Raw genomic sequence first — 57,671 nt, forward strand, 5'->3', positions numbered from 1 at the left:
CAAGACCGCACCAGCGCCGAGAAGCTTATGAGAAAGTCGGCTCATGTCGGATATTACCGTTCTGCCTTTGGCATGTAGGGAGCGAGCGCATGGGCGAGCTTTGGGGCGGTCAGCGTCTGCAGCCAGACTTTACCCGGTCCCGAAAGCCGCGCCAGGAAGAGGCCATCGCCGCCGAACATCATGTTCTTGACGCCGCGAACCGTGGTCATCTCGAAATGAACGCTGTCCTCGAACATGCCGATATGGCCGGGGTGGACCAGCATGGACTGTCCCGCCTGCAGCTCATGGATCACGGTTTCGCCGCCGAGTTCCACCCACGCAGTGCATCGGCCGGAGAGCTTCTGCAGCACGAAGCCTTCGCCGCCAAAGATGCCGGCGCCAAGCGACTGCTGGACGCCGGTGCCGAGTTCGACGCCGGCGCTCGCGCAGAGGAAGCCATGATGGTGGACCATATAGGAGCGTCCGCCATCGACCTGCACTTCATGGATGGTGCCCGGAATCTGTGCGGCAAAAGCAACGACACCGGCGCCGCCCCTGGCTTCGAACTCGGTCATGAACAGGCCGCCGCCTGAAATCGCGCGTGTGACGGCACCCCAGAGACCGCTGCTGCCGGCAGTAGATGTCGTGGTATTCATCTCCACCGGACCCATCAGCCAGGAGAGCTGATCCGGTCCGGCAATGACCTTTTCACCCGCCGCAAGTTCGATTTGCAGAACTGGTAGTGTCGTCCCTGTTATAGTTGCCCGCATCGGTAGTGCCTCCCAGTCGTTAAGCCGTTCGTCGACGGCGAAGTTGTGCCCTGTTCAAGTAGAATTTGACGCGGTGATGGTAGCGATTTCATGAATGCCAAGCTGAGGCTTCAGTCCATGCTTAACGGTTGGAAAAAGCCTGCGGTCACGTAGCCTCGTCCAATCCGTCGATCACCTTATCGAGCGTCGCAGGCAACTGTCTTACGCGAACACCGCAGGCATTGTAGATCGCATTGACGATGGATCCGGCTGCGCCGCAAATGCCCAACTCGCCGATACCCTTTGCCTGCAGTGGATTGGCCCACTCGTCGCGTTCTTCCAGCAGTACGACCTCGATCTGGGGCACGTCGGCATTCACCGGCAAATGGTACTCGGCAAAGTCGTGATTGACCATGTGGCCGTCGCGGCGGTCATGGATGAGTTCTTCAGTCAATGCCATGCCGATGCCAAAGGTCATGCCGCCTAGACATTGCGAGCGCGCTGTCTTTGCATTCAGAATGCGTCCCGCTGCGAACACGCCGAGCATGCGCCGCAGCCGCGTCTCGCCGGTAACGCTGTTGACGCCTACCTCGGCGAAATAGCTGCCATAGGTTGCCTGACGCACTTTCTTTTCGGCTTTGCCTGGTTGGACGTGGCCTTCGCCCACCAGCGTGTCGCCGTCGAGTACGTCGCGTAAAGCGATGCGCTTGTTGCCGACGATGGCGTATCCGCCCTTCAAGGTCATGTCCGCATCTTCACAATTCAGCTTCTTGCAAAGCTGACGGCGGATTTCCTCGCAGCCGAGCAACACCGCCGTTCCGTTGGATGCGGCACCGAAAGAACCGCCTGAGCCGGACGCAGGAGGAAACTCCGTATCGCCCAGACGCGTTTCGACATCCTCCATCGGCAGGCCGAGCATCTCGCCGGCAATCTGGCCAAGAATCGCATAGGTCCCCGTACCGATGTCGGTCATATCGGTTTCGATCATGGCGCGGCCATCGGCGGAGAGGGTCACTCGGGCTTTGGATTCGATCAGCATGTTGACGCGTACGGCAGACGCCATGCCCATGCCGACGAACCATTCGCCATCTCGGGTCGACCGCGGCTTGGGATTGCGCTTATCCCAACCGAAACGGCGTGCGCCCTCGTCAAGCGCTTCCGCCAGTGCATGCGACGAGAAGGGGATTTGATCGGTAGGATCCTGATCAGGAATGTTCTTCTTGCGCAGTTCAACAGGGTCGATACCCGCTTTTTCCGCCAATTCGTCCATGGCGATTTCCAGTACCGTCAGTCCAACGGCCTCGCCCGGTGCGCGAACGGAGCCGGCGCAGGTACGGTGGATGCGCGCGATCTTGTGCACAATCTCACGGTTTTCACCGCGATAAAGGAACGGTGTGGCCTGCGTCACCGGCTCGGAAAAGTCTTCGCCGGGCAGGTTGGAGACCAACGCCTCATGACCGATCCCCGTCAAAAGACCGTTCTCGTCCGCGGCAAGCCTGATGCGCTGGTTCGTTTCGGAACGACGCATCGTCGTTTCGAAGACCTGTTGCCGCGTCATTGACACCGCCACCGGAACACCGAGTTCCTTTGAAGCCAGAGCCGCGGCCACCGCCTCAGGCGAAATGCCCAGCTTGGCACCGAAACCGCCGCCGACATAAGGCGCGAGAATGCGGACGTTCTTCTCCGAAATGCCGAGCGCATCGGCCAGTTCGGCCTTGTTATAGGCCAACATCTGATAACTGCCGCGCAAAGTGACGCTGTCGCCATGCCAGTGCGCTACAGATGCGTGCGGCTCCATTGCGGCACTTGAATGGCCGGGCGTTGTATAATGCTGATCCACGGAGAAGGCGGCCTTTTTCATAGCCTCGTCGAGATCGCCGATGAGAACCTGCTCCTTCTTCGGCATCTCGACAGATGCATCGGGGTCGTGCGGATTGACAACCGCATCGCCTTTGGCTTCCAGGGTCAGGCGTAACGCCAGGGCGCCATGTCGGGCCTGTTCGAGCGTGTCGGCGACTACAAGAGCGACGGGCTGGCCGAAATAAGCAATGTCGTCGGAGCCCTGAACCGGGGCCTTGCCGGCCATGCCTTGGGCGGGGTTGCGCAGCATGCGCTTGCCGGTGATGACTGTGCGGATGCCAGGCAAGGCCCTCACTGCCTCGGTATCCAGGTCGCGCAATTTGCCGTGGGTAATCGTGGCGCGGACGAGAACGCCGTGACACACATCGTCCGGCAGGACATCCATGGCATAGCTTGCCTTGCCGGAAACCTTGAGCTTGCCCTCGGGCCGGTCCGTTGGCGTGCCGACCAAGCCTTGCACCATGTCGTCGAGCCGGTAGCGGTCGTCACGGTCGTCCATCTTGAGATGAAGGGTCATCGGGTCAGCCTTCCGTCAGTTCGGTCAGCACGGCACACAGTGTGCGATGCAGAAGCTTGATCTTGAATGCATTGTCGCCTTGCGCTTCGGCGTTGCGAAGCAACGTATCGGCGACACGACGAAACAAATCTTGCGACGGCGCTTCGCCGAGCAGCATCTGTTCGATCTCCGCGTTGCGCCACGGCTTGTGGGCTACGCCGCCGAAGGCGAGGGATGCATGAGCGATCTTGCCGTCCGACATCTCGATGACGCCGGCAACGGAGACCAACGCAAAGGCATAGGAAGCCCGGTCGCGCACCTTTCGGTAGGTCTGCCGGCTGCCTTTGGCGGGAGGTATTATGACGGCGGTAATCAGATCGCCGGGCTTCAGTTCGGTTTCGATATGCGGCGTATTGCCGGGCAGACGATAGAAGCTCTCCAACTCCACCGTCCGGATATCGCCGGTGGCATTTTCGATCTCGACCTTGGCGTCCAATGCCTGAAGAGCAACTGCCATGTCGCTGGGATGGGTGGCGATACAGTGGTCGCTGGCACCGAAAATGGCGTGCAGCCGGGTCGCTCCACCGATGGCCTGACAGCCGCTGCCGGGCTCGCGTTTGTTGCAGGGCATGGCAGTGTCATAGAAATAATAGCAGCGCGTGCGCTGAAGCAGATTGCCGCCGGTGCTCGCCTTGTTGCGAAGCTGGCCGCTGGCGCCGGCCAGCAATGCGCGGGAAAGAACCGGATAGGTCGAGCGCACGATTTCATGCGCGGCGAGGTCGCTGTTGCGCACCATGGCGCCGATCCGCAGGCCGCCATCTGCCGTGGTTTCGATGTCGTCCATATCGAGCCGGCTGATGTCGACAAGTCGCTCGGGCGTCATCACTTCAAGCTTCATCAGGTCGAGCAGGTTGGTACCGCCAGCGATGACGGTGGCGCCGCCTGCGGCCATCGTTGCCGCTTCATGTCGGGAAGCTGCGCGGGTGTATTCGAAAGGGTTCATCGTTTGGCGCTCCCTGCCACGTCCATGATGGCATCGACAATGTTGGGGTAGGCCGAGCAGCGGCAAAGATTGCCGCTCATCCGCTCGGAAATTTCCTCAACCGTCAGGTCCTGTTTCGCGGTGACGTCGGCGCTGACATGGCTTGGCCAGCCCGCCTCGACTTCGTCCAACATGGCTGTCGCCGAGCAAATCTGGCCGGGGGTGCAGAAGCCGCACTGGAAGCCATCATGGGAGACGAAGGCCTGTTGCAGCGCCGACAGATGCTCGGGCGTGCCGATCCCTTCTATGGTGACGACCTCGTCGCTGTCATGCATGCAGGCCAGCGACAGACACGAATTGATGCGTCGTCCGTTGACGATGACTGTGCAGGCACCGCACTGGCCGTGGTCGCAGCCCTTCTTGCTGCCGGTGAGGTTGAGATGGTTGCGCAGCGCATCCAGCAGCGTGGTTCGCGGGTCGGCGTCCAGATGGCGCAACTGGCCGTTGACGGTCAACGTGGTCTTCATGAAGGCGCTCCTGCCTGGGTTTAAAACGGCCGGGATGACGGCCTTCCTGGCTGAATAATTCCTCGCGCGCTGGGTTGTTCCGGGGAAAGAATGGATCGCTGGTTGACGCCGCGCGGGAGAAAAAGCTGGGGGACGCCGAACGGCCGAAATCCGGGTGCAAGCACGCGCTCCAAAAATTATTACAAGCTTAAACTTTATGGCTTGATAGACGCTGCCGACGATGCGATGCTGACCCTATGAGACGCGCGCTTGTGGCGGCGTCCTGCCGGTATCGGTTAAGGGCGGAAACATGCTCGGCCGTTCGCTGTGTAACGAATGGGAACTCAATATGCTTGGACCGACGGTTCACGTCGACAGCTTCGCGCGTGACAATCTCCCCTCGTTTCATGATTGGCCGCAGATCGATCTCGACGGATTCGATTATCCCGAATGGCTGAATGCCGGCGTCGAACTGACCGACAGAATGGTCGAGCGCGGTTTCGGCGACCGCGTGGCGCTGATCGGAAACGGCCGTCGGCGCACCTACAAGGAACTGAGCGACTGGACCAATCGGCTCGCCGCGGCGCTGGTCGCCGATTTCGGCGTCCAACCGGGCAATCGCGTTCTGATCCGCTCCGCCAACAACCCGGCGATGGTCGCCTGCTGGCTGGCAGCCACCAAGGCGGGTGCCGTGGTGGTCAACACCATGCCAATGCTGAGGGCCGGAGAGCTTTCCAAGATCGTCGACAAGGCCGAGATCACCCACGCCCTGTGCGACACTCGGCTGATGGACGAGATGGTCGCCTGCGCCAAGGACAGCGTCTTTCTCAAGCAGGTGATCGGCTTCGACGGCACCGCCAACCACGATGCCGAACTCGACCGCGCCGCTCTCGACAAGCCCGTGGCTTTCCAGGCGGTGCAAACGGGCCGCGACGATGTCGCACTGCTCGGCTTCACCTCCGGCTCGACCGGAATCCCTAAAGCGACGATGCATTTTCATCGCGACATCCTCATCGTCGCTGACGCCTATGCCAAAGAAATTCTCGACGTGCAGCCGGAAGACGTGTTCGTCGGTTCGCCGCCGCTTGCCTTTACTTTCGGCCTGGGCGGGCTGGCGATCTTCCCGTTGCGGTTTGGCGCGAGCGCGGCTTTGCTCGAAAGTGCAACCCCGCCAAACATGATCGACATCATCCAGAAGTACAAAGCAACGATCTGCTTTACCGCGCCCACCGCCTACCGCGCCATGCTGGCCGCGATGGAAGAGGGTGCAGACCTGTCGTCATTGCGGGTGGCGGTTTCGGCTGGCGAGACTTTGCCTGCGCCGGTCTTCGATCAGTGGGTTGCAAAAACGGGAAAGCCGATCCTCGACGGCATCGGCGCGACGGAGATGCTGCATATCTTCATCTCCAATCGCCTCGACGACACGAAGCCGGCCTGCACCGGCAAGCCGCTGAAGGGCTATCGGGCCAAGGTGGTCGACGACGCCATGAACGAGGTGCCGCGCGGCACTATCGGGATGCTGGCCGTCCGTGGGCCGGTGGGCTGCCGCTATCTCGCCGACGACCGGCAGAAGGATTACGTCCGCGATGGCTGGAACCTGACGGGCGACAGCTTCGTGCAGGACGAGGACGGCTATTTTCATTTCGCCGCCCGTTCCGACGATATGATTGTCTCTGCCGGTTACAACATCGCCGGTCCTGAAGTCGAAGCGGCGTTGCTCAAGCACGAGCATGTCCTGGAATGCGCAGTTATAGGCGTACCGGACGAAGCACGCGGCCATATTGTCGAGGCGCATGTGGTTTTGAACGGCGATGCCACAGCTTCGGACATGCTGGCGGCGGCGTTGCAGGAACATGTGAAGGGCATCATTGCCCCTTACAAATATCCCCGCTCCATCGTCTTCACGCAGGCACTTCCGAAAACGGAGTCTGGAAAGATTCAACGGTTTCGACTGAAGCAGACAACGACCGCCTAAGGTTTAGCTGTTCACAGATCCTAAGGTTCAATTGCGACAGTGGACGTCTCCCGGCAAGTATGGGAGGTAACGAGACAATCGATGACATCGCCGGCAATCTTGCCAGAGGGTGCGTCAAGAGAACAAAAATGGGAGCTCTACGATGAAGAATTTGCTTTCCGCCGCCACGCTCGCCCTCGCCGTCGGCGCATCCGGCCTTGCCGTGGCCGAGCCGGTGAAGATCGGTATGATCACCACCCTGTCGGGCGGCGGCGCTGGGCTGGGCGTCGACACCCGCGACGGCTTCATGCTGGCCATCAAGCAGTCCGGCAACAAGGACATCGAGGTCATCACCGAGGACGATGGGCAGAAGCCTGAACTGGCCGTGCAGATCGCCGACAAGATGATCCAGAGCGATCAGGTAGACATCCTCACCGGTATCGTCTGGTCGAACCTCCTGATGGCAGTGGCGCCGAGCGCGGTGGCACAGGGCAAGTTCTACGTTTCGACCAATGCGGCGCCGGCTGCGTTGGCGGGCGCCAACTGCAACCCGCTCTATTTCAACGCCGCCTACCAGAACGACAACCTTCACGAGGCCATGGGCGAATACGCCAACAAGGACTACAAGAAGCTGTTCATCATGGCGCCCAACTATCCGGCCGGCAAGGATTCGCTGACCGGCTTCAAGCGCTACTTCAAGGGTGAGCTGGCGGCTGAAGTCTACACCCAGGTCGGCCAGACCGACTATGCGGCTGAAATCGCCCAGATCAGGGCTTCCGGCGCAGATGGCGTCTTCGCCTTTCTGCCCGGTGGCATGGGCATTGCCTTCATGAAGCAGTATGCGCAGTCGGGCGTAAACATCCCAATCATGGGACCCGGCTTCTCATTCAGCCAGGACGTGCTGCCGGCAATCGGTGATGCAGCCCTGGGCGTCAAGGCGTCGGGCCAGTGGGTCAAGGATCTCGACAACGAAGCCAACAAGAAGTTCGTGGCCGACTTCCAGAAGGAATACAACCGCCTGCCGTCGCTCTATGCGGTGCAGGCTTATGATGCTGCCCAGCTCATCCTGTCGGCGGCCGCGAATGCTGACGTGAAAGACACCGAAGCCTTCCGCGCGGAACTTCTCAAGGCCGACATCAAGTCGCCGCGCGGCAACTTCAAGTTCAACACAAACCAGCATCCCATCCAGGATATCTACGTCACCGAAGTGACCAAGGAAGGCGACGTGCTGACCAACAAGACGGTGGAGAAGATCTTTACCGACCATGGCGACGCCTATGCCAAAGACTGCAAGATGTAAGGGCACCTTGTGACCTTTGCACTTGCTCTCGAGCAGTTGCTGAACGGCCTGCAGCTCGGCGTCATGTTGTTTCTCATGGCTGCCGGGCTGACGCTGATTTTCGGCGTCATGGGTCTCATCAATCTTGCCCACGGCTCGCTTTACATGGTCGGCGCCTTCGCCTGCGCCACCGTGGCGGCGTGGACGGGCTCGTTCTGGCTCGGGTTGTTCGCCAGCCTTGCCTGCGCCGCGGCGGCGGGTGCAATCGTCGAATTGCTGGTTATCCGCAGGCTTTACGACCGGGATCATCTCGACCAGGTGCTGGCGACCTTCGCGCTGATCCTGATCTTTTCCGAGGGAACCCGCTGGATGTTTGGCTCGTTCCCGCTTTATCTCGACATCCCACCGCTGCTGCAGGGGGCGGTGCCGCTCCCCGGCGGCACGCAATACCCGCTCTATCGCCTCGCCATCATCGCGGCCGGCGCGTTGGTGGCGTTTGCGCTGTATCTTCTCATCTCGCGGACCCGGCTCGGCATCCGCATCAGGGCTGGCGAAAGCGATCGCGAAATGATCGGCGCACTCGGGGTCGACATCCGCACGCTCTACACCGTCGTGTTCGCGTTGGGAGCGGCCCTTGCCGGCTTTGCCGGCGCTATGGTTGGCGCTCTGCAATCGGTGCAGGTCGGCATGGGAGAGCCGGTGCTGATCCTGGCTTTCGTGGTTATCGTCATCGGCGGCATCGGCTCCATCAAAGGTGCGCTTCTAGGCGCGCTCCTGGTCGGCGTGGTCGACACGATGGGCCGTTTTCTGCTGCCGAAACTCTTCGTGCTGTTCGTGCCGCCTTCGCAGGCCGGCATGATTGGCGGAGCGCTGGCCTCCATGCTGATCTACATCGTGATGGCCTTGATCCTTGCCGTGAAGCCGCGCGGCCTTTTTCCGCCGGCGCATGCGTGAGATCGTGACATGAGCCGCGAAACCGTCGTCAACTTCATCCTGGCAGCCTTGTTGCTCGCGGTGCCACTTCTCGCCAACGCTGTCGGCCAGCCCTTCTACATCACGCTTGCCACGCGCATCGCCATCCTTGCCCTCGCCGCTACGGGGCTCAACCTGGCGCTTGGCCTCGGCGGGCTGGTCTCCTTCGGCCATGCGGCGTTCTTCGGCATCGGCGGCTATGCCGCAGGCATTTTGGCGACGCATGGCTTTTCGGGCGAACCGCTGGTCTTCGGACTGTCGGGCACCAACCAGATGCTTGTCATCTGGATTGTCGCAGCGGTGACGGCTGGTCTCGCCGGCCTTGCCATCGGTGCAATCAGCCTGCGCACCTCGGGCGTCTATTTCATCATGATCACGCTGGCCTTCGCACAGATGGTCTATTATTTTGCGGTGTCGTGGCCTGCCTATGGCGGCGAGGACGGGCTTTCGATCCTCGTCCGCAACCAGTTTCCGGGCGTCAGCACGATGCGACCGCTGAGCTTCTTCCTGATCTGCTACGTGGTCCTCCTGGCCGCCATAGGCCTGTTCGCGCTGATCCGCGCATCGCGTTTTGGCTCTGCCTTGCAGGCGGCGCGGCAGAACCCGGTGCGCGTTGCTACCGTCGGCATCAGGCCGTTTCGCATCCGCCTGACGGCGTTTGCCATCTCGGCAATGATGACCGCTCTCGCAGGCGCGCTGTTTGCTGATTTAAACCGTTTCGTCAGCCCCTCGATGCTGTCGTGGCATATGTCGGGCGAATTGATCGTTCTGATCATTTTAGGCGGTACGGGACGCCTCTTCGGACCGCTGGCGGGAGCGGCCCTTTACGTGATCATCGAATACGCGCTGGGCGGCATTACGGAGCGTTGGCAGTTCTTCCTCGGATTGATCCTTTTGGGCGTTGTGTTGTTTGCGCGGGGCGGGCTGCTGGGCTTCATCGCCGGAAAGGCGCGCCATGGTTGAGCCGGTCCTGCAAATCTCCGACCTGGTCAAGTCCTTTGGCGCGCTGCGCGCCACTGATGGCGTGACACTCGACCTGCATCCCGGCGAGATACACGCGCTGATCGGCCCGAACGGCGCCGGCAAGTCGACGTTGATCCACCAGATTTGCGGCACGGTGCGGCAGGATTCCGGCACCATCCGCTTCGCTGGGCAAGACATCGGCGGGCTTGGCGTTGCCGAGCGCGCACAACGCGGCCTTGGACGCACGTTCCAGGTCTCATCGCTGGCGCCTGAATTCTCCGCACTGCGCAACGTCATGCTCGCCGTTCAGGCCAAACAGGGATCGAGCTTCCGCTTCTTCAAGCCGGCGATGCTTGACCGCTCGCTGACCGAACCCGCCATGACGGTACTCGACCGGGTGGGGCTTGCCGAGCGGGCGCGGATACCGGCGTCGGAACTGTCGCATGGCGAGCGGCGGCAGCTTGAAATCGCCATTGCGCTGGCACTTGGTTCCCGCGCCTTCCTGCTCGACGAGCCGATGGCCGGCATGGGGCCGGAGGGGTCCAAGACGTTGACCCGCTTTCTCGACCGCCTGCGCCAGGAAGCGCCGATCCTTCTGGTTGAGCACGACATGGACGCCGTCTTCGCACTCGCCGACCGGATTTCGGTGCTGGTCTATGGCCGCATCATCGCCACGGGCACCGTGGAGGACATCCGCCGGGACCCGGCCGTGCGCTCCGCCTACCTCGGAGACCACGACTGATGCTGCTCGAGGTCAACGACATCGCCACCTATTACGGCTCCAGCCAGGCGCTCTTCGGCGTCGATCTCGCGCTCGACGAAGGCGAGGTGCTGGCGCTGATGGGCCGCAACGGCATGGGCAAGAGCACCACGATCCGGTCTATCTGCAATCTCAACCCGCCAAGGAGCGGCACGATAAGCTTCGCCGGCACGTCCACGTCGCGTCAGCCGGCGTTCCGTGTCGCGCGCCGTGGCATCGGCCTGGTGCCGGAAGGGCGCCGTTGCTTTGCCACGCTGACCGTCTATGAGAACCTGATCGCGGCGGCCCGGCCCGGCCGCTGGACGCTGGAGCGGGTCAATGAGTTGTTTCCACGTCTGGGCGAGCGGCGCAATCAGCTTTCGCAGACGCTTTCGGGCGGCGAACAGCAGATGCTGGCAATTGGTCGCGCGCTGATGACCAACCCGCGCCTGCTCATTCTCGACGAGGCGACGGAGGGGCTCGCACCTGTGATCCGGCAGGATATCTGGCGCGCTATCCGGGCGCTGAAATCCGACGGACTGTCGATCCTTCTGGTCGACAAGACCCTGTCGGAACTGCTGCCGGTGGCTGACCGCTGTGTCATCCTCGAAAACGGCCGCTCGGTCTGGTCGGGAGAACCCGCTGCCATCGATGACGCCGTCAAGGACCGCTATCTCGGCATTTGATGGGTACGGAGGTCGCCTGCCGGGATGGATCGATGGCCTATTTCGTTGTCAGGCGGTCTTCAAAAAATCGGCGCGGTGGGGCGTAAAGCAGTCCACCAGCCGGCCGGCCTCCAATGCCTTGACGCCATGTTCCAGCCCCGAAGGAACGATGAAAGCACCGCCAGCACTAACAGTTTCAACCTCGCCGTCGATGGTGACTTCGAAACGGCCTTCGGCGACATAGCTGGATTGCACATGCGGGTGAGAGTGCAGCCAGCCTACGCCGTCCTTTTCGAAGGCGAATTCCACCATCATCAGTTCGTCGGTGTAGAGCACGATGCGGCGGCGGTTTCCGTCCGGCGTGGGCTCCCATACGCCGGTTTCAGGCGTTGCGAACAGCTTGATTTCAGTCATTGAATTGTCCTTCTAACGCGCCAGCCAGCCGCCATCGACGGGAAGCACCGCGCCATGCATATAGCCAGACGCGGGGGCCAGCAGGAACACGGCGGCATCGCCGATATCCGATGGTTCCCCCCAACGGCCGGCGGGGATGCGGCCCAGGATTGCCGCACTGCGGTCGGGGTCGTTGCGCAGCGCCTCGGTGTTGTTTGTCTCGATGTAGCCGGGCGCTATCGCGTTGACGTTGATATTCTTGGCCGCCCATTCGCAGGCCAGCAGGCGGGTGATGCCGAGGACGCCGTGCTTGGAGGCGGTGTAGGACGCCACTCGGATGCCACCCTGGAAAGACAGCATCGACGCGATGTTGACGATGCGGCCCGGCACATCGGCGGCGAGAAGTTTACGGGCGTAAAACTGGCTCAGGAAAAACAGGCTCTTGAGATTGACGTCCATGACGTCGTCCCAATCTTCTTCGGTGAAATCGACGGCGTCGGCGCGCCGGATGATGCCGGCGTTGTTGACGAGGCCGTCGATGGCTCCGGCCTTCTCCCACGCAGCATCGAGCATGGCTTGTGCTGCCTTATGGTCGCCAAGGTCGCAGGAGACCGCCTCGAAGCTCGCGCCGATTGCCTGCATTTTCTGCGCCGTGTCATCCATCGACGAACGGCCCACTCCGATGACAGCACCGCCGGCACGGCCGATAGCCAGGCAGATGCCCTGGCCAATGCCCGTGTTGGCGCCCGTCACCAGGACCTTGCAACCGTCCAGGCTAAAGGCAGAGGGAGCGCTCATCGGAGATCCTCGACGGCAACCGGATCGACGTCGGTGTAGTCGACATTGTCGCCCGCCATGGCCCAGATGAAGGCGTAGTTTGAGGTGCCGGCGCCGGAATGGATCGACCAGGGCGGCGACAGCACGGCTTCCTCGTTCTTCATGACGATGTGACGGGTTTCATCGGGTTCACCGAGGAAATGGAAGACACGCGCGGTGTCGGCCAGATCGAAATAAAGGTAAACCTCCATGCGGCGGTCATGCACATGTGCGGGCATGGTGTTCCAGACCGAGCCGGGGGCCAACTGCGTCATGCCCGCCACGAGCTGGCAGGTCTCGATGGAATTGGTGAACTGGAAGATTGAGCGTTCGTTCGAGGTCTGCTGGCTGCCGAGGTCGAGCCGCTTGGCGTCGCCGATGCGGATCGTGCGGGTCGGATATGCGTGATGCGCGGGTGCGCTGAGGATGTAGAACTTCGCCGGGGAAGCCGCGTTGGCTGAAGTGAACGCCACATCGCCTGCGCCGAGGCCGATGTAAAGCATGTCGCGGGTCTCGAGCGGGTAGGCTTCATCGCCGACGGTGACGATGCCGGAAGCGCCGACATTGACGACGATCATTTCGCGGCGGTCCAGGAATGACTTGGTGCCCATCGACTTGACCGCCTTGAGCTCCAGCGCGGCATCGGTCGGCGTAGCGCCGCCCACCACCATGCGGTCGTAGTGGGTATAGGTGAGGCTGATCTCGCCGGGCTGGAAGAGGTCGGCGATGTGGAAATTCGCCCTCAGTTCATCCGTGCCCATTGCGGCGGCATTTTGAGGGTCGATTGCATAACGGGACGTGTAGTCGAGGGGTTCAGCCATTCAGATATTCCTTTTTATGATTTTGACCGGCTTAGCCGGGCCTGATGACAGCCAGATATTCTTCGTAGCGGCCATTGAGCCGCTCCCGGTATCTTTGTTGGCTGGCGGAAAGATGAGCCCGCATGGCGTCGCGCGCCGCATCCGGGTTACCTTGCGAAATTGCCTGCATGATAAGGAGGTGCTCGCGCTGTAACCCCTGCTGATAGTCACGTGTCAGCACGCTGTCGGTCCCCCAAGGAGATGTCACGTCGCAAGGGATCGTGCGGGTTCCCAGCGCATCCAGAACCTCGACGTAGAACGGATTGTTAGTGGCTGCGGCGATGGCGCGGTGAAAATCGAAATCGGTCTTGCCGGTGGGCTGGCCGATTTCAAGCAGGTTTTCGAATTCGAAGAACGCTTCCTGGATTTTGGCTTCCTGTGCGCCGTTGCGGCGCGCGGCGGCGAGCCCTGCGCTCTCAATCTCGATGCCCATGCGCACTTCGAGCACATTGAGCGCATTGGAGATCGTCGTGCTGCTTTCGCTGCTGATGCTGAAGAAGGCCTGCGCCGGGCGTTCGATCGCAAACACCCCCGCACCTTGCTTGGCTTCCACCAGGCCGTCGGCCGCCAATGTGGCCAGAGCCTCGCGGACGACCGTTCGTGAAACCCCGAACGTCTCGGTCAGTTGACCCTCAGTGGGCAACTTCTGGCCCGGGGCGAATTGCCCGGCCAGAATCTGCTCGCGAAGCGTGGCGATCACCCGTTCCGACAGTTTGGGCTTTCGTTCCACGCGAAAGCCGGTGATCTCCGACATGGTATCGTCCTTACTTGAACACGCTAGGAAGCCAGAGCGAGATGGCGGGGACGTAGGTGACTAGCAGGAGAACCATGATGCCTGCGCCATAGAATGGCCAGATCGAGCGCATCGCCTGCCAGACCGTGATCTTGCCGACCGCGCAGGCCACGAACTGCACCGCGCCGACGGGCGGCGTGTTCAAGCCAATGCCGTAGTTGAGGATCATGATGACGCCGAAATGGACGGGATCGATGCCATAGGACTGCGCAATCGGCAAAAAGATCGGCGTGGTGATGATGATCGTCGGCCCCATGTCCATGAAGGTGCCGAGCAGCAGCATGATTACGTTCAACAAAAGCAGGATGACGATCGGGTTTTCCGACAGCGTGTTCATCCAGGCGACCAGCGAGGTCGGAACCTTGAGGAACGCCATCAGCCAGGAGAAGGCCGCCGCCGTGCCGATGATCAGGAGCACCATCGCGGTGGTCCGCACGGCGCCCATGGTGGCATGGACGAAGTCGCTCCAGTTGAGCTGGCGGTAAACGAAGATAGTCACCAGCAGCGCGTAGATGACGGCGATGCAGGAGCTTTCCGTGGCGGTGAAGATGCCCGAGCGTACGCCGCCGAAGATGATGGCGATCAAAAGAAGGCCAGGAAGAGCGACCGCCAGAAGGTGGGCGACCATCAGGAAGCCCGGAAAGGGCTCCGTTGGATAGCCGCGCTTGCGGGCCACGAAATAGGCTGTCACCATCAGGGATGCCGCGAGCAGGATGCCGGGCAGAATGCCTGCGGTGAACAGATCGGCGATGGAAATCTTTCCGCCCGCCGAGATCGAGTAGATGATCATGTTGTGCGACGGCGGCAGCAACAGCGCGATCAGCGCGGACATCGACGTCACGTTGACAGCATAGTCCGTGCCGTAGCCCCGCGCCTTCATCTGCGGGATCATCAGACCGCCGACAGCCGCCGCCTCAGCGACAGCCGATCCCGAAATGCCGCCGAAGAGGGTGGCGGTGACGATGTTCACCTGTCCGAGGCCGCCCCTCACATGCCCCACCAGCGAGGCGGCGAAAGCAACGATGCGGCTGGCAATGCCGCCCCGCACCATCAAATCGCCAGCATAGATGAAGAAGGGGATGGCGAGCAGAGAAAACACGCTCATGCCGGAGTTAAGCCGTTGGAACACGACCAGCGGCGGCAGCCCCATATAGACGACGGTGGCAAAACTGGCGATGCCGAGACAGAAGGCGACCGGCGTGCCGATCAACATCAGGAGCGTGAACGAGCCGAAAAGTATCCAGAGTTCCATAGGTCAGCCCTTCCTGGCCTGTTCGGCTGCGTCTTCGCGAACCGCTGAAACGTTTTCCAATTCGACGGCGATCTCCGGCGCCACCATTTCATCGAGCGCATCGTCGATAGGCGCTCCGCTTACCCTCAGAACGATGCGTTCCAGCGAGAACAGCATGACGAGAATGCCGCCCCCTACAACCGGCAGGTAGTCCCAGCCACCGGATATGCCCAAGGCGGGAAGCGTGGTGTTCCAGGTCAGCCCGACGAGCTTGCTGCCATACCAGACCATGCCGATGCCGAAGGCCAGGATGACGATGTCGGAGATCATCCGCAGCCATTTCTTGGCCCAGTGCGGCATGACGTAGAGCAGCACGTCGAAACCCATATGATTGTTTTCGCGCACGCCGACAGCGGCGCCGAGAAAGATGAACCAACTCATCAGCATGACGGCGCCCGGTTCGGTCCAACTGGGGGAATCGTTGAGAATGTAGCGGCAGAAGACCTGCCAGGCGACGATGGCGGTCATCACCACCAGGCCGATGCTGGCCAGATACAGTGCGGTGGTGTTGACGCGCGACAGGATGGGCACGCCTAGGGGTGGTTGGGTCGACATCCAAATCTCCTGGCCGTCGGACTTCCGCTGGTCGACGTGGCCTCGCGGACACGAATGAGATGGGCGGGTGACGGCGAGCTCATCCCGCCGTCACCCCGATCTTCCGTTCAAATGATCGCCTAGGCCATTACTGGCGTTTACTTGACGGCCCGTACGTCCTCGACCAGCTTCTGCAAAACCGGATCTTTGACGTGCTTGTCGTAGACCGGCTTCATGGCGTCGATGAAGCCCTGCTTTTCCACGTCGTTGATCTGGGAGCCGAGCTTTTCGGCGTTGGCCCGAGATTCCGTCGTCTTGGCGGCCCACAATTCGCGCTGCTTCGCAACGCTGTCCTTGGCGGCCTGCTTGAAGATTTCCTGGTCTTCCGGTGTCAGAGCGTCGAAGGCAGCCTTGTTCATCACGAACACTTCCGGAAGGATCGTGTGTTCGTCGAGCGAGTAGTATTTAGCCACTTCAACGTGCTTTGCCGTATCGTAGCTGGGGAAGTTGTTTTCAGCTCCGTCGATGACTCCGGTCTCGATCGAGGAATAAACCTCGCCATAAGGCATCGGGGTTGCGTTGGCGCCAAGGGCTGCGGTCATGTCGACGAAGATATCGGACTGGATGACGCGGAACTTGAGGCCCGCCATGTCGGCGACGGTCTTGATAGGCTTCTTGGAGTTGTAGAAGGAGCGTGACCCCGCATCGTAGAAGGCCAGAACGACGAGGCCGACCGGCTCGAAGGCGGCTTTGATCTGGTCGCCGACAGCACCATCCATCACTTTATGCATGTGGTCTTCGGAAGTGAAGATGTAGGGCAGCGCCGGTACGATCGTCTCTTTGACGGTCCCGTTGAACGGGGCCATCGAGACGCGGTTCAGCTCGATGACGCCCGAACGAACCTGCTCGATCGTGTCTTTTTCTTCGCCGAGTTGGGCGGAGTGATAGACATCGACCGAATACCGGCCCTGGGTGCGTTCCTTCAGCAACTCGCCGAAATACTTGACGCCCTCGACCGTCGGATAGCCGTCTGGATGGGTGTCCGACGACTTCAGCACCGTCTGTGCCGAGGCGACGGTGGTAAACAGTGTGGCCGCAAGCAGCGCGCCTGCCAGCTTTTTCGTAAAGTGCATCATCTTGGTTTCCTCCCGTTGAATGACTTCGATTTCAATCAGAGCCGATACGCCTGCTTTGCAAGCGTGTAGGCCAGTTCAGTTGCAAGCTCGTGCGCTTCCTCCTCGCGGATGCGATGCTCGCAAACGAGGCGGGCGAGGAAGGCACAATCGACGCGGCGCGCCACATCGTGGCGAGCCGGAATGGACGGAAAAGCGCGGGTATCGTCGTTGAAGCCGACGGTGTTGTAGAAGCCGGCGGTCTCGGTGGTCATTTCTCGGAAGCGGCGCATCCCTTCCGGGCTGTCGTGGAACCACCAGGCCGGGCCGAGCTTGAGCGCGGGATAAACGCCGGCAAGCGGCGCCAACTCACGCGCATAGCTGGATTCGTCCAGCGTGAACGCAATGACCGTCAGGTCCTTTTCGAGCCCGACTGCATCGAGCAGCGGTTTGAGCGCGCCGACATAGTCCGTGCGGCTGGGGATATCGAAGCCCTTGTCGCGGCCGAATTTCGCCAGAGTTCCGGACGAGTGGTTGCGCCAGGCGCCGGGATGAATCTGCAGCACAAGCCCGTCATCCAGGCTCATCTTGGCCATTTCGGTCAGCATCTGCGCGCGGAACAGCCGGCGTTCGCGCTCGTCTTCCGAACCATTGCGGATGCGGTTGAAAAGTTCTTCCGCCGCGGCGTCCGAAAGGTTCGCTGTCTCGGCCGTGGGATGGCCGTGGTCGGACGAGGTCGCGCCGAATTCCTTGAAGTAAGCCCGGCGGCTGCGATGCGCATCGAGATAACCGGTCCAGAGGCCGGTATCGCAGCCGGTTATGTCGCCAAGCTGATCAAGATTGCCAGCAAAGCCTTCGAAATCGGGATCGACCACTGAATCGGGGCGATAGGCGGTGACGACCCGCCCGCTCCAACCGCTGTCACGGATCTGGCGGTGCCATTTCAGATCGTCGAGGGCGCTTTCAGTGGTGGCAATAGCCTCGATGTTGAAGCGTTCGAACAGCGCGCGGGGCCGATAGGCGTCCTGCTGCAGGCACTCGGCGATGCGATCGTAGATTCGGTCGGCACTTTCGGCTGAGAGCAGTTCCTCGACGCCGAACAGGTTCTGCAGCGTGTAGTCGAACCAGATGCGCGACGGAGTGCCTCGGAAAAGAAAATAGTTCTCAGCGAAGATGCGCCAGATGGCGCGGCCGTCTGTCTGGACCGGCGAGCCGTCCAGTGTCGGCACGCCTAGCGATTCCAAGTCGATGCCCTGACTGAACAGCATACGAAAGACGTAGTGATCGGGAACGATCAGCAGTTGCGCTGGATCAGGGAATAGGTTGTTTTCCGCATACCAGCGCGGATCGGTGTGCCCATGCGGGCTGATAATGGGCAGGTTCTTGACGCTGCTATAGAGATCGCGAGCGACTCCACGGATTGACGGCTCAGCCGGAAAAAGCATGTCGCCGTCGGTCAGTAAAGTCATCGCTTAGAACCCTCCCATCGCGTCGCAATCGGTAAGCAGATCGAGTGATCATGTCAACATACAATTATCAATATGTTGTATGATGATATCAGTTGCGCGTAGCTGAAGTGCGGTGTAGGAACGTCCGCGACAGGGGAGGACACGCGTGACTTCAAGATTATCGGAACAGGCCTTGAATGGTCTTTCGGCAGGGGCGGCGCGCCCTGGCTACGACCGCAAACAGGTTTCCGCTGGCATCGTCCATCTCGGCGTCGGGGCGTTTCACCGTTGCCACCAAGCTGTCTATGTCGATGACTGCATCGCGGCGGGCGAAAAAGGTTGGGGCATCGTCGGCGCATCGCTGCGCAGCGCCGATACCCGCGATGCGCTTCAGCCGCAGGATGGGCTCTATACGCTCGCGGTGCGCGACAGCTCCGGCGAGGATCTGCGCATCATAGGCTCGATGCTGCAGCTTTTGGTCGCTCCGGAAAATCCTTCCGCCCTTCTTGATGCTTTGACCGATCCGGGCGTAAAGATCGTGACGCTGACGGTCACGGAAAAAGCCTATCTGCGGGCGCCGGACGGTGGGCTGGACGGCAATCACCCCGACATCCGTCACGATCTCGAAAATCCGGCCAATCCCAAGACCGTGCATGGCTTTCTGGCCGAGGCGATAGCGCGCCGCAAGGCCGCTGATGTCGCTGCTTTCACCGTGTTGTGCTGCGACAATCTCCCCGCCAACGGCCACACGCTTCGCCGTGTTCTGCTCGACTTCGCCGAGCTGCGCGACGCCGGTCTGGCTGCTTACATCGAACGGAATCTGGCGTTCCCGTCGAGCATGGTCGACCGTATCGTTCCCGCCACCACCGATGCGGATCGCTCCCGGATCAGCGGCATACTGGGCGTCGAGGATGCCTGGCCGGTAATGACCGAGCCCTTCAGGCAATGGGTGGTCGAAGACAATTTCCCCGGCGGCCGCCCCGATTGGGAGCAGTTCGGCGTCGAAATGGTGGCTGATGTCACACCTTTCGAAGATATGAAGCTCAGGCTTCTGAACGGCTCGCACTCGTCCATCGCCTATATCGGCCTGCTTCTTGGTCACCCCACTGTCGATACCGGCTTCGGCGACCCGGCAATCCGGCGCTTTGTCGACGGTCTGTGGGCGGAAGCCGTGCAGACGCTGCCGACCGATGCTGGGCTCGACACCTCCGCCTATACGAAGCGGCTAGCCGAGCGCTATGGCAACACTGCGCTCGCCCATCAGACCAAACAGATCGCGCTTGACGGCAGCCAGAAGCTGCCGCAGCGCATCGTGGCCTCCGCGCTGTCTCGGCTTGCCGCCGGAGGCAGGGCGGACCATCTGGCGCTGACGCCGGCTGCCTGGATTGCTGCCTGCGAGGCGCGCGGAACCACTCTGCCCGCCAACCATTTCACCGATCCGCTCGACGGCGCCTTGGCCGAAATCTTCTCCCGTAAGCTCGATGCGGCAGGCACGGTTTCCGCTGTATTCGATGCAGCCGGTTTCGGTCTCGGCCATGCCAAGCGTAGTGACCTTATGAACCTCGTCACTCAGCACTTGGACACCATCCGGTCCAAAGGCGTGGCGAAGGCCCTTGCCGATCTTGAAGGCACCCGCGCATGAGACAGACCTGGCGTTGGTTCGGACCCGATGATCTGGTCAAGCTCGCCCATGTCCGCCAAGCGGGCGCGGTGGGCATCGTATCGGCCTTGCATCACCTCAATGACGGGCGCGCCTGGCCGCTTGATGAGGTGTTAAAGCGGAAGGCTGTCATTGAGGAAGCCGGCCTTACCTTTGATGTCGTCGAAAGCATCATCGTGCATGAGGACATCAAGACGCGCGGTCCGCGCTGTGCTGAACTGATCGACAACTACAAGGCGTCGATCCGCGCTGTCGCCAAGGCGGGCGTGAAGACGGTCTGCTACAATTTCATGGCGATCACCGACTGGACGCGCACCGATCTCGACTACCCGATGCCGCATGGTGGCACCGCCTTGCGCTTCGATATCGTCGATTTCTGTGCGTATGACGTTCTGGTGCTGAAAAGACCGGGAGCCGAAGACGAACACCCCGCCGAGCGCATCGAAGCCGCCCGGAAGCGCCTTGCGGAGAAGAGCGAGAGTGAGCTTGCCCGGCTCGAGCAGAACCTGATCGGCTGGGTGCCGGCGCGCGAATTCATTTTCGACCGCGACAGCTTCAAGCGCGTGCTCGACACCTATCGTGACCTTAGCGTCGACGGACTGCGCGAAAATCTGTTCGCGCTGCTGAGCGAGATAGCGCCGGTGGCCGAAGAAGAAGGAGTGAAGCTGGCAATTCATCCGGACGATCCGCCGTTCCCGATCTTCGGGCTGCCGCGCATCGTCTCGACGGCGGAAGACGCGCGCAAGATTCTCGCGGCGGAAAGCTCGCCGGCCAACGGGTTGACGCTGTGCACCGGCTCTTTCGGCGCCGGCCAGAGCAACGACCTCGTCGCCATGGCAAAAGAATTCGCGCCGCGTGTGCATTTCGCCCATCTGCGCAACGTTACCAAGGAGCCGGACGGTTCGTTCCACGAGGCTGAGCATCTCGAAGGCGATACCAATATGGTCGCCGTGGTTGCAGCCCTTCTGGCCGAGGAAAAGCGTCGTAAAGCCGAGGGGCGCGCTGACCACGACATCCCGATGCGCCCCGACCATGGCCACGCCATCGTCGACGACATCGGCAAGAAGGTGAACCCGGGATATTCCTGCATCGGCCGGCTCAAAGGCCTGGCGGAACTGCGCGGCATCATCCGCACCATCGAGCATTTCGGGCTCTGACGCGAAGGGTTCCGCCCCGAGTCCCTGAAGCAGGCCGTACTGCCGATCACGCCTCCGGAATGTTGATCAGCGCCTTCAGGGGCAGATGATCGGAGGCCTGCCGCGCCAGCGGTGTGTCATGCGCCTGCAGGGCCGCAACCATGCCCGGCCGGCTTGCCATGATGCGGTCCAGCGCCAACACGGGCAGCGTGGCGGGGAAGGTTGGTATGGCCGGCGGCAGCGGGCCGAACACGCTGCGCAAGGTGTTCAGCGATGAGCGGTTGCCGACGCGCCATTCGTTGAAATCGCCCATCAGCACCGTCGGCCGTTCCTCGCGCTTGCCGATGAGGTCAAGCACCATGCGGGTCTGTTGGCCGCGCGAATGTCTCAACAGGCCGAGATGGGCCGCAATAATGCGAATGGCTGCGCCGCCTTCGAGGTCGAGATCGACCATAACGGCGCCGCGCGGCTCCAGCCCCGGCAGCTTGACCTTATGGACGCCGCCAATGACGCCTTTCTTGAACAGCAGAAGATTGCCATGCCAGCCATGGCTCTGTTCCTTCAGCCCTGCGCGAACAGGCACCAGCCCAGTCTCCAGTTCCAGGCGCGCGAGGTTGAGCAACCCCTCGCGTTCGCCGAAGCGCTTGTCGGCTTCCTGGATGGCGATGATATCGGCGTCGATCTCGCCGATAACCTGTGCAATGCGTTCGGGATCGAATTTGCCGTCTACGCCGACACACTTGTGGACATTGTAGGACGCGACGATGGCCTGGGTTTCCCCGCGGGCCGCCGCATACACCACATCCTCGTCGCGAAAATTGCGCTTGCGGATGGATTCCATGATGCTTGCGGGGAGATTGGGTTTCTTCGCTATCATGCGCGGCGGGACATCCGATCCAAGACGTGTAGGGGCTGAAGGTTACATAGAAAGCGCGGCGTCATCGTCCAGTTGGTTGAGGTGTCGGTCAGAGGTAAGGCGAGCCCAGCCACAGAAACTTATCGACCAGGCGAACCAGAAACGGGCGCGAGCGCAGGCTCTCCAGCGTTACCGCCCGCGAGGTTTCCATCGCCTCGCCGATTCGTCCGTGAATGGAAGAGGCGAAGTCTGCATCGAGAACCTCAAGATCGACTTCGAAATTGAGCCGCAAGGAGCGCGCATCGAGGTTTGACGAGCCGACATAGGCCCAGGTTTCGTCGATGGCGAGCAGCTTGGAGTGGTTGAACGAGCCTTCCGCCCGCCATACCCGGCAGTAATTCTTCAAGACCTGGTCGAACTGTGCTGTCATCGCCCGGTCGACCAGAACAAGATTGTTGGCGGCCGGCACGACGATATCGATCTCCACGCCCTTTCGCCCGGCGGTTATCAGTGCGCTGATCAGTTCGCGGTCCGGCAGGAAGTAGGGCGACATGATCCGGATCGATTTCCGGGCGGTGGAAAACGCGCCGATCAGCATCTTATGGTTGGTTTCCAGGCTCGAATCCGGGCCCGAAGGTACCGCTCGCATCAGGATCGGCGCATCGGGACCCTGTTCCGGGGTCTCGATATGCCAGCTATGGCCGGCCAGGACTTCCTTGGTGGTGAAACGCCAGTCATAGGCGGCGATGGAAAAAAGGTCGGCGACGATTGGCCCGGATAGTTTGAAATGCGTGTCGCGCGCGACATGCTCTGCGGCGAATTCGCTGGTGAAGGCCTCGCGGATGTTCATGCCGCCGGTAAAGGCCGTGCAGCCATCGACGACGATGATCTTGCGGTGGGTGCGCAGATTGGCATAGGGCAGGCGCAGGCCCATGATGATGTTGCCGTTGAACACGGCGGTGCGCACACCTGCCGATTGCAGCGGCCTCAGCACAGACGGCACCGAATAGCGGGCGCCTACTGCGTCGATCAGCACACGCACCTCGATGCCGCGCGAGACAGCGCGGCCGAGCGCATCGACAAGACGCTTGCCGATCCGGTCGTTGTCGAAGATGTAGGTTTCCATCAGCACGCTGCGCTTGGCGGTGTCGATGGCATCGCACATCTTGGCATAGGCCTCGTCGCCGGTCTCCAGCATCTCGATGCTATTGCCGGAGGTGAGCGCGTTGCGCGCGACGCGATCGCCCAGCGTTTTCAGCGCGCTGAACTGTCCGCCATAGCGTTGGTGTACGACGCTGTCGGCGACGTCGTAGAGGATAAGATGCTCCAGCGCGCGATTGCCAAGCACGGAACGTTGCGAATGGATCGAGGCCCGTCGCATGCGGTTGATGCCGGCAAGCGCATAGATCGTCGGTCCCACAAGCGGTGACAGGATCGCCACGCCGACCCAGCCGTTCGCGGCGCGCACGTCTTCCTTGGTCATCGTCGCATGAATGGAAGCGGCAGCGGCGCCGAGGATCGAGATTGCCGCCAGGATGTGCGGCCAATAATTCACCAGGACGTCAAACATTTCCGTGTCGTCCGTCTTCCTTCAATCCCACACCGTCCTGCGGCATCGTGTGCCTTCCCCCAATTCGTAGGCGACAACACTGGATTTCGCCACCGAGCACGATACCTACATGGGAAGGCTTAAATCTTCCACCAATCGATTGTTCGCTGCGGCCCGCAGCGTCGGCCATTTCTGGGATCACCTTTGTGAAAAAACTGCTCTGGGCTGTCATCGCCATCCTCGTGATCGGAACAATGGCCGCCTGCTCGGTCACCTATCTCGCGTCCGAACAGGCAACCGTCCCGATTGAGGCCGGGTATGGTCCACGGCCGACGCTTCCCCCGCCGAACCCGACCCTCATTCCGACCGTAAACATCGCCAAGGCCGGGACCTGGCCACAGGGCCAGACACCGACCCCTGCTCAGGGTTTGGCAGTCAACGAATTCGCCGGCGGTCTCGATCATCCCCGCTGGCTGCATGTGTTACCGAACGGCGATGTGCTGGTCGTAGAAAGCAACAAGCCGCCCAAGACGGACGAGAAATTCAGCCTTCGCGGCTGGGTGCAGGGCATCGTCATGGGTGCAGCCGGAGCCGAGGTGCCCAGCGCCAACCGCATCAGCCTTCTGCGCGATGCGGACGGTGACGGCGTTGCCGAGATGAAGGTGCCGTTCCTGCAGAACCTGAACTCGCCGTTCGGCGTGACGCTGAGCAAGGGTACGCTTTATGTCGCCAACACCGATGCGATCATGGCGTTCCCCTATCAGGATGGGCAGACTGAGATCACGGCGCCAGGCGAGAAGATCGTCGACCTGCCCGGCGGGCCGATCAACCATCACTGGACCAAGGATGTTATCGCCAGCCCCGACGGCACCAAGCTCTATGCCACGGCGGGTTCCAACAGCAATGTCGGCGAAAACGGCATGGATGCGGAGGAGAACCGCGCGGCCGTTCTGGAAATCGATCTGGCGACGCGGAGCATGCGGGTGTTCGCCTCGGGATTGCGCAACCCGAACGGTTTGTCCTGGCAACCCGACAGCGGCGCGCTGTGGGTCGCGGTGAACGAGCGGGACGAGATCGGCAGCGACCTCGTGCCGGATTATATGACCTCGGTGAAGGATGGCGGCTTTTATGGGTGGCCCTACAGCTATTTCGGGCAGCATGTCGACACGCGCGTAACACCGCCGCGTCCCGATCTGGTGCAGAAGGCTATCATGCCCGATTATGCGCTCGGGCCGCATACCGCCTCGCTTGGCCTGACCTTCAACACCGGCATGCTGTTCGGCCCGGAATTCCGCAACGGCGCCTTCATCGGCCAGCATGGTTCGTGGAACCGCAAGCCGCGCAGCGGCTACAAGGTCATTTTCGTTCCATTCGCCAACGGCATGCCATCCGGCGACCCCCGCGATATTCTCACAGGCTTCATCAGCAAGGACGACAAGGCGCTAGGCCGTCCGGTCGGCGTTGCGGTCAACAATGACGGTGCGCTTCTGGTCGCCGACGATGTCGGCAATAAGATCTGGCGCGTCGTACCCGCCCGGTGACATAGTCGGCTTTCGGATACTGGAATAGATCACATGCTGGGTCGCGCGCGAGCGGAATTCCCCCTGTTGCTGGCGGTGGCGATTGGCATCGCCGGGCATTTTTGGGGTGAACGGATCGAAGCCATAGGCACGGTGGCAAACATCGTCTTGGCCGTTGTCATCATCGCGGCAATCATCGGCGTGTCGGTGCGGGTCGCCGCCCATGCCGAAGTGCTGGCGCATCGGGTTGGCGAGCCCTACGGCACGATGATGCTGACCATTTCGGCCGTCGCGGTCGAGGTGCTCATATTGGCCATCATGATCACCCATGCTGTATCGCCGACGCTGGTGCGTGATACGATCTATTCCGCCGTCATGCTTGATATCAACGGCATACTGGGTGTCGCCGCCATCATCGGCGGTTTCAAGCATGGCGAACAAGCCTACAACAGTGATTCGGGCAAGACCTATACCGTGATGATCATCACCGCGATGGGTATTTCCATGGTCGTACCCGAATTCGTGCCGAGGGCCAACTGGCATGCCTACTCGGCCTTCACAATCGTTGCGATGCTGGGGCTCTACGCGCTTTTCCTGAGAAACCAGATCGGGCGCCATTCCTATTTCTTCGACTACTCCTATCCCAGGCAGAAGAAGGCAGAAGCGCCTGAACTGACAGAGGAAACAGGCTCCGTGCCGGTCTCCATCGGATTGCTCTTGTTGGGCATCGTCATCATCGGCGGCCTGACCGAAGTCATGTCGCCGCATCTCAATGCCGGCCTCAGCGATATCGGGGCGCCGCTGGGACTGGTCGCGGTGGCCGTCGCAGCCATTTCGGCGGCGCCCGAAATCCTGACGGCGATGCGTGCGGCACTCGCCAACCGCATGCAGGCGGTCATCAACATCGCGCTGGGTGCGTCCTTGTCCACCGTCATCCTGACAGTGCCGGTGATGGAGGCGATAGCACTCTATACGGGCCAGCCGATGATCATGGCGATGACGCCGGTGCAAACCACCATGGTGCTGGTGACGCTGATCGTGGCGGCGATCAACCTCAATGACGGCGAAACCAACATGATCGAGGGACTGACGCATTTCGTGCTGTTCGCAACCTTCGTCATGCTGACTTTGCTCGGACTGTGATCAGACGCCGCCTTTTCTTCTAGGCCCGAGCCTCATACGGTGCCGGCAAGCGTAGAACCCATCGGAGTGCCTTTGACGATTCGCCACATACTGCTTGTTCTTTTCGCCCTTGTGCCGAGCATTGCCCATGCCGACTGGAAGGCTGTCGAGACGGTTCAGACCTATGCCATTCGCGGAGCATCCGGCATCGAGCTTTACCGCTCCATCGGCGAGAACGGACCCAAGGCGGGGCCTGGCAGGGCCATCGCCTTCACCGACTTCAAGCTGACCTGGCGGCGCAACTACGTGCCGCAGAACGGTGGCTGCACGCTGGTGTCGGCGGTGCCCAATCTCACGCTGATCTATCGTCTACCAAAGCCGTCGGGCACTTTGCCGCCGGCGGTGCGGCAAAGCTGGGAGATTTTCATAGAAGGCGTTCGTCGCCATGAGAAGACGCATGGCGAGATGATCGTCGACATGGTGCGCCAGATCGAGGCCGCCAGCGTCGGCTTTTCGGTGCCTGACGATCCAAAATGCAGCAAGATACGCGAGCAACTGACCCAGAAGCTCGGCCAGCTCTCGCTGGCGCAGCGCCAGAAGAGCCGAGATTTCGACCGCGCCGAGTTGAGCGACGGCGGTGTCGTCCATCAGCTCATCCTCAACCTGGCGAACGGACCGTAGGTTTAAGCGGCGGCTTCCCGCTCCAGCATTCGCTTCACCGCAGGTCGCTCCAGCATCGTGTTGTAGTGGCGCTGGCAGGCGTCCGGCAGCGTGAGGCCGGCGCGGCGCACCGCCCAATGTTCGACATAGAACAGTGCGGCGTCCGCGATGGTGAAATCGCCCAGCGCATAGGGCTGCTTGAGCTGCGGCGCGATGATCTTGAAGCCGTTGCCGAACAGTTCCAGTCCACGGGCCTTGACCGCCTCATGAGTGCTTTCGTCGGGGCTGAAATTGCCAGGCCGTGCGAAGCGGGTGAAGCCCTGCATGTGAACAGTGGCGGTGATATAATCGACCAGTTCCATCACGCGTGCTTGTGCCAGAGCGTCGTCCGGGAGCAGTTTGGCCTCAGGATTGGAGCGTGCGAGATAAAAGGCGATCGCGGGCCATTCCGTCAGCACCTGGCCATTGTCGACCTGCAACGCCGGCACCTTCGACTTCGGGTTGAGCGCTTTATAGGTCTCGCTGTATTGCTGCTGGCTGGCAAAATCGATCTTTTCCTTTTCGTAGGGCTTGCCGATCTCCTCGAGCAGGAGATGGATACCCATCGAACAGGTGTTCGGCATGTAAAAGAGTTTCACGGCTGATCGTCTTTCTCTTGGCGTTTCCCGGCGTCCGGACCTGCGGGACGCTCGGGGACTGTAGGCCGTTGGCATGCGAAAAGGCAATCGCCTGGGCCAATGCCGCAGCATCTCAGCCGTTATGCGGCGCTTCGAAAACCGATCCTTGAAACCGAACGGCAAGCCGGTTAGGTGATGCGGGCAGGAGGCGATGTGCCATGTCTGGTCTATCCGAAGCATCGTTCGTCGGCGTCGATTGGGGCACCAGCAGTTTTCGACTGTGGCTGATGGCTGCGGATGGCATGCCCTTGGCTTCGAGCCGAAGCGGCGAGGGAATGCTGCATTGCTCCTCCTCTGGAGGGTTCCAGCCAGTTCTCGACAAGCACCTCGCTGAAGTCCGCGCGCCCGAAGGGCTGCCCGTATTGATCTGCGGCATGGCCGGCGCACGCCAAGGCTGGGTCGAGGCAGCTTATGTGCATACGCCTACGGCACTCGGCGACCTGCATAGCCGCGCCATCAGCGTGCCCGTGGAAGGGCGCGACATCCGTATCCTGCCCGGCATCGCCCAAGTCTTGGCCGAAGCGCCCAACGTCATGCGTGGCGAGGAAACACAGCTTCTCGGTTCCATCGCCGATGGGTTTACCGGTCTGGTTTGCATGCCCGGAACGCATTGCAAGTGGGTCGCGATCGACGGCGGTACGATTGTCCGATTCGCCAGCTTCATGACCGGCGAGTTGTTTTCCGTTATCAGCAAACATTCGATCCTGATGCATGCCGTGGAAGAGGGCGCTCCTCCCGGTTTCGACGATCCGACCTTCCGCGCGGCGATCGATGCGGTGCGCGACGATGCGTCCGTCGCGCTGTCGGCGCTGTTTTCCATCCGCGCCGGACAGTTGCTCGGCTTCGAGAAAAAGGCTGAAGGGGCTGCGCATCTGTCCGGCCTGCTCATCGGTGCCGAGGTCGCAGCGGCTAAATCGTTATACGGTGCCCCCAGCGACATCGTGCTGGTCGGATCGGGCGCGCTGGGCAGTCTCTATGAAGCCGTTCTGACCGACGCGGGTTATCGGGTGCGCGTCGTGGATGCGGAAGAAGCTGTCCGCAACGGACTCGCGAAGGCCGCCGCCCGGCTTTGGGTAAAGGATAGAACATGAGCGAAACCGTCGTCTGGCCGTCCTTCAAGCGCGATCTGGTCGCCATCCTGCGCGGCGTGAAGCCCGATGAGGTCGAGGCCATCGTCGGCGTTCTGATCGAAGAACAATTCGAGGCCATCGAGGTGCCGCTGAATTCGCCTGAGCCGCTCCGCTCCATCGAGATCATCGCCAAGGCGTTCGGCGCCGACGCGTTGATCGGTGCTGGCACGGTGACCTTACCTGAGGACTGCGCTGATGTCGCGAAGGCAGGCGGCAGGCTGATGGTCAGCCCGAATGTAGACCCGTCTGTTATCGCCATTGCGAAATCGCGCGGCATGGTCACGCTGCCGGGTGTGTTCACGCCCACGGAAGCGCTGCTGGCGTTACGCTCGGGCGCTTCTGCGCTGAAGTTTTTCCCGGCCGGCGCATTGGGCGCATCGGGCATATCCGCCATCAAGGCCATTCTGCCGAAGGATGCCGTGGTCGGGGCAGTGGGCGGGGTCTCTGAGGCAAGTTTCGCCGACTTCGCAAGAATCGGCGTGCGCACCTTCGGCCTTGGATCCAGCCTTTATAAGCCCGGCGACAGCGCCGATGTGGTGCGCGCCAAAGCCAAGGCGGCAATCGAGGCCTATGACAGGGTGTTCGGCTAAGCGAAGAGGAGGGGAACTTTGGCGCAAGGCTACTCTGGTGAACGCGTTCTCGTCACTTTCGATTGGGCCTGATTTGCCATGGGATGACGCCGGGGCGACAAAAACTCGACGATTTCCTCGGCATCAGCTTCAAACGACCGGAAACTGTGCTGGAAAAGCGCGATTGACTCGGTGGCCCATTCTCTGTCGCCGATATGCTGGAGGATGGGCCGGCCTCGTTGATCGGTCCATGGGCCTGTGTGTTTTCCCGCCTGCGGTGACTATATCTTGCGGGGCTACGGCCCGTCCGCCTTCGTGAAGGCATGCCTGCATATACGTGAATTATACCTGCAAAGATGAATTATGCTGGGCACCTGCCGCTTTGGGTGACATCCTTTAACATCTGCACGGCGCGGTTATCGCGTGTCGAAAGTGGGAGGGGAGGGCGCAGGTCGGTAAGCGTGCCGTACGTCTCTCCTGTCCGATTTGGAAGATGGTCAGGGAGGACTTCATATGGTCGATACTGGTGCGGGCGCTGCGAACACGACGGCACGGCGGCTTGATGTGGTCATTGTCGGTGCCGGTTTCGGCGGTTTGTGCGCGGTCCATAAGTTTCGCGAGATGGGCTTGGATATACAAGCCTTTGAGGCGGGCGGGGACGTCGGCGGCGTATGGTATTGGAACCGTTATCCCGGCGCGCGGGTGGACCTGCCCAGCATCGACTATTGCTTCTCCTTCTCACCGGAGATCGAGCAGGAATGGACATGGTCGGAGGAATTCGCCGCCCAGCCCGAGCTCCTGGCCTATATGAATTTCGTGGCGGACCGGTTGGACCTGCGCAAGCACTACAAGTTCAACACACGTGTTTCCCGCGCCATCTGGGACGAGCAACGCCGTCTCTGGCAGGTGTTTACCGAGAACGGAGAGGTTTACGAGGCGACCTATTGCATCATGGCGACGGGGCCGCTTTCGGTGCCGCGCGATCCGGATATTCCAGGTCTTTCGCACTTCAAGGGCACGCTCTTGCGCGCTGCGCGATGGCCGCATGAACCGGTCGATTTTACGGGCAAACGTGTCGGTGTGATCGGCACGGGCTCGACCGGCATCCAGATCGTTCAGGAAGTGGGTCCTGAGGCGGGCGAACTCTTCGTGTTCCAAAGAACTCCGAGCTTTTCGATGCCTATGCGCAACCAAAAGCTGGAGCCCGACTATGTAGCCGAGGTGAAGCGTCATTATCCGGGGCTGAGGGCCGCCGCCCTCAACAGCGCCGTGGGTGGACTGCGCCCGCAATCAACGCGTGCCTTTTTCAGCGTGACGCCCGCTCAGCGGCGCGCGCTGCTGGAAGATGCCTGGAAGCAGGGTGGGCTTACCATTCTCGGAACGTTCAGCGACCTTTTGACCAACCCCGAAGCCAACGAGCACGTTGCCGAATTCTTGCGAGAGAAGATCGGCGAGATCGTTGAGGATAAGGCGACAGCGGAGAAGCTCAAGCCGCGGGGCTATCCGGTGTTCGCCCGCCGCCCCTGCCTCGATTCCAGCTATTACGAGACCTACAACCTTCCGCACGTGCATCTTTTGGATTGCGTGGAAGATCCGATCGAGGAGATCACCGAAAAAGGCGTGCGCCTGCGTTCCGGCGAGGTCGAACTGGATATGCTTATCCTGGCGACAGGCTATGACGGTCTGACAGGTGCGTTGACCGCCTTCGATGTGGTGGGGCGCAACGGCCTTTCCGTTCGCGACAAATGGCGGGATGGCGCGCACTCCTATCTGGGCTTGCTCATCGCCGGCTTCCCCAACCTGTTCATGACCACCGGTCCTAATGGCCCCGCGGCGCTGGCCAACATCGTACGGATTAGCGAAAACGACGTGAATTGGATCGCCTCGGCGATGAACTTCATGGAAAAGCACGGGCTGGCGACCATCGAGGTTACTCAAGAGGCGGAAGGCCGTTGGATGGACATCGTCTACGATCTCGCCCAGCGTTCGCTTTTGACAAAGGCGAAAACCTGGTATGTGGGTGCGAACGTCGCCGGCAAGGCGCAGGGCCTTAGCCTATTCACCGGCGGCTTTCCAAAATATGCGGAATATTGCGCAGCCGCCGCCCGCGCCAATTATCAGGATTGCACATTCGAGCCGCTGGAAAAGCAGGCAGTGGCCTGAAATCCTGCTGAACTGAAGGTAGTCTACTGATCTTGAAGCAGGCGGGTTGTGGCCTCGCGGCAATGCGACCCGTCGGCCTTTGGGCCAAGTTCTGCCGTCATATGATGCATAGGCACCTCGACGCCATAGGCAGTTCGGAAGGCGCAGCGGCCAGGAAACCTTTAAGATTCAAACCGCCATCGCCGAGTGCAAGACGCTCGCGCGCGGCAAATAGCAGATCCTCCAGCCTTTCCAGCCTGTGTTTGGGCAGATCAACCTTGCCGGGCTGCCTCAATCGCGGCAACGTCGATTTTTTTCATATCCATCATCGCCTCGAATGCGCGTCTCGCGCCGGCTCCGCCGGCAGCCAACGCGTCGGTCAGAACACGGGGCGTGATCTGCCACGATATGCCCCATTTATCCTTGCACCAGCCGCAGACGCTTTCCTCGCCACCATTGCCGACGATGGCGTTCCAATAGCGGTCAGTCTCCTCTTGATCGTCGGTGGCGATTTGGAAGGAGAAGGCTTCGGTGTGCTTGAATGTCGGCCCGCCATTGAGGCCGAGACAAGGGACTCCAGCGACGGTGAATTCGACGGTGAGGACGTCACCGGCCTTGCCGGAGGGGAAGTCGCTTGGCGCGAGGTGGACGGCCTTAACTGAACTGTCGGGAAAAACTTCAGCGTAAAAGCGAGCGGCGGCCTCGGCGTCCTTGTCGTACCAGATACAGATAGTGTTCTTGGCAGTGGTCATCTGTTGTCCTTTCGCTCTTGGGTGCAGCCAAAATCGGCTCTGGCTATCGATTGAAAAGTCCGCATTTTCGAGCGGCTCATGTCTCCGTCTCAGTTTCGATCCGGCATTTGATTGATGTGCAGGATGTTGCCATCCGAGTCCTTGAACCAAACAAGTTTCATGCCGCCGGCATGGTGAATATTATCCCGGAACTCACCAATCTCGGGGTAATGTTCGAAGAGGACCCCCTTAGCGGCCAAATCGGCGACGATCGCGTCTATGTCATCCCCGGCGTCCCAGACGACGGCGTTGGCGCGGTTCGTTCCCGCCGCTTCCGAGCAATAGACAATGAGATGCGTAGCGCCGGTGCGAAACGCCATCACTCCGTCCATGCCCTCCTCGTCCAATTCGAGACCCAATACATCGGAATAAAACTGACGGGCCCGCGCCATGTCCGAGACCGCGATGATGGCCGAGGAATTTCGGTCTTTGAGCATGATCTCCTCCAATATGGCCCGCCGACTATAACGTTGATATCAACTCAAATGCCGTGTGTCTATTTCTTTTGAAGCCTGCTGTTTGCGAAGGCCGCTTCGCCCGAGACAAGACTTCACTGGCCCAATCCCAACTCCTGAAGCAGGAGCATGTTAGTTGTAGATACGCCCGTGAAGATCTGGCAGATCAGGGTGGGCGCAGTTGGATTGACGTTAAAGCGTGACTTCGCAAGGACCATGTCTGTTCGCCAATCGCTGGGGATACAAAGACCGGACAGCGAATGGCCGTCTCATCTCGCTGCGGCTACCGCTGTTGACACCTCCAGCATGTGATCATAAACGCCGTCCCATCCTGTTGAAGCTGTCTGACGATATCGTCAATCGCCAGGCTATGCTACGCCGCTATCCAACAACCGAAGGAGCGAAACTGTGAGCGATCCATCCGTGGCCGAGGCGGTCGAGAGCATCTATGTGTCGCTACAGGCGGACAATGCCGAGATCGACGCTCGTATAGAAACCCTCAAGGCGGCCCTGAAAAGGGAAGGAGGGAAAGAGGTTGTGTTCGATCCTGCAAGGCTGGCGCAGAACAACCGATCGGGTCGTAAACTGATGCAGGCTTATTTTCGGCAGCGGGGCGTGACCGTAAAATTCTCAGTTTAGAATGGCCTAGATCGAGGGCTGTTGGCGCTACCATGACGCTTTGGTGGACTGAACACTTCGGAACGGCGGCTGCAGTGAAGGCCGTTGTCTTGACTAAAATGGGGCATTCCCGCCCTGGCCGTTTCGAGAGCGCACGCGGGCCGAATCCCCGAGCAGCTTGTCCTCTGGCTGGATCAACGATCTCTTCAAGCCGTGTGCTGCATGAAATCGGCCACGACCATCTGAGCAATCGGCACGAAGCGCGTTGCAGCCCCTTTCTGGCCAGCGCTGCGCCAGTTGCAGCGCGCGCCTTCGACGAGCAGGCTTAGGGCGTCGACCAGCAGTTCTGCGTCGCCGACGCCTGCTTCACGGCAGAGCTCGACAAGGCGCTTCATGTAAAGCGCTCTGAGATCCTCCACGAACCGCCGGGCGGGGTGATCGCTTTCAACCAGTTGCGCGGCTGCGTCGAGAAGTTCGCAGTTGCAGTGCTCCATCGTAATGAAGTCGCCCGCGCGACGGACCCAGTCGTTCAGTTGCGCCTTGGGATCATCCGGGTTGGTTTTCTTGATATCGTTCCAGAATGCCTCGGCCTCTGCCGCAGCTTCCTGCAAGCAAACGAACACCAGATCGTCCTTCGAACCGAAGTGGCGATAAAGCGTCATTTTGTTGCTGTCGGCGGCCTCCGCGATGGCGTCTACGCCGATCCCCTTGATGCCGTGTTTCCTGAACAGGTCGCGCGCAGCGTCTATGATCCTCTCCCGCGGGCGGGGGGGGCATTTGACAGCAGCTGTCATCACCGTTTCCTCCCTTCCAGTCTTATCGCTGAAAGGCTCTTGACAATGTTACCGATCTGTAACATCTACCCTGTTACTAGATAGTAACATCCGCCTTCGCAAGTCAATACCGGCAGCTTGAGAGCAGCACACGATCCCGTGTTCTGCAACGGTTTTTGCTACCCTGCGGAAGGGCGGGCCACAACCGGATGAGCTGGTCCGGAAGGAACCATCATGGTCAATTTCTTCATCCTGCGGCCAATCTTCGCCTCCGCGATCGCGATCATAATGGTGCTGGCCGGCGGCATTGCCTACTTTCTGCTGCCCGTTTCCCAGTTCCCGGACATCACCCCGCCGCAGATCGTCGTCGCGGCGAACTATCCTGGCGCCAGCGCGCAGGTTGTTGCCGACACGGTGACGACGCCGCTGGAGCAGCAGCTCAACGGCGTGCCGGGCATGCTTTATATGTCCTCCACAAGTTCTAATGATGGTTCTGCGCGCGTTACTCTTTCCTTCCAGGTCGGCTACTCCATCGATATCGCTGCGATGGATGTCCAAAACCGTGTATCCCAGGCTTCTCCATCCTTGCCCGCTCTGGTCAATCAGGCCGGCGTCACGGTCATCAAGCAGAACCCTAACTTCAACGTACTGGTGAATCTCGGTTCGCCCGACAAGTCGGTCGAATTCACCACGCTCAGCAATTACGCCTATTTGCAGATTCTCGATCCGATCAAGCGTCTGCCGGGCGTCGGCGATGTGCAGTTCTTCGGCGAGCGCCGCTACTCGATGCGCGTCTGGCTCGACCCGGACAAAATGGCGAGCCTCGGGGTTACGGCAGTCGATGTCCAGAACGTCATCGAGGAGCAGAACATCCAGGTTGCAGCTGGCAAGATTGGTCAGTCCCCCGCGCCAGCCGGAACACCATTCGAAATGCAGGTTAACGCCGTCGGTCGTTTGGGCGATCCGCAGCAGTTCGGCGAGATCGTTCTAAGGGTGGACCCCGAGACGAATGCCGCCCTCCGCTTGCGCGACGTTGCGCGCATCGAACTCGGCGCGCTGTCCTACTCTTCGTCGTTCAGCTTAGATGGACAAGAAAGTGTTGTGCTTGCCGTACTCCAGGCTCCCGGCTCGAACGCGCTCGACTTGCAGAACAACGTTAAGTCCAAGATGGACGAGTTGTCCAAGCGCTTTCCCGCAGGCATGTCATACAACATGTTCTACGACACGACGCGCTTCGTCTCGGCTGCGATGGACGACGTCGTCAAGACCCTCGTCGAGGCGCTCGTTCTCGTCGTTTTCGTCGTGTTCATCTTCCTCCAAAGCTGGCGCGCCACCATCATTCCGATCATCGCGATTCCGGTGTCGCTGATCGCGACGCTGACGGTCATGTACCTGCTCGGCTTCTCGCTGAATATGCTTTCGCTGCTTGGCATGGTGCTCGCGATCGGGCTTGTCGTCGACGACGCGATCGTGGTCGTGGAGAACGTTGAGCGCCAGCTCGAAGACGGCCTGCCGCCGCTCGAAGCGGCAAAGAAAGCGATGCAGGAGGTTACAGGCCCGATCATCGCCACGACCGGCGTGCTGCTCGCCGTCTTCGTGCCCGTCGCCTTTATTCCCGGAGTTGCGGGTCAGCTCTACAATCAGTTCGCGCTGACTGTCGCAATCTCGTTTGCCATCTCGGCATTCAATTCGTTGACGCTCAGTCCGGCTCTGAGCGCCGTTTTTCTGCGCCATCGCGGCGAATCGCAATTCATCCTCTTTCGCTGGTTTAATGCCGGTTTCCACTGGATGTCCAATGCCTATGCCGACAGCATCAGAACGTTCGTTCGCTGGCGCTGGGCGCTCATCGGCCTCTTCTTACTCGGCCTGGGCGGCACCTATGCGCTGTCGCAACGCATCCCCTCGACCTTTTTGCCGGTTGAGGATCAGGGCTATTTCTTCGTCGTCCTGCAGCTTCCCGATGGCGCGTCCGTCGAGCGAACCGCAGCCGTTGCCAAGAAGTCGGAAGAGGTTCTTCGTAGTCTTCCCGGCGTGGAGACGGTGGGGTCCGTCGTGGGCTTTTCCTTTCTCACATTTGCAAACCAGTCGAATGCCGGCGTTCAATTCGCCGTGTTGAAACCATGGGACGAGAGAGGGCCGGACCAAAGCGCCACGGCCCTGCGCACGCTTGCACAGCAGAAGCTGATCCAGATCCCCGAAGCGTTGGTTCTGGCATTCGACCCGCCATCGATTCAGGGTCTCGGCGCGACGGGTGGCTTTGAGTTCCAGGTGGAAGACTTGACGGGGCGCGGAGCGGTCGCACTAGATGAGGCGACGCAGGCGGTTCTTGCAGAAGCGCGCAAGCAGCCGGAGCTCAATCCCTTCACGCTCTTCACGACTTTCAGCACGTCTACGCCGCAATATTCCTACGACCTCGACCGCAACAAGGCCAAGCTGCTCGGTCTCAGCCTGCCCGACGTGTTCTCGACACTGCAAATCTATCTCGGCTCCCTTTACGTCAACGACTTCAACCTGTTCGGCCGCACGTTCCGCGTTACCCTGCAGGCGGAACAGGACGCGCGCGCTGCGTCGAACGACATCTCGCGCCTGTATGTCCGAAGCACTACGGGAGACATGGTGCCTCTCAGCACGCTGGGCGCGTTGACAGCAGTGGCGGGTCCCGAGACAATCACGCACTACAACAATTATCCGTCCGCGTTGATCAATGGCGCCGCTGCAGAAGGTTTCAGTTCGAGCCAGGCAGTTGCAGCGATGGAACGCGCCGCGGCTACAGCCCTCCCGAGGGACTTCGCCTTCGAATGGACCGGCATCACCTATCAGGAGATCCGGGCGGGTTCGATTGCCACTCTGGTGTTTGGCCTCGCCATCGTGTTCTGCTTTCTGGTGCTGGCGATGCAATATGAGAGCTGGTCGATGCCATTCGTCGTTCTGCTCGCCGTTCCGCTTGCCCTGCTTGGCGCATTGCTCGCACTTTGGGCACGCGGGTTGCAGATCGACGTCTACTCGCAGATCGGCTTTGTCATGCTGATCGGCCTTGCGGCCAAAAACGCAATCCTCATCGTCGAGTTCGCGAAGCGTCGCCGCGAGGAAGGCGTCGAGATTGTAGCAGCGGCGGTCGAGGCAGCGCGGCTCCGCCTGCGGCCTATCCTGATGACCGCCTTCGCATTCATCCTCGGCGTGGTGCCGCTGATGACAGCAACCGGTGCCGGCGCGGCGAGCCGGCGGTCGATCGGCACCACAGTCTTCGGCGGCATGCTTGTGGCAACCGTCCTGACGCTCGTCTTCGTGCCGATCTTCTACGTCGTCCTTGAAACCTGGCGTGAACGCCTGTCCTCCCGTTCGTCCGTGCCTGAAACGGTCGAACCGGCTGAATAAACGGAGCCTCGAAATGCGCAGTCTCAAAATAGGTCTCAACGGGACCCTTCTCGCGTTGGCCGTAGCCGGCGGCTACCTGCTGGCGCAACACGGTTGGGGTGCCGCCAGCACCCCTGCCGACGCGGCACCGTCGCCTGCTCCTCAGGCAATGCCTGTACCGGTCGTCGATGTCGTGAAGAAAACCATCCCGATCTATCTCGAATATTCCGCGCGAACGGAAGCGATCCGCAACGTTACGCTACGCGCCAAAGCGTCAGGCTATTTGCAGGAGCAACTGGTAGCGGACGGCGCGGACGTGAAGGCCGGCGATCTGCTCTACAGGATCGACGCGAGCGACTATCAGGCTGCGCTCGACCAGGCCACGGCGCAAATCCAGCGCGACGAGGCATCGCTGGCATATCTCCGCTCGAATCTCAGCCGAGGCAACGAGCTCGCCTCCAATGGCTACCTTGCAAAGGACGGCTTCGACCAGCGCCAAAGTGCCATGCGCCAGGGAGAGGCCTCCCTTGCCATGTCACGCGCGGCCCAGCATACGGCTGAACTCAATCTGAAAAACACCGAGATCCGCGCACCATTTACCGGCCGGCTGGGTCGCAATCAGGCTCCGGAAGGAACGCTCATCACCAGTTCGTCCGGGACGCCCCTCAACAACCTCGTCCAGCTTTCGCCCATCTATATCACCTTCAATCCCAGCGAAAACGAGATGGCCGAAATCCAGAAGGCGTTCGCCAATGGCACGGTAGAGACGGAAGTGGTCATTCCCGGCAGCGAGGAGAAGCCTCGCCAAGGCAAGCTCACCTTCATCGACAATGCAGTGGAGCGCAACACCGGCACGGTGGCAGCGCGGGCGACCATCGAAAACTCGGACTTTTCCCTGTTGCCCGGACAGTATGTCCGCATCCGGCTCCACATCAGGGAATTGCCCGATGCGCTGATGGTGCCGCAGACCGCGCTCGGCTCCAGTCAGTTCGGCAAGTATGTCTATGTTGTCGGCAAAGATAACCTCGTGGAACAGCGCGTTGTCTTGCTCGGGCCTGCGGACGGCGATCTCGTGACGCTTACTTCGGGCGTGAACGAGGACGACAAGATTATCTCCGGCAATCTCCAGAAGATCTTCCCAGGAGTACCAGTACAACCCGTGGGAGGCAGCGACCGGCAGCTTTAGTCGGTCCACCACGTGGTCACGACGAGTGAAAACTCTCGCCAACGCAACGTTGTACGATTAACTCCTTGCCGTCGTGCGGACGAGGCACGGCAGCGACGATGCAGTTGTTATGACGGATAGCGACAGCCGTCATAACCATCCAAGATGGAAAGGCGAAGCCGTCATCCAAGCGAACTGCCGTTTGTCGCAGTGTAGATGGCATAAAGCGACCGGCTTGCCGTGATGAACAAGCGGTTTTTTCTCCGCCCTCCAAACGTCAGATTGGCGACCGTTTGTGGAACAAGGATTTTGCCCAGAAGTTTGCCATCCGAGCCAAAACAATGAACACCGTCGCCGGCGCTGGTCCACAGGTTCCCGCTGAGATCAAGGCGAAAGCCGTCGGGTAAGCCATTGTCGAGCTCGCAAAACACGCGATCGTTGGATAAGCGTCGGCCGTCCGTCACATCGAAGGCGCGGATGTGGCGAGGCGCTCCGCTATCATGGCTGGACGATGAATCCGCCACATAGAGGATGCTTTCGTCGGGTGAGAAGGCGAGCCCGTTTGGCTGGCCGAAATCGGTGATGACGGCGTCGATCTCGCCCGTGGCAGGATCCAGCCGGTAGACATTTCGCGTTGGTTGCTCGGGATGGGCACGATATCCTTCGTAATCGGACATGATGCCGTAGGTAGGATCGGTAAACCACACAGTGCCGTCGGAGCGAACCACCACATCGTTGGGCGAGTTCAGGCGCTTGCCCTGATAGCTGTCGGCGAGAACCGTGACCGAACCGTCGATCTCTGTGCGCGTGACGCGCCGACCGCCATGCTCGCATGAGACCAACCGTCCCTGGCGGTCGCGGGTATTGCCGTTGGTGAAGTTGGATGGCGATCGAAACACCGAAACAATGCCGTCAGTCCAGCGCAGTATGCGCTCATTCGGTATATCGCTCCAGATGAGGCAGTTCAGATCGGCGAACCAGACCGGCCCTTCCGCCCAGCGGCAACCGGAGTAAAGCTCCTCCAGTTCCGAACTTGGCACGATAAGATGCCGGAAACGGTCGTCGTGAATCTCATAGGTGGAAGATGTCTGCGGCATGGGAAATGTCCGTTATCGAAAGGATTGTCTGCCGCCGGCGAGCAGGATGACGACGATGATGATGAGACCGGTCAGAATGAGACGGAAGCCGGCACCGAAGCCATAGGTGTTCAGCATCGATACGACGAGAAACAGGAACAGCGAGGCGCCCCATATACCGGGAATGTTGGAATTGCCGCCGGCGACCGCCGTCCCGCCGATAACAACGACTGCAATCGACAACAGCAGATATTCGGAGCCCATATTGAGCGCCGCTCCACCGGAAAAACTAGCGAGCAGATAGCCGCATAAGGCGGCAAGCACTGCGCAGAGCATGTATGTGACAAGGCGAGTACCATCGACGGGAATGCTGGCCATGCGGGCGGCAAACATGCTCTGCCCGATCGCCGATATCCAGCGGCCATAAATGGATTTTTCGAGCAGCACCCAGGCCAGCACCGAGAGAAGAAACGCGACCAAAGCCACATTGGGAATGCCGAACAGATCCGATGTGGTAAAGTTTGCCAGCATTTCCGGCGGCTTGATGCGCAGGCCACGGTTGCTCCAGATCGCCACGGACTGGATGATGAAGCTCATCGACAGCGTGGCGATGATCGGCGGGATACGTAGGAGCTTGATCAGAACGTAGTTGCCAAGCCCGACGATGAGACCGATACCGATAGATGCGAGGAGACCAACCAGGATCATGCCGTCCTGAACGTCCATCAGTTTCAACGCTAGTGTGCCGGAGAGCGTCATTGTGGCGGGAACCGAGAGGTCGATATTGCCCGGGCCAAGCGTGATGACGAACATCTGACCGATCCCGACGATTACGGAAAAGGCTGCGAAGGTGAGTGCCGCCTGAGATAGTCCGAAGGAGCTCGCACCGCCGGTAAACAGCACCGTGATGATCCAGACGATGACGGTTGCGGCAAAGGACCAGATCCAGGGCTTGCCTAATAAAAACCGGTGCGGGGTCAAAGGCTCTTCTCCCGCTTTTCCAGACGGTTGAGGGCAAGCCGAAGCGCCAGAACGACGATCAGGATCGCACCCTGCGCGCCGATCTGCCAATCCGGTGAAATGCGCATGAAGGACAGAAACGAACCGGCGAGCGTCAGCGTCAGCGCGCCGATGACCGCACCGATCGGCGAGACCTTGCCGCCGACGAACTGCCCGCCGCCGAGAATGACGCCGGCGATCGAGAGAAGCGTGTAACGCAGGGCGATATTGGCATCCGCTGACGTGGTGAGCCCGACGAGCGCGATTCCGGAGAGGATGGCGAAAAAGCCTGCCAGCGCATAAGTCCCGGCCCTCACGCCGATCACCGACCAGCCGGCTCGCTGGACCGAGCGGTTGTTGCCGCCGACGCCGCGCATCAGCACGCCGAAGGAGGATCGCATGACGATGAAATGGGTGACTCCAGCGATTACAATGCTTGCGACAATCGCCATCGGAACGAGCGGCGGCTTTGCGGTCATGACCCATCTCGCCCATGCCGGCGCGGTCCCGCCGGGCGACGGAAGAAGTAGCACAGCAAGCCCGCCCCAGACGAAGCTCATGCCGAGGGTCACGACGATTGACGGAAGTTCGCGGACATGGATGACGACGCCGATTGCGGCATAGGCGGCGATGGCGCCGACGAATATCAGGATGCCGAGCATCGGCGAGGTCTGCAGCATCGTTGCCGCGACACAGGCACAAAAGCTGACGAAAGTGCCCATCGACAGGTCGAGATCGTTGACCGACATGATCAGCATCTGAGCGATGGTCGCCAGCGCGATGGGCACGGCCAGATTGAAGAGCAGATTGAGCCCGTTATAGCTCATGGCGCGCGGCTGCATGTAGAAAACCGCGGCGAGCAGCAGAGCAAGCGATGCTGCTGGAATGAGCAAGCGAATGGTGCCGGATGAGATCTTCACGCGGCCGCTCCTTCGCTGAAGGATGCAGCCAATATGTTCTTCTCGGTGATGTCCTCGCCGATCAGCTCCTCCATGATAGCACCTTCCCGAAAGACGTAGACCCGGTCGCAAAGGCGGATCTCGTCCATCTCGGTCGAGTACCAGATGAAAGTCCGGCCGTTGGCGGCTTCCGAGCGCAGAATGTCGTAGACTTCCTGCTTGGTGCCGATATCGACGCCGCGCATCGGATCGTCCATCAGCACGATATCGGCGGTGGTGGCCAGCGCGCGCGCGAAAAGCACCTTCTGCTGGTTGCCGCCGGAGAGCGACAGGATACGATTGTCCATGTCCGGAGTGCGGATTTCGATGCGCTTTTTCCAACTTTCCCCGAGTGTTTCCTCCCGCATCCGGTCGACCATTCGGTTGGTGGACAACTGGCCCAGCGAAGCGACTGAAAGATTCTTGAGAATGCTCCACAGCGGAAAGGTGCCGTTGAGGCTGCGGTCGCCGGCGACGAAGGCGATCTCTCGTCTGCGCGTCGGCCACCAATTGCTGTTGCGGTCGAGATAGAGATCGAGCAGGGCCTCCGTCTGGCCGTGCCCGCCAAGGCCCGCCAGCCCTATCATCTCTCCGCGATAGGCCTCGAAAGCAAGTCCGTGCCCACGGCGCGGTGGCATGGATAAGACCGGTTCGCCTGTCTTGGTCGCGGCTGCTCGCGCCCATTCCTGTTCGCGTACCACATTGCCCATGGCTTCCACGAGGCTGCGGGTGGAAAACTCACCGGCGGCCCTGTCTGCTGTCACACGGCCATCCTTCATCACCACGATGCGGTCGGATGTCGAAAGAATCTCTCCGAGAATATGAGAGATCAGAAGCACCGAACCGCCTTCGGAGACGAATTTGCGGATATAGGCCATCAGCTGCGCTGCGAGGCCCGCATCGAGCGAAGAGGTCGGCTCGTCGAGAATGACGAGCTTGGGCTTCTTGTCGGTGCCGGCAAAGCTGATGGCGATCTCGACCATCTGCCGTTCGGCGATAGAGAGATCGTCGACCGTGCTGTCACCATCGATCGAGTGGCCGGGAAAAATCTCCTGAAGGTGGGCCTCGACCAGGGCAAGCGCACCGCTTCGCCAGTTCCAGCCTTTCAGATCTGGATGCATGATCCTGGCGTTTTCGGTCACGGTCAGGTTCGGGCAGAGCGACAGTTCCTGGAAGACGCAACGCACGCCATTGGCGCGGGCAGCCGAAATACCGCGTTCGTCTTGGCCGCCATAGGTGATCGTTCCCTCGTGCGGGGTCAGTCCGCCATTGATGACATTGACGATGGTCGACTTCCCGGCGCCGTTATGGCCGACAAGGCCGACGCACTCGCCGCTATGGATCACGAGGTCGGCGCCGTCGAGCGCCTTGACGGCACCAAAGGTCACCCTGACGCCGCGCGCAGCGACGACCTCGTCTCGCTTCAAGACTTCCGTCATCAGGACCGCTATCGATTGTCTGTCTGGGGTTGCAGCGGAACGCGAAGCAATCGCGTCCCGTCGCGTTGAGTGCCCTCACTGGGCAGCGGCAATCACCTTTTGGGCGTCTTCAAGCGAATATTCGACATTCGCCACGCCACCCTTCTGGGTGTTCTTCAGGTTCTCTTCCAGATTGTCCTGGTCGATGCGCAGGAAGGGAACGACGAGATCCTTCTTGACGTCCTTGCCGTCGAGGATCTGCTGGGCGACCCAAAAGGCGAGCGTCGAGACGCCGGGCGCAATAGATACCGACATGGTCTCGTAACCGTCCTTATCCTTCTGTTCCTTCCACCAGAGTAGTTCGTCTTCGCGGTTGCCCATCACGATGGTCGGAGTCGGGCGCTTGGCGGCCGCAAACGCCTGTGCCGCGCCGTAGCCGTCGCCGCCCTGGGTCACAACGGCTGCGATGTCCGGCAGGCTCGGCAGAATTCCGGCAACGGCGCGCTGGGCGACGTCCTGCGCCCAGTCGCCATTGACCGAACCGACGATTTTGAACTGCGGATTTTTCTCAACGCCAGCCTGGATGCCGGCATGGATTTCATCATCGACGGAAACGCCGGCGAGGCCGCGGATTTCCAACAGGTTGCCGCCGTTCGGCAATTTCGTGGCGAGATATTCGAGCTGGCTTTCGCCCATTCTCTTGAAGTCGACGGCAATACGCCAGGCGCAGGGTTCGGTGACGATGCCGTCGAAGGACACGACGGTGATGCCGGCGTCGCAGGCTTCCTTGATCGCGCCGTTGAGCGCGGTCGGCGAAGCGGCGTTGACGACGATTGCATCATAACCCTGCAGGATCATATTCTGAATCTGGGCGGCCTGTTCGGTCGCCTGGTTCTCGGCCGTGGTAAACGGGTCAGCAGCGGCGACCACGCCTTTGGAAACGGCTTCCTTTGTGATCGTGTCCCAGCTGGTCAGCATCGCCTGGCGCCAGGAATTGCCGGCATAGTTGTTGGACAGCGCAATCTTCTTGGATGATGTATCGGCAAGCGTTGGACTACATAGGCACGCGACGGCAACGGATGCCGCAAGCATCGTTCTGATATCCATGATTTCCTCCCAAATCTCCCTTATATCTCCGGGCCGCTCCTCAACGGTGAACCGGAGATAGTGATTGCCCTGAGCCCATTTTGCTCAGTAAATCGAGAATGGAGGAGTTTTCGAAAGTTGTATAGGCGCATCCAAGCACGCTTTCTGCGGGCTTTCGCGCATGATTTGCGGGTTCCCGCAGGACGTGATGGAAAAGCTGGCGCTTAATGCGCGTAAGGACTTGGAGGAATCCGAGCATGCTCAATTCGGCGAGAAACGCGCTGTTCGACCGTTATCTCGGCATATCCAGGCTGCTGGCTGGCCAGCTCGATTTCAACGCGATCATCAAGGCGGTGGGCGAGGAAATCAGCCATATCATTCCGCATGATCATCTCGATGTTTGCATCAAGATGGTCGATGGAAAGTATCACATTGCTTATGAAAGCGGTCTCGACTCCGCCTGGAGCAAGCAGCCACCGGCGCTCCTGACCGGAAGCCCGATCCGCACGTTGCTGGCCGGCGAGGTGGATTTTCTGCTTTCGGCGGATGCGTGCAGCGACCCGCGCTTTCATTTCGACGGGGCCTTTGCAAGCCCGATCCTCGAACTGTCGCTGCGAAGCCGCCTGCATGTACCGCTGAAGGTCCAGGGCGACGTGATCGGCGCGCTCAGTTGCTCAAGTCGGGACCGCGACTGCTACACGGTGGAGGACGTCGAGAACGCCCGCGCCGTTGCCGATCTCCTGGCACCCTATTTCTTCGCCCTTCGTGCCGCCGAACAGGCGAAGCGCTCCGCCGTCATCGAAACGGAAGCGAGCGCCCGAGAGGAAGGTTTACGGCTCGGCGCCTTGAAATTGACCGAGGCATTGGAAGCCGAACGCCAGCGGATCGGCATGGACCTTCACGATCAGACACTGGCCGATCTGACACGGCTGACGCGACGGATGGAGCGTCTGTCCAGCCATTCGACGGTGCAAGGGGATGCACTGGAGCCGCTCTGCCGCGCGCTACAACAATGCATGCACGACCTGCGCGAAATCATCGAAGAGGCAAAGCCCACTGTGCTCCAGCTTTTCGGAGTCGCGGAGGCAATCGAAAACCATCTGGAACGCGCAGTGCGCGAAAGCGGCCTGCCGGTCCATTGGCAGGTGATCAATGTAGCTGGCGGATATTTGGACGATCTGGACAGGGCGGTGGCGACGGCGTTGTTCCGCATCGTGCAGGAAGCGGTGAATAATGCAATCCGCCATGCGCAGCCGGAACGCCTCGTCGTGACGCTGCGGGCGAGTGAAAGCGAGCTTTCGATCGAAGTCAGCGACGATGGCCGAGGCATGAATAGCACCAATGAAATGCCGGGGCGCGGTATCGATAATATGAAGACGCGCGCGCGTTTGATCTCGGCAAAATTCGTGATCTCGTGCAACTCCGGTCAGCGCGGGACGAGAGTGAAGGTGACGCTTCCGTTGAGGCGTCCGCCAAAGGAGGAGATCGGGGAATGAACGTTTTGATCGTCGAGGACGATGCGTTGCACCGATCCTATCTCGGCGACGCCGTGCGAGCGGCGCTGCCCGAATGCAACGCGGTGATGGAGACTGACAATGGCCGGCTCGGCGAAATTCAGGCGCGGAGCCTGCAGGCCGAGTTCGTGGTGATGGATTTGCAGATGAGCGAGCGCAACGGCATAGAAGCTGCCCGCACCATCTGGCGAGAACGGCCTGACACCAAAATCTTGTTCTGGTCGAATTATTCCGACGAAGCCTATGTGCGCGGTGTGTCACGCATCGTTCCCGAAGGCGCGACATACGGCTATGTGCTGAAATCTGCTTCCGACGAGCGGCTCAGGCTTGCACTGCGCAGCGTGTTTCTGGAATCCCAATGTGTGATCGACCGCGAGGTTCGCGGCATCCAGCAGAAAGGGCTGAGTTCTGGCCATGGCCTGACGGATGCCGAATACGAAATCTTGTTGGATGTCGCTCTCGGCCTTACCGACAAGGCGATTGCCAACCGCAAGAAACTGTCGCTGCGAACCGTTCAGAACCGTTTGCAGCATCTCTATGAAAAGCTTGGTGTTCATCAGGATGGTGGCGATGTGGACAGCCGCTTCAATCTCCGGGCCCGCGCGGTAGCGGTGGCGCTTCTGCGCCGTGTTCTGAATGCCAGCGCTGTCGAGCGGGCTGAACGGGACCTTCAAGACGAGTTAAGCTGGTGTCCAGGCAAGGGAAGATAATTTCGATGCGAGAAATATCGTAATCAAGCTTCGGACGGTGGCGAATTCCTGAGCAAATGGCAACGCTCACCATCGGCACACGGCTGATGGACGAGAAGCTGACGCTGGGCGGGCGGATCAATTTCGTCGGGAGGCGCCCGGTGGAAGGCATCAGCGGCAATCAGAGCGGGTGGGTGACCCTGACCAAATGCGAGCCCTATACGGTGGTCGACATCTTCGCGAGCTACAAGTTCAGCGAAATCTGCAGGCAGAGTTGAACGTCGACAATCTGACGAATGTCTACTATGTCGACGCGCTTGCGGTCGGCCTGGTCCCAGCGCCCGGTCGGACCTTCCGAGCGGGGACGACGGCAAAGTTTTGACCGTAGGACGGAAAGACGGGTCGTCTTCGCTTCTTAAATAGACGCCCCCGATCAGCGCGCCGGCGCCACAACGTTCCACATCGCATCGACACGTCGCGCCCAGGAGAGGTTCTCGACGATCGCCTGTCGAGAACTGTCTTGGATCTCCGGGGTCTTTCCATGCAGCACTGAGCCGAGCTTCTTCAGAAAATCATCGTCGCTGCGAGCAACGTGGACATGAGAAGCGAGGTCATCGATGTTTGCGACCTCCGACGTCACCACGGGGGCGCCAGCCGCAAAATAGACGTAGAGCTTCAATGGATTCATGCGGTCTGTCTGTTCGTTTTTGAGATGGGGCATGATGGCGACATCGAACGCTTTCATGATGCTCACTGCCTGATCGTATGGCTTGATGCCCAGCAGCTTTATGTTGGGGTTGCGTTCGGCCAGTTCGCCGATTTCGGGGCGTCCGTGTGCAGATCCCACCAGGACGATCGACCCCTCTGGATATGTCTTGGCGATACGCTCCAGCAAGGACAGATTGATGCGGTCACGCAAATTGCCGACATAGCCGATTATTGGCTGCGGTAGCCGGGCCACCTGCCTGTCGGGAATGACGTCAGGCGGAAGGATGTCGCAGCCATTGGGGACGACATGGATATCCGGGCGAAGGGTGTGAAAGGCCTCCTTCAGGGGCTCGCAATTCGTGAACACTACATCCGCATCGCGCAGAACAGCCTCGTAACCTTTTTCTGCTCGGAGTCGATAGCTGGCGCTCGAGCCAGGAAACAGGCGCTGGTCATCGATGAGGTCAGCGACGACCAGGCGCGGCTTAACAATCTCCAGGACAGTGCTATAATCCGGAACGATCGGCGATATCCACAAGAGCGGATTCGGCTGGATATTCTCATCCTTCATCAGTTGACCGATAAAGTCGGAATAGCCTTCCATTGAGGGGACGTCGTGGCCGAAGGCGCGGGCATTGGGGGCGTTTCCACGATGGAGGAACGTTCGCCGGATAAAGTCGGATGTATCGGCTTGATGCAGGATGCGCCGGACCGTGTTGGAATAGATGCCTCTGCCTTGATGGGCCTGTTGCCCATAGGATGCTTCCGCAAGTCCGTTCAAATCATCCAGGCTTATCGGCGCATCCAGATGGATGACACGCCGGACCCTGCCCGACCGCAGCAACTGCTTCGCCAGCATGTCGGAACGCCGCCCGTAAAGATCGGAGTCGTTTTGCTTCCACAGGAAAACGAGATCGCGTGGGGCATCTTCGCGGCGTAGAAACGGACGCCGCAGAGGGGTTTCAATGTTTTGCCCGAACTTCTCAGCTAAAACATCGAGAGTCTTGTCAAGCAAAGGGGTCTCACGCCGCGGTCTCTTCAAGGCCGCAGCATACGCCGTATCGAGGCGAGCAGCGTTCACGCTGTAGCTCATCTCGGAGAGGAAATAATCCCGCGCGGCTGCTGCGCTGCCCCGCTTCGTCTGTGAATAGGACAGCGCCTGCAATTCGAGATCGAGAGAAATCTCGTTGAACACCGGGGTATAAACGCCTGACAACGCGATATCCTTGAGGGATGCGCTCGTTTTCGCGACAACCGGCGCGCCCATTGCAAGAGCATCGGCAAGCCCATTGGGCAGCCGGAAATCCACAACAGGGTCATCTGCGCGGTGTAAGATCACGACAGCGTCTGCGAGGTTGATGAGCTCGGGCCACCGATGCTCGGGCTGGGCCGGATGAAAGTCGACGCGGGCCTGGCGCAATCGCTCCGCCAGCGTCGTGTCGGGGACCCCGCCGATGATGCAAAGCACGAGATGCGGGTCGCTGACGCGGTTCAAAGCTTCGGCAACGTCGATAATGCTTTCGTTCCGATGCGGCGCGTCCGGCAACAGGATTACGCGATCCGAGGGACCGTAGCCAAATTCCTCCCTGACCCTATCCCGGTCGTAAAGGTCGGGGTCGAAAACAGCTTCGTCGCATGCAGGACGGACCAGAAGGCCGCCGAAACGACGTTGAAGGGCGACGTTGGTCACTGTCGTCAGTTCCGCCTCCGGTAGGAGGGTTTCTGCGAAGCGGGTCCAAAGATCGCCTTGCAGGGAATCGAACATGGCGGGGTCGTCTTCAGCCGGGTCCAGAACTTCGTCGAAATCCGCTGGCTCGCGCGGCTCCACGGAGGCCATTTCCCGGCCCTCCATATCGATCAGCATCGGGCAATTGTTTTGCCGCCGGATGAGGTGGCCGATCAAAAGGCCTGGCAGGCGGGGCTTCACAACATGCACGACATCGCACTTGGTGTTCCGAGCCAGTTCAATGGCGCCTTCCAGAAAGGAAGACATTCCCGTCGCGGGAAAGCTGCGACGTGTGAGTGGAGCGTGGTCGAGCGAAGGTCGAGGGTTTTTGGCATTAAACGATGGACCGACCAACTCGACCGTGTGGTTTCTGGCAGCCATCTCGGCGAGAGAAACGGCGCGGCCGATGGCGACATCGTCCATGTCCGATGAGACAATGCAGACTTTCACCTTTTTCTCATCGAAGCCTGCCCCAGAAGCGATCTTCGGCATTTTGCATGGCGCCCCGGCGAAAGCGGCCGGAGCCGGCTTTTGCCTTGTGGTGATCGATTCCAATGAAAAGTGACCGGGTCCGCCGCCGAAGTGCAGCGAAAGCAGGAGTTCTCGGTCTTTTTCGATACCCGCCAGCGAGAAATCCAGGGCCATGGACCCGCCAGGCTGCAACTGGGATGGGTTCTCCAGCAGTTTCCGGTAGAAGACGCGCTTTCCATTCGGGTCTGTCGCCAGCAAGGCGATCCATTTGAGCATGCCGGGCGTTTGATGGCCGGCGCTCGCTGGAGCTGTCACTATCAGCTGTGTGTCGGCGGAAAAATTCGCACTGCCCGGATCCAGCCGCTGCCACAGACGCACCCATGTCGTGCTGTCGTCTATTCGGAGGTTCACCCCGCTGCGAATATTTTCCTCATTCAGAGGTTGTAGGTGAAAAGCGCTTCCCGCAAACTCGATGGACCAATCTTCACAAAAACTCGCGTTGTTTTCATAAGTTGAGACGTTGGACCATTTTTCGAATTTCGGGTTCCTGATGCCTGATGTCATGCGGTCACTTCTAAATGCCATTCAAGATGGGCTTGTCTGGACGCATACCAGCGAGATGCGGTGACACAAGCCATGCGGAGCCGAAGCGCTCGGCGCCAAGCCGGAGGTAGGTTCGGAGGAATGCCACCCGTCTTGCGCTCCCGCGTTCCGAATAACGTAGCGCTTCGACGATCTGTTCCCAGTGGAGGTCCAGGGCCTTGGATACAGACGCTGGAAGCCGATCCACGGCGCGGCCGGCGAGATGTTCATGCGCGCGCGCGAAGGCGGCGCTCCAGTCACGGGCACAATCCTTCGGCCTGTCCAGTTGGTCGAGCAACCCGGTGAACTTGCCATGGGAAGGGATGGCAACCATGACGGCCGGGGTGTCATAGGCGGCGGCGGTCACATAGCCATGGAACGATCCGCCGACATAGACCGACGATCCCGCAATCGTGGCGGCCAGTTCTCGCAAGCTGTTCGCGTTGTCGACGACGCCGTGGGCGCTCTTCATTTCAGAAGAAACTCTGCGGGCAACACGGTCGTCGCCGAGGTCGCGTCCCAAGACGAGGAGCAACGGATACAGACCATGCTGCTCGGCAAAGATATCGATCAGCGCTGCGAGCTCTGCGGGATCGCCCATGGCGCGCGCTCTCACATGGACGGCCAGGGTCCGGGTCTCTACTGGCAGACCTCGTTCTGCGAGCTGCGCGCGATGCAAAGCTACAAGCCCGGCGCGTGGCCAAACGCGCGGAAGGTCGAGCACCGTATCCGGAACGATCGGCATGTCTAAATCGTGAGGGCCAAACAGGTTGGCGCTCTGCGCATCGCGTACGCTCAGATAATCTGCGGCCCGCAGCGCCGGCAGGATCACTTCCTCGCGACGTTGGGAGGGAAAGGGAAATGGTGCGCCGGGAGCGTTCCAGGCAAGGGGAATGTCTCGAATGGCCGCTGCCAACGCAGCGCCGATCCACAACGAAGGATAAGCCGTCTCGGCGACGCCCGCTTTATCGTAGGCCGGCATAGCGCCGGCGGATTGCGTCATCAGGATGTAGCCGCCGCCGACTAGGACGCTGCTTGGGTGTAACGACTTGTCATGCAGCATTCGATCGGCGGAGATCGGCGCCATCGCATCTGCGTAGGCGGGCCGCATCTCGGTGGGCGAGACAGGGATGACATCTATATCGTGCGCGGACAGGCGTTCAGCAGCGACCAAGGGAAAGAGGAGATCGCCATAGTTGGCCACGTCGAAAGTGCCTGTAAGAAATACGCTCCGGCGGCTAAGCATGAAGCAGATACCAGCGGCGCGGGCCGAATGCGGACCGATAGGCCGGCTCTGCAATTTTGATGCTGGTATAGCCGAGGTCTGCCAAACACCGCGTCAGGCTGGCTTCCTCGAACCAGAAACTGGTCGGGTTGAGATGCGACGAATATACCGCGTCCCGCTCTACGCAGTCAGCCCCAATATATCCTTGCGGGGTGACGCGTCGTGTGAACCGATGCCGCCGATCCGGTGGAAGGGCGGCTTCGTCGAACAGTTCGGTGTCGATGATGACGGTCTTGCCGGCACATCGCGCCAAAACGGCCAGTTGGTCCTCCAGCGTCAAGTGGTAGAGCACGCCGATCAGAGCCACGACATCGAAATCGTCGATACGGTCGAAGGTGCGCAGGTCCTGCCGCACGAACGCGTAGTCACGCGACGGGACTTTCGAGGATTGTCCGGTTAGTGTCCACGGCTCGCGGGCATCGACTGCAGTCACGGTGAAACCTTGCCTGGCCGCGATGCGGGCGAAGTGGCCGGGACCGGACCCCAGATCCAAAAGCCGCCGACCCGCCGGCCCGGCAAGTTGGGTTGCAAGCAGGTGGCGATAGGTCTTCAGGCGCAGCGAGAGATGCTCCAGCACCGGGAAGGGCTGTGCAGGATCCGGAGCCACGTCGGGAAAAGGCACAGGCAGCAGTTCTACCGCAGGCTCAGTCGGATAAGTCATCGTCATTCTCTATAGTTTCCTATCCAAGGCACCGGAGACTGGATCGAAAAACCAGCGGGGTGCCTTTACCGGCCGCAGCGGCTTGCGGCGAAGGCGGTAATACTCGGCCGCTAGTCGTTTGGTGGCTTCCATGGCATGACCGGGTGCGTTGCTGATCGTGCCGCCGTGAAACTGATGATAGGTGCCCTCGTTGCCCACCACGATCAATTGGGCGCCTGGAGATTCGCAGGCACGCGTAAAAGTGTCTATGTTCACCGCTCCGCCGCCCGGTCCCTCGAACGCTTCGTCGTAGCCACCGAGCTCGTCCCAAAGCTCGCGTCGCAAAAAGAGCGCATTGCTTTCCAGCATCGGTCCATCTCTCCCACCGTGCCAGACTTGTGTCGAAATCTCCCCCAGCCGGTCAGCGCCCCGAGGCCAGTCGATGCTGGCGAGGAGCCTATCTTCTTCCAGGCGGTCGTAACCCGACTGCATGCTTAGGTATTGTTCCGATGGGCCGAGATGAAAATTGACCGTTGCAATCACCGGTTTGGGGTGGAGCTGTGCCGCGCGGGCACAGGCATCGATGAGACCCGGAGATGCCAGCCGCGCGCCGTCGATCCAGACACCGACGAGCGGTGCGCGCGTCAGGGCCAGGCCCATATTGACGGCGGCGGCAGGCGAGGGACCGGGATTCTGCTGGCGACGCACGGTGACATTCATGCCAAGCGAGGCAAAGCGTTCCGCGTCAGGCGGCTCGGCCGAACCATTGTCGACAACGATCACCTCGCAGCGTCCCGGAGGACAATTTTTTTGATAGTCGGGCGACAGTGACTGCAATGTGCGCGGCAATTCCCGCGCCATGTTGTAACTGACGACGACGATGCCGATTTCGGGCTGCTCAGCCATGAGGCCTCCGGTCAAGAGCCGGCGGTTCGATGAGCCCGGCACGCGAGTCATAGAGCCAGCCTATCTCGCGAACCGCCCGTAAGGGGCGACCGCGCAGACGCATATATTGCTTGCTGCCCATCTTCAGCAGATGGGCAGCTCCGAGCTGGCCGGCGCCGGTCGTGACTCCACCGTGAAACTGGTGGAAGGTGCCTTCGCCGAGAATGCGGATGAGCTGTGTATCCGGGGCGGCGCAGGCGCGCAGGAACATATCGACATTTGTGGCGCCGCCGCCGGGTCCGCGAAAGCGCGTGTCGAACCCGCCGAGTTCGTTCCAGAGGATGCGTTTCATGAACAGCGCGTTGGTCTCAAGCAGCAGGCCGGTCGGATCGACCTGTTCCGGCGTCGAGATTTCGGCAAGACGGTCCGCACCCTCGGGCCAGCCGATAGAGGCAAGCAGTATATCCTCCGCCTTCTGGTCATAGCCAGCCATGCTCTCGCTATGCTGAAGCGCGGGGCCGATATGGAAATTGCGGGTCGCAATAACCGCCCTCGGATGCAGCGCGGCGGCACGGAAGCATGCGCCCAGCAGTCCTGGCGACGCCATGCGGGCGCCGTCTATCCAGATGCCAACCAGATCTCCGCGTGCCAGTCCGAGCCCGTGATTAAGGGCCGGCGCGACGGAGCCGTGCCCGTCACCTTCCAGGCGCACCAACCGAACCTCAGCAGACGGTTCATTCCATGGTTCCAGTTCGAGCGGCACCGGCGACCCGTTGTCGACGACGATGATCTCCCAAGGCAGATCGGGTGCGTCACGTTGATAGGACGGGAGCAGCGAACGCAGCGTACGCGGCAGTTCGCGCGCCATTTGATAGGCGGCGACAACGAGACTGATGGAAGGGGCGGGTCTACCGCTCATCAGCTGATCAGTTTCTTCTCGGCAAGCGCGTCGAGAAAACTCGCTATGGTGGGGTGTTCGAACGGCAGTTCGGCCCGCACCTCGATAGCGAATTCCTCTTCCAGCACGCCGGTCATGATGACCACCTCGGCGGAATCCATGCCGATATCGTGAAAGGTGCGATCGAGCGCGATAGCCTCCGGTTCCAGATCGATCACCGAGGCGATGTAGTTGACGATCCATTCTTGGAAAACGGAACGGCTAGGCGGTTGGTCATTTAGCATCAGGATGGGAGCCTATGTTGGATGGGGTTGAGCTGCAGATCGAGACGTCGCAGTCGGCAAAAGGTGGGATCGGGATCCCAGTCGACGCCATCGGGAAGGGCAAGGCCAAGCTCAAACTTGAGCGCGGCGCGAAGCAGAAGCCGCCCCTCCAGAGAGGCGAGATGGACGCCAAGGCAGGCATGAATGCCGTTGCCGAATGCGAGCAGTGAGGTACTGCTGCGGCTGGGATCAAAGTCATGCGGATTCTCGAACAGCGCAGGATCGCGTTGCGCAGTCATGATGTCGACGCTTACCAAGCTGCCCGCCTGAAGAGTGACATCGCCGAACTGCTGGTCTTCAGCCAGGCGCCTCGCGGACGGCCTGCGCAGCGGTGGCGCCATGCGCAGCACCTCGTCGACGAAGCCGCGTTCGGAAAGCTCTCCGTTGCGCATCGCAGTGGCATGCCGCGGTTCGGCGGCCATGACGTAGAGAACGCTCGACAACAGGCCGGAGGTCGTTTCGATCCCCGCCATGATGAGGCCGAATGTCAAGCCGACGATCTCACGGTCGTCATAGCCCCCCATCTCATCCAGGAATGCGGATAGAGGGCCGCCGTCCTGGCGGGCACGATGTATTTCAGACCTCAGTGCCTGGTCGATTTCGGCTGCCTGATCTTCCAAAGCGGTGTAGACCCGCAGGGGCATTGCCCTTTTCCAGGCGTTCACAACACCTTTGCCTTGCCGGTTCAACGTTTCAACTGTTGCCTCCGACAGACCAAAGAGGTGAGCCATCACCAGAATGGGAATCCGATTTGCCAGGGTTGGAACAGCGTCGGTAGAGCGATCTCCTGCGCCGGAAACGGATGCGACGGCTTCATCGATGATCGGCGCTATCTCGGCATCCGACATCCTCGCTCCAATAGCGGCTAATCCTCGGCGCAGCGACGCTCGGGCCTGCTTTTGCCAGGGCGGATTGCGGAAGAACAGGATGCCGGAGAGCAGGCCGACGAGACAATCGTAGTTGCGGCCGGCTTTTACCGCTATGGTCTGAATTTGTGACTGGAACTCGATGACCTCAGCGTCCGGAGCGCGCAGAAGGGTCTGAGCGTCGGCGTAGCGCGTCAGCATCCAGAGCTTCTCGCCCTCCCGCCAGACCGGAGGTTCCGCTTTGGCGTCCTGCGCAAACGGGAACAAATCGCTCACGAGGTCACCCAACTCGACAGATTGAGGCGTCCATCGAGCCAGGCCGCACGAGCCTGGCCGCGCTGGATCTTGCCGCTGGTTGTCCGAGGGATACTGCGGGGCGATAGCAGGACGATTTCCGCGGGCATCAGTCCATGCGCTTCGGCCACGCGCCTGGAAAGGGTTTCGGCAATAGCCAGAGGAAGGCCGCCCCGCGGCGCTCTCGGGGAGAGCTCGCATAACAGGACGAGCTGTTCGGATGAGTCGCGCTCCACAGCGATGGCGGCTGCAGCTTCGATCTCCGTGGCCTCGGGCTGCTCAAGCAGCGTCTGCTCGATATCCTCCGCATGAACGTTTGCGCCGCGCACGATGACCATGTCCTTCAAACGGCCAACGACGTGCAGGTCGCCATCGACCATGATGCCGGCATCGCCCGATCGAATGTGGGGCACGCCGTCAATCGTCAAAATTCGATCGGTATACGGTCGAATTCCTTCGTCACACTCCGGCGCCCATAGACCTGGGCTGACATGCGGTCCGGCTACGCAGATTTCGGCCACCGTGTTTTCCGGGACAGCCTCCTGGCTGTCAGTCGCGACGAGGGCGATGCGAGCGGGTGCTACCGGCTTGCCGCAGTTGCTGATGGCCTGCATACCCGCCGCGTCGGCGGAAACATCGGCAAAGCGCTGCCTCGGAAAGCTGCGACTGCGAGCGCCTTGTCCGGCAGTGCCTCCGGTTATGAACAATGTGGCTTCCGCCATGCCATAGCACGGATAGAGGGCAGCGGCGTCGAACCCGGCGCCAGCGAAACGCGCAGCGAAGCGCTGCATGGAACTGGGACGCACAGGTTCTGAGCCGCAGAAGGCAAGGGTCCAGGAAGACAGGTCCAGTCCTTCGCTGTTCTGAGGGGTAATTTGCCGCGCGCACAGCTCATAGGCAAAATTCGGCGCCCCGCTTGTCGTCGCCCGGTACTCGGAAATAGCGCGAAGCCAACGGACTGGCCGCTGGAGGAAGGCAAGGGGCGAGGCCAGGATACAACGCCCGCCAATATACAGCGGTTGAAGCAGAGAGCCTATCAAGCCCATGTCGTGGTGGAGCGGCAGCCAACTCATGACCACAGTCGACGCATCATGGCGGAAGGCTTGGCGGATCATCTCCTGATTGGCCATGATGTTGCCGTGGGTGATGACAATGCCCTTCGGCTCCATGGTCGAGCCGGATGTATATTGGATGAAGGCGATGTCGTTCGCGGTCATTGCCAGCGGTCGATCCAGAGGCGTTGACACTGTCAGTTCGCCATCGACCACAAACAGGGGAAGATGGTTCACTTCGTCTGCCACAGCCAGTGTCCGGCGCTCCACGATGATCGCAGCGGGTTGGGCGTTGCGCGCGACCAGGCGCAGACGTTCGCCCCGTTCTCGACGTACGACCGCAGGCACTGGGACCGGAAAAGCCCCTGCGTAAAGGCAGCCGAGGAAGGCATGGACGAAGGGCAGGCCGGTGTCGCATGCGAGAAGCACCGCCTTCCCGCGCAAATTCATTTCGATCAGCCTGGCGGCCACGGTGCGAGCCGCCAGGTCCAGCGACGCATAGGTGTCGGAGTCGCCGGGCCGTTCGCCGCGCTCCAGAAAAAGGACAGCAGGGGCTTCGGGTTGAAGCGATGCACGGCTGTGAATGATGTCGACGATGGTCGCAAAGCTCATGTCGCACCTGCGGATTTCGCAGCCGCCGCAGATGGCGACAGAAGCCACCCCATGCCCTGGCGGCTGCTTGCTCGACCTATCATCGTGCGCAGGAACGCTGCCCGTTCTTTCCTTCGGCGATCGGGATTTTGGACCATTTCGGCAACCGAATCCCAGTGCCAGTCGAGGGCGGCGCGAATTTCTCCGGGCACAACTGGCTTCGACCCCTCCCAAAGCTGCTCAGTGACGGTTTGACAGGCTTTCTGCCAGGTTCCCGCAAAGTCCTGCGGTCGTCGCATCCACTTCAGGAAGCCGCTGAACTTGTTCTGTGGATGTGCCGTGACGATAACGCCTGGAACGCCATACGCGGCCGCGGTGATGTAGCCGTGAAGCGAACCGCCCACAAAGGCTTGCGCATTGGCGATGATGGCCGCCACCTCGCGAAGCGTGGCTGAGCCGTCCAGCACAAAGGCCCGGCTGGTCATGGCAGCCTGCAAGGATCGGGCGGTCAGACTGTCGCCCATATCGTCACCGATGGCGACCAAAACGGCCTGAAGTTGTTGCCCTGCACAGAAGGCATCGAGATGCCGCGCCACATCAGCAATATGAGCGTCATCACCGGGGTTGGCGCGCAGGTGAATGGCCGCATAAGGTTTGCCGTCCAGGCCGAGCCTTTCTTGCACGGCACTCAGAACCGGATCGAGGCTTCGGCGCGGCCACATTGAAGAGATGTCGATTGCCGTATCGGGGACGACTGACACGTCGGCCTGCGCAACGCGGGCGATCCGTGCGCTGGCCTCGTCGCGTACAGCCACGACGTCGGCGGCTTCCAGCGCCGGTTTCAGCACGTCTTGCGCCACCGGGCCCGAAAAAGGGTAGGGAACGCCTGGCGCGTTGAAGCCGAAGGGTATGTCGCGGAACGACGCGGCAATGGAGGCGCCGAGCCAGAGGCCGGTATGTTGACCACGCCCAAACTTGCTTCGGTCGAGCTGCCAGATCGCGGTGTAATCCACCCGCAGATTGTACAGGATATTGCCGCCACCGATGAGAACGGCATCGATC

The 57,671-nt window shown here is 60.7% G+C and carries 53 protein-coding genes (2 of these 53 cut by a window edge); 20 read left to right on the plus strand and 33 right to left on the minus strand.

From position 1 onward, the window contains the following. The 5 genes from ICI42_RS10835 to ICI42_RS10855 all read right to left on the minus strand — a co-directional run. Positions 1–45, minus strand: the start of a protein-coding gene (locus ICI42_RS10835) for a hypothetical protein (RefSeq protein ID WP_188164590.1). The gene continues 1,032 nt to the left of window position 1, outside the view; 45 of the gene's 1,077 nt are visible here — the first part of the coding sequence; the start codon lies at positions 43–45; its stop codon lies beyond the left edge, outside the window. 8 nt (positions 46–53) lie between these two features. Beyond that, positions 54–749, minus strand: a complete 696-nt coding sequence (locus ICI42_RS10840; protein WP_188164591.1) for an AIM24 family protein — start codon at positions 747–749, stop codon at positions 54–56. A gap of 145 nt (positions 750–894) precedes the next feature. Next, positions 895–3,105 carry a xanthine dehydrogenase family protein molybdopterin-binding subunit gene (locus ICI42_RS10845; protein ID WP_188164592.1) on the minus strand — a complete coding sequence of 737 codons (2,211 nt, stop codon included), beginning with the start codon at positions 3,103–3,105 and terminating at the stop codon, positions 895–897. 4 nt (positions 3,106–3,109) lie between these two features. Further along, the gene (locus ICI42_RS10850; RefSeq protein WP_188164593.1) at positions 3,110–4,087 is read right to left on the minus strand and encodes an FAD binding domain-containing protein; all 978 of its coding nucleotides are present in this window, start codon (positions 4,085–4,087) and stop codon (positions 3,110–3,112) included. Beyond that, positions 4,084–4,593, minus strand: coding sequence for a 2Fe-2S iron-sulfur cluster-binding protein (locus ICI42_RS10855; protein WP_188164594.1), 510 nt, complete (start codon positions 4,591–4,593; stop codon positions 4,084–4,086). Before ICI42_RS10855 ends, ICI42_RS10850 begins: the two co-directional genes overlap by 4 nt. A gap of 328 nt (positions 4,594–4,921) precedes the next feature. Here ICI42_RS10855 and ICI42_RS10860 point away from each other — a divergent pair, with 328 nt between their 5' ends. From ICI42_RS10860 to ICI42_RS10885, 6 genes are all read left to right on the plus strand, one after another. Then, the gene (locus tag ICI42_RS10860) at positions 4,922–6,547 is read left to right on the plus strand and encodes an AMP-binding protein (protein WP_188164595.1); all 1,626 of its coding nucleotides are present in this window, start codon (positions 4,922–4,924) and stop codon (positions 6,545–6,547) included. A 142-nt stretch (positions 6,548–6,689) separates the two neighbouring features. After that, positions 6,690–7,826, plus strand: coding sequence for an ABC transporter substrate-binding protein (locus ICI42_RS10865; protein ID WP_188164596.1), 1,137 nt, complete (start codon positions 6,690–6,692; stop codon positions 7,824–7,826). A gap of 9 nt (positions 7,827–7,835) precedes the next feature. Continuing rightward, complete coding sequence (locus ICI42_RS10870; RefSeq protein WP_188164597.1) at positions 7,836–8,759, plus strand: branched-chain amino acid ABC transporter permease; 924 nt, start codon at positions 7,836–7,838, stop codon at positions 8,757–8,759. A gap of 9 nt (positions 8,760–8,768) precedes the next feature. Next, the gene (locus ICI42_RS10875; RefSeq protein WP_188164598.1) at positions 8,769–9,740 is read left to right on the plus strand and encodes a branched-chain amino acid ABC transporter permease; all 972 of its coding nucleotides are present in this window, start codon (positions 8,769–8,771) and stop codon (positions 9,738–9,740) included. Further along, complete coding sequence (locus tag ICI42_RS10880; RefSeq protein ID WP_188164599.1) at positions 9,733–10,482, plus strand: ABC transporter ATP-binding protein; 750 nt, start codon at positions 9,733–9,735, stop codon at positions 10,480–10,482. The genes ICI42_RS10875 and ICI42_RS10880 overlap by 8 nt, the downstream gene beginning before the upstream one ends. Then, positions 10,479–11,165 (plus strand): ABC transporter ATP-binding protein, encoded by a 687-nt coding sequence (locus ICI42_RS10885; RefSeq protein ID WP_210317196.1) that lies wholly within the window; start codon positions 10,479–10,481, stop codon positions 11,163–11,165. Before ICI42_RS10880 ends, ICI42_RS10885 begins: the two co-directional genes overlap by 4 nt. Positions 11,166–11,213: 48 nt before the next feature. On the opposite strand, the gene ICI42_RS10890 is transcribed toward ICI42_RS10885, so the two are convergent. The 8 genes from ICI42_RS10890 to uxaC form a co-directional block, all read right to left on the minus strand. Then, a complete protein-coding gene (locus tag ICI42_RS10890) occupies positions 11,214–11,558 on the minus strand; it encodes a cupin domain-containing protein (protein WP_188164601.1) in 345 nt (114 codons plus the stop codon). 12 nt (positions 11,559–11,570) lie between these two features. Next, a complete protein-coding gene (gene kduD, locus ICI42_RS10895; RefSeq protein WP_188164602.1) occupies positions 11,571–12,335 on the minus strand; it encodes a 2-dehydro-3-deoxy-D-gluconate 5-dehydrogenase KduD in 765 nt (254 codons plus the stop codon). After that, complete coding sequence (gene kduI / locus ICI42_RS10900; protein WP_188164603.1) at positions 12,332–13,174, minus strand: 5-dehydro-4-deoxy-D-glucuronate isomerase; 843 nt, start codon at positions 13,172–13,174, stop codon at positions 12,332–12,334. Before kduI ends, kduD begins: the two co-directional genes overlap by 4 nt. A gap of 31 nt (positions 13,175–13,205) precedes the next feature. Continuing rightward, on the minus strand, positions 13,206–13,967 hold the full coding sequence (locus ICI42_RS10905; RefSeq protein WP_188164604.1) for a FadR/GntR family transcriptional regulator: 762 nt from the start codon (positions 13,965–13,967) through the stop codon (positions 13,206–13,208). Positions 13,968–13,977: 10 nt separating this feature from the next. Then, positions 13,978–15,258 carry a TRAP transporter large permease gene (locus ICI42_RS10910; protein WP_188164605.1) on the minus strand — a complete coding sequence of 427 codons (1,281 nt, stop codon included), beginning with the start codon at positions 15,256–15,258 and terminating at the stop codon, positions 13,978–13,980. A gap of 3 nt (positions 15,259–15,261) precedes the next feature. Then, positions 15,262–15,852, minus strand: coding sequence for a TRAP transporter small permease (locus ICI42_RS10915; protein ID WP_188164606.1), 591 nt, complete (start codon positions 15,850–15,852; stop codon positions 15,262–15,264). Positions 15,853–15,989: 137 nt separating this feature from the next. Further along, positions 15,990–16,967 (minus strand): TRAP transporter substrate-binding protein, encoded by a 978-nt coding sequence (locus ICI42_RS10920; protein ID WP_188164607.1) that lies wholly within the window; start codon positions 16,965–16,967, stop codon positions 15,990–15,992. Positions 16,968–17,002: 35 nt separating this feature from the next. Then, entirely contained in the window at positions 17,003–18,412 is a 1,410-nt protein-coding gene (gene uxaC, locus ICI42_RS10925; protein ID WP_188164608.1) for a glucuronate isomerase, read from the minus strand. 145 nt (positions 18,413–18,557) lie between these two features. Here uxaC and ICI42_RS10930 point away from each other — a divergent pair, with 145 nt between their 5' ends. Together ICI42_RS10930 and uxuA are read left to right on the plus strand one after the other, a co-directional pair. Beyond that, positions 18,558–20,033, plus strand: coding sequence for a mannitol dehydrogenase family protein (locus ICI42_RS10930; RefSeq protein WP_188164609.1), 1,476 nt, complete (start codon positions 18,558–18,560; stop codon positions 20,031–20,033). Further along, positions 20,030–21,208 carry a mannonate dehydratase gene (gene uxuA, locus ICI42_RS10935; RefSeq protein WP_188164610.1) on the plus strand — a complete coding sequence of 393 codons (1,179 nt, stop codon included), beginning with the start codon at positions 20,030–20,032 and terminating at the stop codon, positions 21,206–21,208. The genes ICI42_RS10930 and uxuA overlap by 4 nt, the downstream gene beginning before the upstream one ends. Positions 21,209–21,254: 46 nt before the next feature. Here uxuA and ICI42_RS10940 read toward each other — a convergent pair whose 3' ends face one another. Both ICI42_RS10940 and ICI42_RS10945 read right to left on the minus strand, forming a co-directional pair. Further along, a complete protein-coding gene (locus tag ICI42_RS10940; protein WP_188164611.1) occupies positions 21,255–22,064 on the minus strand; it encodes an endonuclease/exonuclease/phosphatase family protein in 810 nt (269 codons plus the stop codon). 88 nt (positions 22,065–22,152) lie between these two features. Further along, on the minus strand, positions 22,153–23,613 hold the full coding sequence (locus tag ICI42_RS10945) for a phospholipase D-like domain-containing protein (protein WP_188164612.1): 1,461 nt from the start codon (positions 23,611–23,613) through the stop codon (positions 22,153–22,155). A 233-nt stretch (positions 23,614–23,846) separates the two neighbouring features. On the opposite strand from ICI42_RS10945, the gene ICI42_RS10950 reads away from it, so the two are divergent. From ICI42_RS10950 to ICI42_RS10960, 3 genes are all read left to right on the plus strand, one after another. Next, positions 23,847–25,133, plus strand: a complete 1,287-nt coding sequence (locus tag ICI42_RS10950; RefSeq protein ID WP_188165048.1) for a PQQ-dependent sugar dehydrogenase — start codon at positions 23,847–23,849, stop codon at positions 25,131–25,133. Positions 25,134–25,166: 33 nt separating this feature from the next. Further along, positions 25,167–26,255 carry a calcium:proton antiporter gene (locus ICI42_RS10955; protein WP_188164613.1) on the plus strand — a complete coding sequence of 363 codons (1,089 nt, stop codon included), beginning with the start codon at positions 25,167–25,169 and terminating at the stop codon, positions 26,253–26,255. 66 nt (positions 26,256–26,321) lie between these two features. After that, positions 26,322–26,915 (plus strand): DUF922 domain-containing Zn-dependent protease, encoded by a 594-nt coding sequence (locus ICI42_RS10960; protein WP_188164614.1) that lies wholly within the window; start codon positions 26,322–26,324, stop codon positions 26,913–26,915. A gap of 2 nt (positions 26,916–26,917) precedes the next feature. Here the strand turns inward: ICI42_RS10960 and ICI42_RS10965 are convergent, their stop codons facing one another. Continuing rightward, complete coding sequence (locus ICI42_RS10965) at positions 26,918–27,532, minus strand: glutathione S-transferase family protein (protein ID WP_188164615.1); 615 nt, start codon at positions 27,530–27,532, stop codon at positions 26,918–26,920. 197 nt (positions 27,533–27,729) lie between these two features. Between ICI42_RS10965 and ICI42_RS10970 the strand changes: the two genes are divergently transcribed. The 3 genes from ICI42_RS10970 to ICI42_RS10980 all read left to right on the plus strand — a co-directional run bounded on the left by ICI42_RS10970 (position 27,730) and on the right by ICI42_RS10980 (position 31,433). Continuing rightward, complete coding sequence (locus ICI42_RS10970) at positions 27,730–28,662, plus strand: 2-dehydro-3-deoxygalactonokinase (protein ID WP_188164616.1); 933 nt, start codon at positions 27,730–27,732, stop codon at positions 28,660–28,662. Further along, entirely contained in the window at positions 28,659–29,291 is a 633-nt protein-coding gene (locus ICI42_RS10975; protein WP_188164617.1) for a 2-dehydro-3-deoxy-6-phosphogalactonate aldolase, read from the plus strand. The genes ICI42_RS10970 and ICI42_RS10975 overlap by 4 nt, the downstream gene beginning before the upstream one ends. A 492-nt stretch (positions 29,292–29,783) precedes the next feature. Then, positions 29,784–31,433 (plus strand): flavin-containing monooxygenase, encoded by a 1,650-nt coding sequence (locus ICI42_RS10980; RefSeq protein ID WP_188164618.1) that lies wholly within the window; start codon positions 29,784–29,786, stop codon positions 31,431–31,433. 251 nt (positions 31,434–31,684) lie between these two features. Here the strand turns inward: ICI42_RS10980 and ICI42_RS10985 are convergent, their stop codons facing one another. Both ICI42_RS10985 and ICI42_RS10990 read right to left on the minus strand, forming a co-directional pair. Then, a complete protein-coding gene (locus tag ICI42_RS10985; protein ID WP_188164619.1) occupies positions 31,685–32,164 on the minus strand; it encodes a VOC family protein in 480 nt (159 codons plus the stop codon). Positions 32,165–32,253: 89 nt separating this feature from the next. Further along, positions 32,254–32,640, minus strand: coding sequence for a VOC family protein (locus ICI42_RS10990; RefSeq protein ID WP_188164620.1), 387 nt, complete (start codon positions 32,638–32,640; stop codon positions 32,254–32,256). Positions 32,641–33,066: 426 nt separating this feature from the next. On the opposite strand from ICI42_RS10990, the gene ICI42_RS10995 reads away from it, so the two are divergent. Continuing rightward, complete coding sequence (locus ICI42_RS10995; RefSeq protein ID WP_188164621.1) at positions 33,067–33,297, plus strand: hypothetical protein; 231 nt, start codon at positions 33,067–33,069, stop codon at positions 33,295–33,297. A gap of 185 nt (positions 33,298–33,482) precedes the next feature. Here ICI42_RS10995 and ICI42_RS11000 read toward each other — a convergent pair whose 3' ends face one another. Continuing rightward, a complete protein-coding gene (locus ICI42_RS11000) occupies positions 33,483–34,070 on the minus strand; it encodes a TetR/AcrR family transcriptional regulator (RefSeq protein WP_188164622.1) in 588 nt (195 codons plus the stop codon). A 213-nt stretch (positions 34,071–34,283) separates the two neighbouring features. Here ICI42_RS11000 and ICI42_RS11005 point away from each other — a divergent pair, with 213 nt between their 5' ends. After that, positions 34,284–37,424, plus strand: a complete 3,141-nt coding sequence (locus ICI42_RS11005; RefSeq protein WP_188164623.1) for an efflux RND transporter permease subunit — start codon at positions 34,284–34,286, stop codon at positions 37,422–37,424. Between the two features lie 13 nt (positions 37,425–37,437). Further along, positions 37,438–38,589 carry an efflux RND transporter periplasmic adaptor subunit gene (locus ICI42_RS11010; protein WP_188164624.1) on the plus strand — a complete coding sequence of 384 codons (1,152 nt, stop codon included), beginning with the start codon at positions 37,438–37,440 and terminating at the stop codon, positions 38,587–38,589. Positions 38,590–38,750: 161 nt separating this feature from the next. Here the strand turns inward: ICI42_RS11010 and ICI42_RS11015 are convergent, their stop codons facing one another. The 5 genes from ICI42_RS11015 to ICI42_RS11035 form a co-directional block, all read right to left on the minus strand. Continuing rightward, a complete protein-coding gene (locus ICI42_RS11015; protein ID WP_188164625.1) occupies positions 38,751–39,665 on the minus strand; it encodes an SMP-30/gluconolactonase/LRE family protein in 915 nt (304 codons plus the stop codon). 12 nt (positions 39,666–39,677) lie between these two features. Continuing rightward, positions 39,678–40,625 carry an ABC transporter permease gene (locus ICI42_RS11020; protein WP_188164626.1) on the minus strand — a complete coding sequence of 316 codons (948 nt, stop codon included), beginning with the start codon at positions 40,623–40,625 and terminating at the stop codon, positions 39,678–39,680. Further along, positions 40,622–41,563, minus strand: coding sequence for an ABC transporter permease (locus ICI42_RS11025; RefSeq protein WP_188164627.1), 942 nt, complete (start codon positions 41,561–41,563; stop codon positions 40,622–40,624). The genes ICI42_RS11020 and ICI42_RS11025 overlap by 4 nt, the downstream gene beginning before the upstream one ends. Then, positions 41,560–43,020 (minus strand): sugar ABC transporter ATP-binding protein, encoded by a 1,461-nt coding sequence (locus ICI42_RS11030; RefSeq protein ID WP_188164628.1) that lies wholly within the window; start codon positions 43,018–43,020, stop codon positions 41,560–41,562. Before ICI42_RS11030 ends, ICI42_RS11025 begins: the two co-directional genes overlap by 4 nt. Before the next feature lie 75 nt (positions 43,021–43,095). Next, entirely contained in the window at positions 43,096–44,106 is a 1,011-nt protein-coding gene (locus ICI42_RS11035; RefSeq protein WP_188164629.1) for an ABC transporter substrate-binding protein, read from the minus strand. Positions 44,107–44,342: 236 nt separating this feature from the next. Between ICI42_RS11035 and ICI42_RS11040 the strand changes: the two genes are divergently transcribed. Genes ICI42_RS11040 through ICI42_RS11050 form a run of 3 tightly spaced genes read left to right on the plus strand, consistent with a single transcriptional unit; the run spans position 44,343 to position 46,566 of the window. Further along, the gene (locus ICI42_RS11040) at positions 44,343–45,581 is read left to right on the plus strand and encodes a GAF domain-containing sensor histidine kinase (RefSeq protein ID WP_188164630.1); all 1,239 of its coding nucleotides are present in this window, start codon (positions 44,343–44,345) and stop codon (positions 45,579–45,581) included. After that, on the plus strand, positions 45,578–46,309 hold the full coding sequence (locus ICI42_RS11045; protein WP_188164631.1) for a response regulator transcription factor: 732 nt from the start codon (positions 45,578–45,580) through the stop codon (positions 46,307–46,309). Before ICI42_RS11040 ends, ICI42_RS11045 begins: the two co-directional genes overlap by 4 nt. A gap of 56 nt (positions 46,310–46,365) precedes the next feature. Then, positions 46,366–46,566 (plus strand): hypothetical protein, encoded by a 201-nt coding sequence (locus ICI42_RS11050; protein ID WP_188164632.1) that lies wholly within the window; start codon positions 46,366–46,368, stop codon positions 46,564–46,566. Between the two features lie 155 nt (positions 46,567–46,721). On the opposite strand, the gene ICI42_RS11060 is transcribed toward ICI42_RS11050, so the two are convergent. The 9 genes in view from ICI42_RS11060 to ICI42_RS11100 are tightly spaced (at most 34 nt apart) and all read right to left on the minus strand, a layout consistent with a single transcriptional unit that may run on beyond the window. After that, entirely contained in the window at positions 46,722–49,757 is a 3,036-nt protein-coding gene (locus ICI42_RS11060; protein ID WP_188164634.1) for a glycosyltransferase, read from the minus strand. A 10-nt stretch (positions 49,758–49,767) separates the two neighbouring features. Beyond that, on the minus strand, positions 49,768–50,979 hold the full coding sequence (locus tag ICI42_RS11065) for a polysaccharide pyruvyl transferase family protein (RefSeq protein WP_188164635.1): 1,212 nt from the start codon (positions 50,977–50,979) through the stop codon (positions 49,768–49,770). Positions 50,980–51,013: 34 nt separating this feature from the next. Then, positions 51,014–51,727, minus strand: a complete 714-nt coding sequence (locus ICI42_RS11070) for a class I SAM-dependent methyltransferase (RefSeq protein ID WP_188164636.1) — start codon at positions 51,725–51,727, stop codon at positions 51,014–51,016. A gap of 3 nt (positions 51,728–51,730) precedes the next feature. After that, a complete protein-coding gene (locus ICI42_RS11075) occupies positions 51,731–52,606 on the minus strand; it encodes a glycosyltransferase family 2 protein (protein WP_188164637.1) in 876 nt (291 codons plus the stop codon). Continuing rightward, a complete protein-coding gene (locus ICI42_RS11080; RefSeq protein ID WP_188164638.1) occupies positions 52,599–53,504 on the minus strand; it encodes a glycosyltransferase in 906 nt (301 codons plus the stop codon). The genes ICI42_RS11075 and ICI42_RS11080 overlap by 8 nt, the downstream gene beginning before the upstream one ends. Beyond that, the gene (locus ICI42_RS11085; RefSeq protein ID WP_188164639.1) at positions 53,504–53,767 is read right to left on the minus strand and encodes an acyl carrier protein; all 264 of its coding nucleotides are present in this window, start codon (positions 53,765–53,767) and stop codon (positions 53,504–53,506) included. Before ICI42_RS11085 ends, ICI42_RS11080 begins: the two co-directional genes overlap by 1 nt. After that, positions 53,767–54,948 carry a cytochrome P450 gene (locus ICI42_RS11090; RefSeq protein ID WP_188164640.1) on the minus strand — a complete coding sequence of 394 codons (1,182 nt, stop codon included), beginning with the start codon at positions 54,946–54,948 and terminating at the stop codon, positions 53,767–53,769. Before ICI42_RS11090 ends, ICI42_RS11085 begins: the two co-directional genes overlap by 1 nt. Further along, positions 54,945–56,630, minus strand: a complete 1,686-nt coding sequence (locus ICI42_RS11095) for a fatty acyl-AMP ligase (protein ID WP_188164641.1) — start codon at positions 56,628–56,630, stop codon at positions 54,945–54,947. Before ICI42_RS11095 ends, ICI42_RS11090 begins: the two co-directional genes overlap by 4 nt. Then, on the minus strand, positions 56,627–57,671 hold the 3' portion of the coding sequence (locus ICI42_RS11100) for a polysaccharide pyruvyl transferase family protein (RefSeq protein ID WP_188164642.1). 209 nt of this gene lie beyond the right edge of the window; 1,045 of the gene's 1,254 nt are visible here — the last part of the coding sequence; its start codon lies beyond the right edge, outside the window; the stop codon is at positions 56,627–56,629. The genes ICI42_RS11095 and ICI42_RS11100 overlap by 4 nt, the downstream gene beginning before the upstream one ends.

The sequence above is a fragment of the Oryzicola mucosus genome, assembly GCF_014534685.1.
GTDB lineage: Bacteria > Pseudomonadota > Alphaproteobacteria > Rhizobiales > Rhizobiaceae > Oryzicola > Oryzicola mucosus.

Bases quoted from the DNA above. Each gene is read 5' to 3' on its own strand.
- ICI42_RS10915 (WP_188164606.1), bottom strand. From the start codon at position 15,852: ATGTCGACCCAACCACCCCTAGGCGTGCCCATCCTGTCGCGCGTCAAC.
- kduD (WP_188164602.1), bottom strand. From the start codon at position 12,335: ATGAGCGCTCCCTCTGCCTTTAGCCTGGACGGTTGCAAGGTCCTGGTG.
- ICI42_RS10920 (WP_188164607.1), bottom strand. From the start codon at position 16,967: ATGATGCACTTTACGAAAAAGCTGGCAGGCGCGCTGCTTGCGGCCACA.
- ICI42_RS10970 (WP_188164616.1), top strand. From the start codon at position 27,730: ATGTCTGGTCTATCCGAAGCATCGTTCGTCGGCGTCGATTGGGGCACC.
- ICI42_RS11035 (WP_188164629.1), bottom strand. From the start codon at position 44,106: ATGGATATCAGAACGATGCTTGCGGCATCCGTTGCCGTCGCGTGCCTA.
- ICI42_RS11085 (WP_188164639.1), bottom strand. From the start codon at position 53,767: ATGCTAAATGACCAACCGCCTAGCCGTTCCGTTTTCCAAGAATGGATC.
- ICI42_RS10905 (WP_188164604.1), bottom strand. From the start codon at position 13,967: ATGTCGGAGATCACCGGCTTTCGCGTGGAACGAAAGCCCAAACTGTCG.
- uxaC (WP_188164608.1), bottom strand. From the start codon at position 18,412: ATGACTTTACTGACCGACGGCGACATGCTTTTTCCGGCTGAGCCGTCA.
- ICI42_RS10940 (WP_188164611.1), bottom strand. From the start codon at position 22,064: ATGATAGCGAAGAAACCCAATCTCCCCGCAAGCATCATGGAATCCATC.
- ICI42_RS11045 (WP_188164631.1), top strand. From the start codon at position 45,578: ATGAACGTTTTGATCGTCGAGGACGATGCGTTGCACCGATCCTATCTC.
- ICI42_RS10980 (WP_188164618.1), top strand. From the start codon at position 29,784: ATGGTCGATACTGGTGCGGGCGCTGCGAACACGACGGCACGGCGGCTT.
- ICI42_RS10880 (WP_188164599.1), top strand. From the start codon at position 9,733: ATGGTTGAGCCGGTCCTGCAAATCTCCGACCTGGTCAAGTCCTTTGGC.
- ICI42_RS10840 (WP_188164591.1), bottom strand. From the start codon at position 749: ATGCGGGCAACTATAACAGGGACGACACTACCAGTTCTGCAAATCGAA.
- ICI42_RS10910 (WP_188164605.1), bottom strand. From the start codon at position 15,258: ATGGAACTCTGGATACTTTTCGGCTCGTTCACGCTCCTGATGTTGATC.
- ICI42_RS11080 (WP_188164638.1), bottom strand. From the start codon at position 53,504: ATGAGCGGTAGACCCGCCCCTTCCATCAGTCTCGTTGTCGCCGCCTAT.
- ICI42_RS10875 (WP_188164598.1), top strand. From the start codon at position 8,769: ATGAGCCGCGAAACCGTCGTCAACTTCATCCTGGCAGCCTTGTTGCTC.
- ICI42_RS10945 (WP_188164612.1), bottom strand. From the start codon at position 23,613: ATGTTTGACGTCCTGGTGAATTATTGGCCGCACATCCTGGCGGCAATC.
- ICI42_RS11030 (WP_188164628.1), bottom strand. From the start codon at position 43,020: ATGACGGAAGTCTTGAAGCGAGACGAGGTCGTCGCTGCGCGCGGCGTC.
- ICI42_RS10985 (WP_188164619.1), bottom strand. From the start codon at position 32,164: ATGACCACTGCCAAGAACACTATCTGTATCTGGTACGACAAGGACGCC.
- ICI42_RS11000 (WP_188164622.1), bottom strand. From the start codon at position 34,070: ATGACAGCTGCTGTCAAATGCCCCCCCCGCCCGCGGGAGAGGATCATA.
- ICI42_RS10860 (WP_188164595.1), top strand. From the start codon at position 4,922: ATGCTTGGACCGACGGTTCACGTCGACAGCTTCGCGCGTGACAATCTC.
- ICI42_RS11005 (WP_188164623.1), top strand. From the start codon at position 34,284: ATGGTCAATTTCTTCATCCTGCGGCCAATCTTCGCCTCCGCGATCGCG.
- ICI42_RS11095 (WP_188164641.1), bottom strand. From the start codon at position 56,630: ATGAGCTTTGCGACCATCGTCGACATCATTCACAGCCGTGCATCGCTT.
- uxuA (WP_188164610.1), top strand. From the start codon at position 20,030: ATGAGACAGACCTGGCGTTGGTTCGGACCCGATGATCTGGTCAAGCTC.
- ICI42_RS10850 (WP_188164593.1), bottom strand. From the start codon at position 4,087: ATGAACCCTTTCGAATACACCCGCGCAGCTTCCCGACATGAAGCGGCA.
- ICI42_RS11040 (WP_188164630.1), top strand. From the start codon at position 44,343: ATGCTCAATTCGGCGAGAAACGCGCTGTTCGACCGTTATCTCGGCATA.
- ICI42_RS10890 (WP_188164601.1), bottom strand. From the start codon at position 11,558: ATGACTGAAATCAAGCTGTTCGCAACGCCTGAAACCGGCGTATGGGAG.
- ICI42_RS11015 (WP_188164625.1), bottom strand. From the start codon at position 39,665: ATGCCGCAGACATCTTCCACCTATGAGATTCACGACGACCGTTTCCGG.
- ICI42_RS11050 (WP_188164632.1), top strand. From the start codon at position 46,366: ATGGCAACGCTCACCATCGGCACACGGCTGATGGACGAGAAGCTGACG.
- ICI42_RS10990 (WP_188164620.1), bottom strand. From the start codon at position 32,640: ATGCTCAAAGACCGAAATTCCTCGGCCATCATCGCGGTCTCGGACATG.
- ICI42_RS10950 (WP_188165048.1), top strand. From the start codon at position 23,847: ATGGCCGCCTGCTCGGTCACCTATCTCGCGTCCGAACAGGCAACCGTC.
- ICI42_RS11070 (WP_188164636.1), bottom strand. From the start codon at position 51,727: ATGACGATGACTTATCCGACTGAGCCTGCGGTAGAACTGCTGCCTGTG.
- ICI42_RS10845 (WP_188164592.1), bottom strand. From the start codon at position 3,105: ATGACCCTTCATCTCAAGATGGACGACCGTGACGACCGCTACCGGCTC.
- ICI42_RS11060 (WP_188164634.1), bottom strand. From the start codon at position 49,757: ATGACATCAGGCATCAGGAACCCGAAATTCGAAAAATGGTCCAACGTC.
- kduI (WP_188164603.1), bottom strand. From the start codon at position 13,174: ATGGCTGAACCCCTCGACTACACGTCCCGTTATGCAATCGACCCTCAA.
- ICI42_RS10855 (WP_188164594.1), bottom strand. From the start codon at position 4,593: ATGAAGACCACGTTGACCGTCAACGGCCAGTTGCGCCATCTGGACGCC.
- ICI42_RS10975 (WP_188164617.1), top strand. From the start codon at position 28,659: ATGAGCGAAACCGTCGTCTGGCCGTCCTTCAAGCGCGATCTGGTCGCC.
- ICI42_RS11010 (WP_188164624.1), top strand. From the start codon at position 37,438: ATGCGCAGTCTCAAAATAGGTCTCAACGGGACCCTTCTCGCGTTGGCC.
- ICI42_RS10955 (WP_188164613.1), top strand. From the start codon at position 25,167: ATGCTGGGTCGCGCGCGAGCGGAATTCCCCCTGTTGCTGGCGGTGGCG.
- ICI42_RS10865 (WP_188164596.1), top strand. From the start codon at position 6,690: ATGAAGAATTTGCTTTCCGCCGCCACGCTCGCCCTCGCCGTCGGCGCA.
- ICI42_RS11075 (WP_188164637.1), bottom strand. From the start codon at position 52,606: ATGGCTGAGCAGCCCGAAATCGGCATCGTCGTCGTCAGTTACAACATG.